This window comes from Lentilactobacillus hilgardii DSM 20176 = ATCC 8290, assembly GCF_000159315.1.
Lineage (GTDB): Bacteria > Bacillota > Bacilli > Lactobacillales > Lactobacillaceae > Lentilactobacillus > Lentilactobacillus hilgardii.
On record NZ_GG669992.1, the window covers coordinates 64,160 to 110,501 of the forward strand.

Annotated in this window: 40 protein-coding genes and 3 pseudogenes; 17 read left to right on the forward strand and 26 right to left on the reverse strand. The window is 40.8% G+C overall.

Annotation, left to right across the window (positions count from 1 at the left end):
- The 10 genes and pseudogenes from HMPREF0519_RS14185 to HMPREF0519_RS00325 all read right to left on the reverse strand — a co-directional run.
- Positions 1–196 (reverse strand): annotated as a pseudogene (locus HMPREF0519_RS14185) (D-alanyl-D-alanine carboxypeptidase); the annotation flags it as partial.
- A 164-nt stretch (positions 197–360) separates the two neighbouring features.
- Positions 361–1,083, reverse strand: a complete 723-nt coding sequence (gene rpiA / locus HMPREF0519_RS00285) for a ribose-5-phosphate isomerase RpiA (protein ID WP_003633657.1) — start codon at positions 1,081–1,083, stop codon at positions 361–363.
- A gap of 372 nt (positions 1,084–1,455) precedes the next feature.
- Positions 1,456–3,258, reverse strand: a complete 1,803-nt coding sequence (locus tag HMPREF0519_RS00290) for an oligopeptide ABC transporter substrate-binding protein (protein ID WP_040472668.1) — start codon at positions 3,256–3,258, stop codon at positions 1,456–1,458.
- Between the two features lie 90 nt (positions 3,259–3,348).
- A pseudogene (locus tag HMPREF0519_RS00295) lies at positions 3,349–4,304 on the reverse strand (ABC transporter permease).
- A gap of 11 nt (positions 4,305–4,315) precedes the next feature.
- Positions 4,316–5,275 (reverse strand): ABC transporter permease, encoded by a 960-nt coding sequence (locus HMPREF0519_RS00300; protein WP_003633663.1) that lies wholly within the window; start codon positions 5,273–5,275, stop codon positions 4,316–4,318.
- Positions 5,275–6,255, reverse strand: a complete 981-nt coding sequence (locus tag HMPREF0519_RS00305; protein ID WP_003633664.1) for an ATP-binding cassette domain-containing protein — start codon at positions 6,253–6,255, stop codon at positions 5,275–5,277. Before HMPREF0519_RS00305 ends, HMPREF0519_RS00300 begins: the two co-directional genes overlap by 1 nt.
- Positions 6,255–7,277 carry an ABC transporter ATP-binding protein gene (locus HMPREF0519_RS00310; RefSeq protein ID WP_003633666.1) on the reverse strand — a complete coding sequence of 341 codons (1,023 nt, stop codon included), beginning with the start codon at positions 7,275–7,277 and terminating at the stop codon, positions 6,255–6,257. Before HMPREF0519_RS00310 ends, HMPREF0519_RS00305 begins: the two co-directional genes overlap by 1 nt.
- Positions 7,278–7,699: 422 nt before the next feature.
- Positions 7,700–8,353, reverse strand: coding sequence for an NAD(P)H-binding protein (locus HMPREF0519_RS00315; RefSeq protein WP_003633668.1), 654 nt, complete (start codon positions 8,351–8,353; stop codon positions 7,700–7,702).
- Between the two features lie 167 nt (positions 8,354–8,520).
- Positions 8,521–10,779 (reverse strand): glycoside hydrolase family 65 protein, encoded by a 2,259-nt coding sequence (locus HMPREF0519_RS00320; protein ID WP_003633670.1) that lies wholly within the window; start codon positions 10,777–10,779, stop codon positions 8,521–8,523.
- Between the two features lie 20 nt (positions 10,780–10,799).
- Positions 10,800–12,158, reverse strand: coding sequence for an SLC45 family MFS transporter (locus tag HMPREF0519_RS00325; RefSeq protein WP_003633672.1), 1,359 nt, complete (start codon positions 12,156–12,158; stop codon positions 10,800–10,802).
- A 450-nt stretch (positions 12,159–12,608) separates the two neighbouring features.
- On the opposite strand from HMPREF0519_RS00325, the gene scrK reads away from it, so the two are divergent.
- The 5 genes from scrK (at position 12,609) to HMPREF0519_RS00350 (ending at position 17,173) form a co-directional block, all read left to right on the forward strand.
- A complete protein-coding gene (scrK, locus tag HMPREF0519_RS00330; RefSeq protein WP_003556348.1) occupies positions 12,609–13,484 on the forward strand; it encodes a fructokinase ScrK in 876 nt (291 codons plus the stop codon).
- Positions 13,485–13,547: 63 nt separating this feature from the next.
- The gene (locus HMPREF0519_RS00335; RefSeq protein ID WP_003550609.1) at positions 13,548–14,549 is read left to right on the forward strand and encodes a zinc-dependent alcohol dehydrogenase family protein; all 1,002 of its coding nucleotides are present in this window, start codon (positions 13,548–13,550) and stop codon (positions 14,547–14,549) included.
- Positions 14,550–14,555: 6 nt separating this feature from the next.
- On the forward strand, positions 14,556–15,323 hold the full coding sequence (locus HMPREF0519_RS00340; protein WP_003556350.1) for a DUF6198 family protein: 768 nt from the start codon (positions 14,556–14,558) through the stop codon (positions 15,321–15,323).
- Between the two features lie 29 nt (positions 15,324–15,352).
- A complete protein-coding gene (locus HMPREF0519_RS00345) occupies positions 15,353–15,742 on the forward strand; it encodes a VOC family protein (protein ID WP_003550611.1) in 390 nt (129 codons plus the stop codon).
- Positions 15,743–15,826: 84 nt separating this feature from the next.
- Complete coding sequence (locus HMPREF0519_RS00350) at positions 15,827–17,173, forward strand: glucose-6-phosphate isomerase (protein ID WP_040472583.1); 1,347 nt, start codon at positions 15,827–15,829, stop codon at positions 17,171–17,173.
- A gap of 75 nt (positions 17,174–17,248) precedes the next feature.
- Here HMPREF0519_RS00350 and HMPREF0519_RS00355 read toward each other — a convergent pair whose 3' ends face one another.
- Complete coding sequence (locus HMPREF0519_RS00355) at positions 17,249–17,845, reverse strand: TMEM175 family protein (protein WP_225429061.1); 597 nt, start codon at positions 17,843–17,845, stop codon at positions 17,249–17,251.
- Positions 17,838–18,317, reverse strand: a complete 480-nt coding sequence (locus tag HMPREF0519_RS00360; protein WP_003633681.1) for an RrF2 family transcriptional regulator — start codon at positions 18,315–18,317, stop codon at positions 17,838–17,840. The genes HMPREF0519_RS00355 and HMPREF0519_RS00360 overlap by 8 nt, the downstream gene beginning before the upstream one ends.
- A gap of 121 nt (positions 18,318–18,438) precedes the next feature.
- On the opposite strand from HMPREF0519_RS00360, the gene HMPREF0519_RS00365 reads away from it, so the two are divergent.
- Complete coding sequence (locus tag HMPREF0519_RS00365) at positions 18,439–19,143, forward strand: acyl-ACP thioesterase domain-containing protein (RefSeq protein WP_003556358.1); 705 nt, start codon at positions 18,439–18,441, stop codon at positions 19,141–19,143.
- Positions 19,144–19,193: 50 nt separating this feature from the next.
- On the opposite strand, the gene HMPREF0519_RS00370 is transcribed toward HMPREF0519_RS00365, so the two are convergent.
- Positions 19,194–20,594, reverse strand: coding sequence for an MFS transporter (locus HMPREF0519_RS00370; RefSeq protein WP_003633683.1), 1,401 nt, complete (start codon positions 20,592–20,594; stop codon positions 19,194–19,196).
- A 131-nt stretch (positions 20,595–20,725) separates the two neighbouring features.
- On the reverse strand, positions 20,726–21,682 hold the full coding sequence (locus tag HMPREF0519_RS00375; protein WP_003633685.1) for a LacI family DNA-binding transcriptional regulator: 957 nt from the start codon (positions 21,680–21,682) through the stop codon (positions 20,726–20,728).
- Positions 21,683–21,830: 148 nt separating this feature from the next.
- Between HMPREF0519_RS00375 and HMPREF0519_RS00380 the strand changes: the two genes are divergently transcribed.
- A complete protein-coding gene (locus tag HMPREF0519_RS00380; protein WP_003633687.1) occupies positions 21,831–22,379 on the forward strand; it encodes a hypothetical protein in 549 nt (182 codons plus the stop codon).
- A gap of 344 nt (positions 22,380–22,723) precedes the next feature.
- Here the strand turns inward: HMPREF0519_RS00380 and HMPREF0519_RS00385 are convergent, their stop codons facing one another.
- From HMPREF0519_RS00385 to HMPREF0519_RS00405, 5 genes are all read right to left on the reverse strand, one after another.
- Entirely contained in the window at positions 22,724–24,052 is a 1,329-nt protein-coding gene (locus HMPREF0519_RS00385) for a C1 family peptidase (RefSeq protein WP_003633689.1), read from the reverse strand.
- Between the two features lie 141 nt (positions 24,053–24,193).
- On the reverse strand, positions 24,194–24,706 hold the full coding sequence (locus HMPREF0519_RS00390) for an ECF transporter S component (protein WP_003556368.1): 513 nt from the start codon (positions 24,704–24,706) through the stop codon (positions 24,194–24,196).
- Positions 24,699–25,295: a TIGR01440 family protein gene (locus tag HMPREF0519_RS00395; protein ID WP_003556370.1), complete on the reverse strand. Its 597-nt coding sequence runs from the start codon at positions 25,293–25,295 to the stop codon at positions 24,699–24,701. The genes HMPREF0519_RS00390 and HMPREF0519_RS00395 overlap by 8 nt, the downstream gene beginning before the upstream one ends.
- A gap of 2 nt (positions 25,296–25,297) precedes the next feature.
- Entirely contained in the window at positions 25,298–26,161 is an 864-nt protein-coding gene (locus tag HMPREF0519_RS00400; RefSeq protein WP_003633691.1) for a bifunctional hydroxymethylpyrimidine kinase/phosphomethylpyrimidine kinase, read from the reverse strand.
- Positions 26,162–26,835: 674 nt separating this feature from the next.
- Positions 26,836–27,804, reverse strand: a complete 969-nt coding sequence (locus tag HMPREF0519_RS00405) for a S66 family peptidase (protein ID WP_003633693.1) — start codon at positions 27,802–27,804, stop codon at positions 26,836–26,838.
- A 280-nt stretch (positions 27,805–28,084) separates the two neighbouring features.
- Here HMPREF0519_RS00405 and HMPREF0519_RS00410 point away from each other — a divergent pair, with 280 nt between their 5' ends.
- The 3 genes from HMPREF0519_RS00410 to HMPREF0519_RS00420 all read left to right on the forward strand — a co-directional run bounded on the left by HMPREF0519_RS00410 (position 28,085) and on the right by HMPREF0519_RS00420 (position 32,290).
- The gene (locus HMPREF0519_RS00410; protein ID WP_003633695.1) at positions 28,085–30,022 is read left to right on the forward strand and encodes a metallophosphoesterase family protein; all 1,938 of its coding nucleotides are present in this window, start codon (positions 28,085–28,087) and stop codon (positions 30,020–30,022) included.
- 181 nt (positions 30,023–30,203) lie between these two features.
- Entirely contained in the window at positions 30,204–30,683 is a 480-nt protein-coding gene (locus HMPREF0519_RS00415; RefSeq protein WP_003633697.1) for a GNAT family N-acetyltransferase, read from the forward strand.
- A gap of 476 nt (positions 30,684–31,159) precedes the next feature.
- Entirely contained in the window at positions 31,160–32,290 is a 1,131-nt protein-coding gene (locus tag HMPREF0519_RS00420) for a vitamin B12 independent methionine synthase (RefSeq protein ID WP_003633699.1), read from the forward strand.
- A 118-nt stretch (positions 32,291–32,408) separates the two neighbouring features.
- On the opposite strand, the gene HMPREF0519_RS00425 is transcribed toward HMPREF0519_RS00420, so the two are convergent.
- Positions 32,409–33,257 (reverse strand): sensor histidine kinase, encoded by an 849-nt coding sequence (locus tag HMPREF0519_RS00425; protein ID WP_003633701.1) that lies wholly within the window; start codon positions 33,255–33,257, stop codon positions 32,409–32,411.
- Positions 33,258–33,365: 108 nt separating this feature from the next.
- On the opposite strand from HMPREF0519_RS00425, the gene HMPREF0519_RS00430 reads away from it, so the two are divergent.
- From HMPREF0519_RS00430 to HMPREF0519_RS00440, 3 genes are all read left to right on the forward strand, one after another.
- Positions 33,366–33,764, forward strand: a complete 399-nt coding sequence (locus HMPREF0519_RS00430; protein WP_003633702.1) for a hypothetical protein — start codon at positions 33,366–33,368, stop codon at positions 33,762–33,764.
- A gap of 107 nt (positions 33,765–33,871) precedes the next feature.
- Positions 33,872–34,135 carry a hypothetical protein gene (locus HMPREF0519_RS00435; RefSeq protein ID WP_003633703.1) on the forward strand — a complete coding sequence of 88 codons (264 nt, stop codon included), beginning with the start codon at positions 33,872–33,874 and terminating at the stop codon, positions 34,133–34,135.
- Positions 34,136–34,519: 384 nt separating this feature from the next.
- Positions 34,520–35,701, forward strand: coding sequence for an MFS transporter (locus tag HMPREF0519_RS00440; protein ID WP_003633708.1), 1,182 nt, complete (start codon positions 34,520–34,522; stop codon positions 35,699–35,701).
- 168 nt (positions 35,702–35,869) lie between these two features.
- Here the strand turns inward: HMPREF0519_RS00440 and HMPREF0519_RS00445 are convergent, their stop codons facing one another.
- A complete protein-coding gene (locus HMPREF0519_RS00445; RefSeq protein WP_003633715.1) occupies positions 35,870–36,460 on the reverse strand; it encodes a hypothetical protein in 591 nt (196 codons plus the stop codon).
- Positions 36,461–36,596: 136 nt separating this feature from the next.
- On the opposite strand from HMPREF0519_RS00445, the gene HMPREF0519_RS00450 reads away from it, so the two are divergent.
- Positions 36,597–38,252 carry an ArnT family glycosyltransferase gene (locus HMPREF0519_RS00450; RefSeq protein WP_003633717.1) on the forward strand — a complete coding sequence of 552 codons (1,656 nt, stop codon included), beginning with the start codon at positions 36,597–36,599 and terminating at the stop codon, positions 38,250–38,252.
- Positions 38,253–38,273: 21 nt separating this feature from the next.
- Positions 38,274–40,013, forward strand: coding sequence for a 6-pyruvoyl-tetrahydropterin synthase-related protein (locus tag HMPREF0519_RS00455; RefSeq protein WP_003633719.1), 1,740 nt, complete (start codon positions 38,274–38,276; stop codon positions 40,011–40,013).
- Between the two features lie 3 nt (positions 40,014–40,016).
- On the opposite strand, the gene HMPREF0519_RS00460 is transcribed toward HMPREF0519_RS00455, so the two are convergent.
- Positions 40,017–40,382, reverse strand: coding sequence for a DUF6483 family protein (locus HMPREF0519_RS00460; protein WP_003633721.1), 366 nt, complete (start codon positions 40,380–40,382; stop codon positions 40,017–40,019).
- A 598-nt stretch (positions 40,383–40,980) separates the two neighbouring features.
- Here HMPREF0519_RS00460 and HMPREF0519_RS00465 point away from each other — a divergent pair.
- Positions 40,981–42,186: a D-alanyl-D-alanine carboxypeptidase gene (locus tag HMPREF0519_RS00465; protein ID WP_225429067.1), complete on the forward strand. Its 1,206-nt coding sequence runs from the start codon at positions 40,981–40,983 to the stop codon at positions 42,184–42,186.
- Between the two features lie 74 nt (positions 42,187–42,260).
- Here the strand turns inward: HMPREF0519_RS00465 and HMPREF0519_RS00470 are convergent, their stop codons facing one another.
- The 4 genes from HMPREF0519_RS00470 to HMPREF0519_RS00485 are packed head-to-tail and all read right to left on the reverse strand — an operon-like array spanning position 42,261 to position 45,818.
- Complete coding sequence (locus HMPREF0519_RS00470) at positions 42,261–43,148, reverse strand: polysaccharide deacetylase family protein (protein WP_003633724.1); 888 nt, start codon at positions 43,146–43,148, stop codon at positions 42,261–42,263.
- The gene (locus HMPREF0519_RS00475; protein ID WP_003556411.1) at positions 43,141–43,446 is read right to left on the reverse strand and encodes a hypothetical protein; all 306 of its coding nucleotides are present in this window, start codon (positions 43,444–43,446) and stop codon (positions 43,141–43,143) included. The genes HMPREF0519_RS00470 and HMPREF0519_RS00475 overlap by 8 nt, the downstream gene beginning before the upstream one ends.
- Complete coding sequence (locus HMPREF0519_RS00480) at positions 43,446–44,660, reverse strand: glycosyltransferase family 2 protein (RefSeq protein WP_003633726.1); 1,215 nt, start codon at positions 44,658–44,660, stop codon at positions 43,446–43,448. Before HMPREF0519_RS00480 ends, HMPREF0519_RS00475 begins: the two co-directional genes overlap by 1 nt.
- A 45-nt stretch (positions 44,661–44,705) precedes the next feature.
- Positions 44,706–45,818, reverse strand: coding sequence for a family 20 glycosylhydrolase (locus HMPREF0519_RS00485; RefSeq protein ID WP_003556416.1), 1,113 nt, complete (start codon positions 45,816–45,818; stop codon positions 44,706–44,708).
- A gap of 278 nt (positions 45,819–46,096) precedes the next feature.
- Between HMPREF0519_RS00485 and HMPREF0519_RS00490 the strand changes: the two are divergent.
- Positions 46,097–46,342: pseudogene (locus HMPREF0519_RS00490) on the forward strand (AEC family transporter); the annotation flags it as partial.

Here is a 46,342-nt window from a genome sequence, read left to right on the forward strand (position 1 = left end):
GTTTGGTTTGGGTATTATTCCAAATATAAGCTTTTTGGCTTTTAGTACTTGAATAATACGGAATTGGTCCCGTAAATTTGGAGCCATCGAAAGAATAGTTGCTTGGAATGGTGTTGGCAGATACCGAGCCAACACTTGCTAGACTAAGAAAAATAGCCCCTAACAGTAACAGAAACGACAAACTCTTTTTTAGCATATTAAATACCTCCACTACATGCATTATAACAAAAATCCTATTAAACTGATCTTTTAATCTTCAAGACTGGTTTAATAGGATTTTTTGATTGAACGGTCAAGAACCTCAGTTATATGGCTCTTCTACCCGACCAATTTTAATATGAATAACCAAAACGTGACATTTTATTTATAGGATGGATCAGCTTTAGGATTAATCAGGATCTGAGGGGCTCCTTCTTTGCCCACAACAACCTCATTAACCGCATTTAAAAACAAACCGTGTTCAACCACGCCAACCGTGTTAATTAAGGTATCGGCCAGTTTATCGGGGTTGTTAATTTCATGCAGGTGAAGATCCAAAATGATGTTATTTGAATCCGTTTTAAAGACCTTGCCGTCCTTATCAGTCCTGACAACCGGATTGAATCCGGCATCGGAAAACTTTTTCAAAACATGATGACTGCCGAAAGGCTCTACGTCAACAGCTAGTGGAAAGGCACCAATTCGGTCAACAACTTTGGATTTGTCTACGATCCAAATAAGCTTTTTAGAATTGGCAGCCACAATTTTTTCCCAAAGCAGGTTTCCACCACCGCCTTTAATACCATTAAAATCGCTGTCAACCTGGTCGGCACCATCAATGGTTAAATCGATTGTGTCAATCGAATCCAAATCAACAATTTTTATTCCCAATGATTCAGCCTGCTTCGCTGTTGAAATTGACGTGGAAACGCCCGTAAATTTCAGGCCTTTTTCCTGAACCCGTCGTCCCAACTCATCGACCAGCATTGTAACCGTTGAGCCACTTCCAAGACCAACAATCATACCGTCTTTAACATAATCTGCAGCTTTAACCGCCGCAGCCTTTTTTAACTTGTTCTGAAGCTCTGAATTGATCGTACTCATGAATCTCCCATCTCCTTATTTTTAAGGCCAACTTGACGTTTTTCTATTTCCAACTCCATCAATGTCAAAACACCTTTATAGCAACACGATATTGATAACTTTTATAAAAAAGGCGAAAAAATTTCTACTTGGATTGCTAAGCAGAAGTTGACCTCATTTTAACTGATTGGTCTCACAACACAAGAAATAAAATTTGTCCGGTTTTACAAGCCTTTTTAAAAATGGCTGTTTTCGGATTTTTGTCTTGCAATTTTCAATACATATAGCAGATCAACTTTATACCATTGATTTTACCCCAAATTTAAGCGGCAAAACAAAAACACCACTGTTATAAGCGATGCTTTCATTAAACCATTCATTTACAGTCTCAACCTATTTTGGATTTGTGGCAGTCAATGATAGATTACTCCAGAACTCGTTGGTTCCCTCTGTTGTGACACTATATCCCTTAACCCGTGTATTAACCGGTGTCCAAGATAAGTTGAATTCTTCTGGTGCATAAGCAGCTTGATCATTCATATACTGTTGCCACTTTTTAAACTGCTGAGCCCGATATTTTGCATTCCAGGCTTTTTCATTATTCAAACTATTGAGCAACTGGGTATTCTTCTTAGTCGCAAAATGTCCATAATTATAAGGTGCATCAGCTCCATAAATCTGAGTTGGTGTTGGTTCCGATGACGTAGACCATGCAGCATTCCAAATATCAATTGCATCTTGCTTTGGCTTTTGAATAGTTGAATAAAAACTGTTCATTTCCATCGGCTTACCAGTTGTATACTTAACATTTAACCCCAATTTATGCCACTGTTGTACATAATATTGATAAGTTGCCTCCGTAGCAGATGAACTTTGCATAGCCCCGAAATGAATGATAAGCTTCTTTCCCTTCGGATCTGTGCGCCATTTACCGTGCTTTTTATAGCCAGCCTTATTCAAAAGTGACTTAGCCTTTTTCATATTATAAGGGAAACCGGCTGCTTTTGAATTATAGACATTTTTAAAGACAGGTGGAATTAATACATTAGCACGCCATGTCAATCCATTACCAAACTTTTTACTTACTTGATTGATATCGATTGCATACATCATTGCTTTTCGAAGGTTCTTATTGGCCATCTTAGCATTCTTATTCATTTCGTTTAAACCTGTCTTGGTATTCATTTGACCAAGGTTAAAGCCAAAGTACGAATAATTCATTGATGGTGTTCCAACTTCGGCATAGTCTTTCAAAGTCTTAAGCTTAGGATATTGACTTGATGGCATAACGATATTTTGCTGACCATTCGCGAAATCATATTTTTTGGATTTAAAAGCCGCAACAATGTTGTTTGACGAAACCACTTGAATTGTAATGTGCTTAATCTGAGCCTTTTTACCATAATAATAAGAGTTGGGTGACCAACTAGTCGATTCTCCCTGGACAATCTTATCTAACTTATATGGGCCGGTAAAAATCGGATTCTTTCGTACTTTTGGTGATGCAGCCAGCTTAGAAATAGGGGTTTTACCATAATATTCATATGGCTCAACAGTCTGCCACAAGAATGAACTTCCAAGATACTGCATTGAAGGCGACATTCTAGTGTAATGAATAGTAGCAGTTCTGCCCTTTTGACCATCTGGATATGTAATTCCTGAAATTGTTTTTGCTTTACCTGCGTGATAAGCGGCCATTCCTTTAATTGCAGCATAGTCAGATGAGTACTGCTGTGAAGCTGTCTTTTTGTTACCAATGATTTCATATGGATATTCAATATCCTTCGCTGTCACTTTCGCACCATTCGACCAACGGGCATTTTTGCGCAACGTGATTGTGGCAGTCTTCGCTTTACGGTTCAATCGCAAATTAGCTAACCCGCCATCAATGATTTTATAATTCTTTGTAACATTAAAAAGACTGTCACCACCACCAGGAGAAAAAACATCACTATCTTCTGCATTAGTCAATAGTGTTGGTGACGAAATTCCAGCAAACGGTGCATCATTAACTTCAGCGACCCTTAAAGTGCTATTATTTCCTGCCGTAGTTGCTTTACCGGATCCACTATACGTTTCCGGCATTGATACATGTTTAGTTGTTCCTGAATTGCTACTTTTGTTATTACCACAAGCAGCCAGCGTCAAAGCTGACAAACCAACCAATCCGGCCATCAGCCATTTTTTCTTGCTCATAAACATCCCTATTGAAACTCGCCATTAAAACTCCCTCAATACTATATAAAAAGCATCATCTCCCTCAATAATTGTAAATACACAGATTCTCTACGACTTATCTTTACCGCGCCGCTGAGCCGCGTTCGTGGTGCGCCTCATTACCTGACCGATGTAACTGATTGCTAAACAAAGAATAATAATTTCGACCGCTGCGGGTAACCAAGTCCACCAATAACCGGTAATATTCTCAGGATCGTTTGCGTTAGCGATTAATGTCCCAAGCGATGGTGTGCCTAGTGGAAGTCCAAATCCTAAAAAGGAAAGCCCAGTTTCAACTCCGATATTTTCAGCAAACGATAAAGTTGTATCAACAATAATCAACGATGAAATATTCGGCATAATTTCTCGAAAAATAATTTTAAAATTGCCGGTTCCTGAGGTTTTTGACGCTGCTACATAATCCTTTTGCGATTCTGAAAGAGTTCGTGAGCGAATCAAACGAGATGTCCCCATCCAATAAAAAATCGATAAAATCAATGTTAAGGTAATGGCATTGTAATGAGGCACAATTGTCACAATGACAATAATCGTCATGAGCATTGGAATAATCATCATAAAATCATATACTCGTTGCATGCCCAAATCGATCATTCCGCCAAAGTATCCTGAAATCAACCCCCAGCAAATTCCGAACGTTGAGGAAATGACGGTTAGTCCAATTGCAATACAGATTGAGTTTCGTGAACCAACAACTAATTCCTTTGCTATTGACGACCACCGGCATCAGCTCCCAACCAATACTCAGAAGAAAAAGGCTTGGCATAATACCCCATAATATTGGTTTCCATCATTTTAGGCACATCAATAAACATGGATGAAATGATGACAAATAAAATGAACGCAACCAAAATAAATAAGGAAATCAATGCCGGCTTATCAGCCACGAATTCACGCCACATAATTTTAGCCGCCGATGGTGTTGCTTCCTGACTTGCTTCTTTGGTTAATCTATCCAAATCCTTTTCAGAAATTGTCGTAACGTCTTCAACATCTTTCTTGACCATTTCGATCCCCCCTATTCAACTCGAACACGTGGGTCGACAATACTTAACGCAATATCAGAAAGTAACGTTCCCATCAGGTTCAGAAACCCATACAACAGAACCAACGCCGTAATAACGGTATAATCCCGGAAATTTATCGCATTTAAAAACAACAGGCCCATCCCAGGATATGAGAAAACCATTTCGGTAAAAATCGATCCACCAAGCAAACCGGTAATTGAATATCCTGCAAAGGCAGCAATTGGTAACAGCGAGTTTCTAAAGATATGGTGCCGGTAAATATCTTTCATTGGAACGCCCTTTGCTCGAGCAGTTCTGACATAATCCGAATGCTTGGCATCAATAACTTCCGAACGGAGGTATTGAACAATATTAACCGTCCCAAAAAGAGCTCCCAGCAGTCCAGGTAAAATAATATGGCCGAGACGTGATATGAGAGAACCGCCAAAACCGCTAGCCTGCGATGAGATAGATCCACTTGTCGGAAACCAATTGAGCGTATAACCGAAAACCCAGATTCCGATAACCAACACTACGAAAAATGGAATTGACATCGTAACATATGTATAAATTCGAACCAGAGTATCCTGCAGCTTTCCTTCATGCCGACCAGCATAAATTCCCAATGGCAAACCGATGACATACGTCAAAGCCATCGTGAAAAGTGCTAACCATAAAGTATTCGTGCCCCGTTGTTTAATTAAATCAATAACCGGTTCCTGATATTCGTAACTGATTCCAAGGTTCCCATGGAATAAATGAACGACCCAGTTCCAATATTGCTGATACCAAGGGTCATAAAGGCCATGAATAACCATTAGATGGTGAATTTGAGCCTGACTGGCTCGCGGATTGATCGTTCCGGTAAATGGATCTCCCGGCATCGCTTTTGCCAATAGGAAAACCAAAATACTTAATATAACCAATTCCGGAATCATAATTAAAAGTCGTCGTAAAATTGTCTTCCACATTAGATAGTCGCTCCCTCATCATTCATTTTCTGACGATATTGCCGCGCTTCATCAGGTGGTAGCGCAACTGAATGCGTCAGCGATACTTTGGTTAGTGGAAAGGCCATATTCTCTTTATCGTAGTATTTTTGGTGTTGCTCTTGATAGACTCTTTCGATTTTTAGGCGATTTTGCCGGTGCTCCTCACGATGAGTAACGTTTGTTTCAGGAATTGCAGCAAGTAATCGTTTAGTGTAAATATGCATTGGGTGGCTATATATGTCTTCACGACTCCCCATTTCAACAATTCGTCCCCGATTCATAATCGCAATATTCTTACACATATGCCGGACAACACCTAAATCATGTGAAATAAATAAATACGAAATGCCAAACTCCCGTTGAATCTTCTTCATAAAGTTAAGCACCTGTGCCTGAACGGAAAGATCCAATGCCGAAACCGGTTCATCTGCAATAATCAATCGTGGATGAGTTGCGACAGCTCTGGCAACCCCTATCCGTTGTCGTTGACCACCGGAAAATTGATGAGGATACTTATACAAAGCATCCGGATCCAAACCAACAATATCAAGCAGTTGCAACACCCTTAATTTTTCAGCATCTTTACTTAAGTGCTCAAAGTTTCTTAAAGGTTCGGCAATAATATCCTCAATCCTTTTTCGAGGATTCAAACTAGATAAGGAATCCTGAAAAATCATTTGAACATCATGATTGTAATTTAATCTCCGCCGATTTTCGGCTTCGATGACGTTTTTTCCTTTATATGTAACGGTTCCCGAAGTGGCCTTTTCCAATCCGATAATGGCTTTGGCTGTTGTTGATTTACCAGATCCTGATTCACCAACCAAGCCATATGTCTCTCCCTCTTCGATATTAAATGTGACACCATCAACCGCCTTTACGTTATCGACAATCCGGTTCCAGAAGCCACCCCGAATTGGATAATGTACTTTTAAATTATTAATTTCAATCAAGCTCATCAATGAAGTCCCTCTTTCTCCACTTGATCCGGAAAATAAAAATGTTTGTAACAAGTACACCTAACCAGATGATCTTCCCCTAAATCATGCATAATAGGATTTTTTTCATGATCAGAAGCAGAAATCCATGGAATACGGGGTGCAAACCGATCGCCACTCTTTGGCATTCTCTGCAGTGATGGAACCATCCCGGAAATGACATAGAGTTCATCGCCTTCGTCATTACGTTGCGGCATCGATCTTAGTAATGATCGTGTATACGGATGCTTTGGGTCATCAAAAATCTGTTCAACACTACCTTGTTCAACAATTTGACCTGCGTACATAACTGCTACCCGATCGGCTGTTTCGGCAACCACTCCCAAATCATGAGTAATCAAGATAATCCCGGCATGATTTTCCCTTTGGATTTCCCTTAGAACATCCAAAATTTGGGCTTGAATCGTGACATCCAAAGCCGTAGTAGGTTCATCAGCAATAATTAAATCCGGCTTACATGCAATAGCAATCGCAATAATAATCCGTTGTCTCATACCACCGGACAGTTGATGCGGGAACTGATGAGCAGTTCGATCGGGATTATCGATTCCCACTTCATTTAGCAATTCAATCACGCGATCATGACGTTGCTTCTCAGTCATTTTGGTATGATAAACCATAACTTCCTGAATTTGATCTTCAATCCGTTTCAAAGGATTAAGTGCGGATAAAGGATCTTGAAAAATCATTCCAATTTTCAAGCCGCGAACTTTGCTATATCCGCTTTCATCAAGAGTTAATAGATCGGTCCCTTCAAAGTTGACTTTACCCGATATCTTAGTTTCTTCGGGATCATGGAGTCCCATAATCGTGGTAGCAAGCGTACTCTTTCCACAGCCTGATTCCCCTACAATTGCTAAAATTTCATCATGCTGTACTTGTAAGCTTACATCAGAAACCGCGTCATAATAGGCATTATTAATCTTAAAGGCCGTGCTAACATTTTCAACGTCCAAAAGTGAATTTTTATTTTCACTGGCCATATTCAATCTCCCTTTTAACAAAAATATGAAACGTTCTCATTTGTTTTTTGTGAAAAACTTATTGTACTTACTCAAAATTAGATAATCTCATTGTATTCTCATTTCGAAATTTGTTAAAGTATTTTCAGAAAAAAATAAAAAAAAAAAGTCAGAATACACTGACTCCTTTTATAACAAGTAACAAAATAATGCTATTAATTTTATATATCAGTTACTTAATTACTAGAAAATTAACGTTTCTCTTTGTGTTTAAGATCTCACGAACTCTTTAACAAAGTTAATTAAATTAACACTGGTTGCACTTATTAAAAACTTCTATAACATCAACAATTACTGATGTTGACTTTACTTACTTCAATATTTACATTTTTGAGAAGTCTCAATTTGCACCAAAGCTTTAAAAAGACAACAAAACGTTTGCCTTATTTATTAACCACCGTAAACCGCTCATTCCGATGTGTAGGATTAACAATTTCATCAACGATGGCTTTTCCAACCGTTCCAGATGTTACCTCGGACTTACCCGCATCATTTCTTAAAAGATCATTGTGTCCAAGCTCATAATCGGCAAGGTCTCCGGGCACAAAGTTTGAGCTCGGTGAAATAGCTACCCAATTAACATCTTTAACGTTGGACAAAAATTCATATTCCTTGGACTGTGCCCGCGGTGTCGCAATAAACTGCTCTTTGTTGGGCAGCCCTTCAAGACGCTCAATCAACCGGTGACCACTGCCAATGTAAAGACTGGCTGCACCAAGAATAAAGAATAGCCGCGGCTTATCCTGCCCTTTGACAAGGTCCACCAAATGCTCCGCTAATTCAATGTGTTGTTGAGCCTTGCTGGGATCATGACCAGGTGAAAAGGCATCAACAACCACATCCAAGTCAGCGATATCAGGCTTTTGAATATCAAATACATCAATGACACTATAAGTTGTTTGATCGCCAAACATGTCTCTGGCCTTGCTCTCATTTCGAACAAATGCTTTAACATTCAGCCCCTGCTTAAGTGCCTCTTTTGTAATTGCACTGCCGGCCATACTGGTGGCGCCAATTACACCAATCGAAAGTGCCATAAAAATCCCTCCAATTTATCAGATCATGTCAAAATTGACTAGAAGAATAACTTTATTAATCACTACTAGTATCTGATATTCAGATAACCAGGTCAATTGATTCGACTAGTTGTTATACATCAAAAAAAGAGAATCAAGATAGTCTCTATCCCAATTCCCCTTAAAAACTATTTAGTTAACTTCAATGCCTTGCCGGCCACATCAATCGTAATCGGGTCTCCCTCAATCAGTTTAAATTGAGCACCTTTTTGATCAACGTTAACCTCAATCAAACGGCCGCGGAAGACCTGTCTGAATGAATAACGATGCCACTTCTTAGGTAGAAATGGTGCATAGTGCAACTGACCGTCACGAACCCGCATCCCGGCAAATCCTTGAACAACGGCGATCCAACCACCGGTCATAGCCGTTACGTGCAGGCCGTCATCGGTATCGTTGTTATAATTGTCCAAATCCAATCGAGACGTCCGTTCATATAATTCAACGGCTTTATCTTCATAATGCAAATCCGCAGCAAGTACGGAATGAATTGCGGCAGATAAGCTGGATTCATGAACGGTTAATGGTTCATAGAAATCATAGTTGGCTTTTTTCTGCTCTGGTGTGTAATCATCAATAAAGTCCCAAATTCCCTGAAGGACATCACCTTGCTTGATATATGGTGAACGGAGGATCTTATCCCATGACCAGTGCTGGTTGATCGGCAATTGATCGGCAGGAATAGCCGAAACCGGTTGAATATCTTTATCAAGAAAGCCATCATGTTGCACAAAGATATTCAATTCTTTGTCATAAGGCAGATACATTCTGTCCACAATATCCTGCCAGTGTTTCTTTTCCTTATCGGTCACCGCTAATTTTTCGGCTTGTTCCGGCGAAACCTTTTTTAAGATTTCCAACGTATATTTCAGTGTCCATTGAGCCAAAATGTTGGTATACCAATTATTATCAACGTTATTTTCATACTCATCCGGTCCGGTGACACCATGAATCATGTATTGCTGTTTTCGTTGGCTGAAGTGAACCCGATCAGCCCAGAATTTAGAAATTTCGGTCAATACCTTGGATCCCTCATTCAACACGTAAGACTCGTCACCGGTATAACGTGTGTAATTGTAAATCGCAAAGGCAATGTCGCCATTTCGATGAATTTCTTCAAAGGTAATTTCCCACTCATTATGACATTCAATACCATCGAAGGTCACCATTGGGAATAAGGCACCTTTAAGTCCCTGTTGTTTGGCATTATGGTAGGCACCATCCAGTTGTTTATAGCGATACATCAACAGATTTCGTGTCACTTTTGGATCCGTAATCCCAAGGTAAACCGGAACTGCAAAAGCTTCCGTATCCCAATATGTGGCACCACCGTACTTCTCGCCGGTAAATCCCTTTGGTCCGATATTTAAACGGGCATCTTCACCATAATAGGTTGAGAACAGTTCAAACATATTAAACCGGATACCCTGCTGTGCGGCAGTATCACCGTCAATTTCGATATCAGATTTATTCCAACGTTCTTCCCAAATTTTGGCATGGGCATCAAATAAATCTTCATATGTTTTTTCGGCAACCCGATCACTCAATTGATGCATGGCAGCAATCAGGTCATCGTTTGTTTGATAATCCCGTGAAGTCGTTACAATAACGCGTTTTTCCAACTTGGCACTTTGGTCCGGTGCCAGTTCACCCGTAAATTCGTTAACAACTTCCTTATCGTTGGGTTGCGCCACGGAAACCGTCTCTAAATCGGAAACATGACGCATTTCCATTGCAGACGTGAATTGTGGTGTCCCAAAAGGATTAGGTGTGGTTTGTGCAATCACATTTCCGAAATCCGGTTTCTGTTCGGTAGAAACCACGTTCCAAAATCGCTCGTCATAGTTTGCGTCTTCGTTCTTAACATCGGCATCAATCGCAGAATCTACCGTAACAGTTACTTTTGTTGTGCCAACATTCTTTAACATCAGCCTTTGAACGGATAATTCCTGTTGCGCCACACTTAGAAAGCGCTCGAACGTAACGGCAACTTTAGCATCACCTTTTGTAACCGTGAACGAACGTGTCAGAATAGAATGCTGCATGTCCAGATCTAATTTAAAATCGCTAAACTTGTCTTTTGCCAAATCAATTTTGTCACCATTGATTTTAACATTCATCTTAATGAAATTAACTGCGTTGACAACTTTTCCAAAATAGTCCGGATAACCGTTCTTCCACCAGCCGACCCGGGTCTTGTCAGGATACCAGACACCACCCAAGTACAAGCCGGCCAAACTATCGCCGCTATAGTCCTCTTCAAAGAATCCCCGCATCCCCATATAACCGTTTCCAAGACTGGTCATTGACTCTTGAAGGCGTTTATTATCGGGATTAAACTCATTCGTTACAATGTGCCAAGGTTGAACGTCAAAAATTCTCTTCATTTGTATGAATCCTTTCTTAATTAAGCTTTATAAGTTTCTTTAATTAAACCGACTGACAATGCCCCAATTGCCATAACTACTCCGGCAAATAAGAACATGTTTTCCTGTGCGTTTCCAAGTAACGGGAATAATCCAAAGCTGGCAAGTGAAGCAACAATCTGTGGTAAACAAATTGAACCGTTAAACAAGCCAAGATAAGTGCCCATGTGTTCACCGGACAACGCGTTGGTGATCATAGTTAATGGATAAGTGTTCATTGCTGCCCAAGCCATTCCAACCAAGACAAACGAAACGATTAATGCGGATTGCGAATGGATAAAGAAGACGGACAAGAAACCGACGGCACCCAGACCAAGACTGAGTGCATAACCCAATTTATGATGATTATTGGGTACTTTGGCCAAAACGTATGACCAAACAACGGCAGCAATTGACTGAACGGCAGCCAGAACACCATACCAGTTACCAGCAGCCTGATAGCCGGTTGATGCAGCGTTGGTTGTGTTCCAAACGTTGTGGGCAATCGCACCGGCCGCATAAGTCCATAAGTACTGGAAAGCAACCCAGCAGAAGAATTGAACCAGTGTCACGGTCCAAAAAACCTTTGGTGCTTTCTTCAAAAGTGCAAACCAGTTACCACCGGTTGTGTTGGCTTCTTCAGAAATACCATGATACTTGGCATAGGTTTTAGGATCATACTCGTGAACCTTAAAAATCGTTAGTAAACTCGTCAATAACAGGATAACCGCACCAACATAGAATGAAATGACAACTGATTGTGGCACAACACCCTTTTTAGCGGTATTGGCAATACCGAATGCGGTAAACAGAAATGGGAAAATTGCGGCGATAACCGCACCACCATTTGATAAGAAACTTTGAATACCATATGCGTAACTCTTCTGATCATCATTTACCATATCACCCACCATCATCTTAAATGGCTGCATGGCAATGTTTGATGAAACATCTAAAAGAGCAACTGTAACGGCCCCGAATAATAGGGCAGTAATTGACGCATATCCGAATCCAAAACTACCGGAATTAGGAAGCAGACACATCACAATAATCGCGATTAACGTGCCTAATGCCAAATATGGCAAGCGACGACCACCCAATCTCGGTGTCCATGTTCTGTCTGAATAATACCCGATAATTGGCTGAACAATTAACCCGGCCAGTGGCGGTAAAATGAAAAACCAACCAAGTTTATTTGGATCCGCACCAATTGTTTGAAAAATTCGGCTCATTTGAGAGCTTTGCAGCGTAAAGGCCATCTGAACACCCAAAAAGCCAAAGTTGATCATCCAAATGGTACTGGCAGGAAGTTTTGGTAACCCAGACTTCTTAGTTGCAGCTTCTGCACTTCGTTCCTCCATGATTTGTTCCTCCAAGTCTTAATCTTAAAAATCAATAATTGCTTTAACGATGATATTATGACACCGTTTTCGGTTTAATGCAACCGGTTGCACACTTGTTTTTAATGATAGCAACGCTTTCATGCTGTTATTAAGCCAATGGTAGCGATTAATAAAGTTTGTGAAAGTTTTTTTCATACCGCTTTCAAAACTTGTGTGAATAGCAAAATAAAAACACTGAAATAATCATATATGGCGTGTATTACCCACTTAGAAAAAAATTTACAAAAAAAGTTTTGCCCGTTTTTTTCACTTATTTTTCCGGTTTGGTCTAGACCTAAAAGGTTTTAATGAAAATAAGTCTCTTTCAAGTTGATCTTATTTTCATTTACATCTTAAAAAATTGTGTTATATTGAATTGTGATTCACAAGGGAATCATTTGAGGATTAAATTAAAGGTGGTGACAATTAATGTTACTTGGAAGTATTGAAGCTGGTGGTACTAAATTCGTTTGTGCCGTTGGTAATGAAGATTATCGAATTATCGACAGTGTGCACATCAAAACAACAACACCAGAGGAGACCTTACAAAAAACTGTCGATTACTTTAAACAATTTAAAGACTTACAAGCAATCGCAGTTTCATCGTTCGGTCCCATTGAGCTTCGTAAAAATTCACCAAAGTATGGTTACATTACCAACACACCTAAACCGGGTTGGGCCAATACCGATTTTGTTGGCCGATTAAAGGAAGATTTCGATCTCCCAATTTCCTGGACTACTGATGTTAATGGCTCTGCATATGGCGAGTACGTCATGGCAACACTCTTTAACGAAAAGATTGAGTCATTGGTTTACTTTACGATTGGAACGGGTGTTGGTGCCGGTGAAATTGTTAACGGACATTTTGTTGGTGACCTTGGTCATCCAGAAGTTGGCCACGTTCGCTTGAAACGTCATCCAGACGACATGGACTTCAAGGGGATTTGTCCATATCACGGGGATTGTCTAGAAGGTTTGGTCAGTGGACCTACTTTCGAAGCACGGACCGGTAAAAAGGGACAGGATATCCCACTTACCGATCACGTCTGGGACATCATGGCTTTCTACGTTGCTCAAGCTGCTATTCAAGAAACACTGTTATTCCGTCCAGCTAAAATTGTATTTGGTGGCGGTGTTGTCAGTGAACCCTTCCTGAAGAAAGTCCGGGCACAATTCAAAGACCTATTGAATGACTACGTTGATGTTGGCGACTTAGACAAATATATCGTCATGCCATTGGTTAAAAACAACGGTTCCGCAACTGTTGGCGACTTCGCTTTAGCAGTTGAAGAATTGAACAAATAATTTTTTTACCGGAAAACACAAACGTTTGTGTTAACGCTTTATATTTAAAGGAGATTATATTTCATGAAAGCACTTGTATTTACTGATGTTAAAAAAATGGAAATCGAAGATATTGATACACCAAAGGTAAAACCTAACGAAGTTCGTATCAATACCGCATACGCAGGTATCTGTGGAACCGACCATGCTTTGTACAACGGCCTTCCAGGATCTGCCGATGCCGTTCCTCCAATTGTTTTCGGACACGAAAACTCGGGAATTGTCGCTGAAGTCGGTGCCGATGTCACCAATGTTAAAGTTGGCGACCGAGTAACTGTTGACCCTAACATTTACTGTGGTCAATGCTTCTACTGCCATACTGATCGTCCCGAACTCTGTGAGAACCTATCAGCCGTTGGTGTTACTCGAAATGGTGGTTTGGAGAAGTCATTCACCGCTCCAGCAACTGTTGTTTACCCAATTCCTGATGATGTTTCGTTAAAAGCTGCTGCTACGGTTGAACCAATTTCATGTGCCGTTCATGGTATCAAATTACTTCACCTCACACCTTATCAACGTGCCTTGGTTATTGGTGACGGCTTCATGGGTCAATTATTTGCTCAAATTCTTCAAGCATATGGTGTTCACCAAGTTGACCTTGCCGGAATCGTTGACGAAAAATTAAAGCGTAACAAAGAACAATTCGGTGTTAAGAACACTTATAACACAACTCGTGATGCCATTCCTGCAAACTACGACGTTGTTATTGAAGCCGTTGGTTTACCACAAACTCAGGAACAAGCCGTTGAAGCAACCCGTAAAGGTGCCCAAGTATTGATGTTCGGTGTTGGTAAGCCTGACGCTCACTTTGAAATGAACACTTACGAAGTTTACCAAAAACAATTAACTATCCAAGGATCATTCATCAACCCTAACTCATTTGAAGACTCAATTGCATTACTTCAAAGCGGTAAATTGGATGTTGAATCATTAATCACCGATGAATTATCTCTTGACCAAGTCGAAGGCGTTCTTCAAGGTAAGACTAAAGTTGCCTCAAAAGCTGTCGTTAAAGTAGGTGACTAGTTACCCATGCAAAACAACGAGGAGGCTGAGATGAACGATTCTCAAGTATTAAATGGCCGAACGATATCGATGACCACATCGATTATTTACTTCGTCATTTCCTTGGTAATTAACTCTGCCGGAAACGTTCTGACACTTGTTACCAGCGCAAAAATCCACCCCTCCTATTTAGGATCGGCCTATTGGACAGCCGCCGAAGCCAACTTAAGTGTTGCCTTTGGTTGGAACCTGTTCTGGGCATTCCTGATTTTAGGAGTTGTCATTACAATTCTAAATGCCATTCTGGTTGGTCATTGGAGCTGGCGACGGGCTCTCGGAAATTTAATCTTCATGGTTCCCTTCTCCGCATTGATTCAAATCTTTGAAGATTTCTTTATTGGTAAATACTCATTCTTCAAAGGGCTTCCGGACGCTAATTCAACCGGAATGATTATCTTCTACATTCTGCTTAACTTCTTTGGCGTTGCGCTCATTGGAACAGCGATCTCAATCTATCAACGGGTCAATTTAGTCTTGCACCCTGCTGATGATTTAATGCAGATTCTACGTTTCAAATATTTTAAGGGAAATGCCAATATTGCAATGTGGGCTTCTTATATTCCGCCTACAATTATGGCAATTATCGCCTTCATCATTACCAAACAATTCACAAACTTTGGTATCGGAACCATTTTTGCATTCCTATTCCAGGGTGGTATCACCGGAATCGCGGATACAAGAGTCTTTCCAAGCTTGAAACATCAGGCACTGGATGTTGGAAAATCAGATGAATAAGTGAACGTTGATTTGAAAGGAAGCTTATCATGGCTATCAAAGATGATATTACAGGAATTCAACACGTTGGAATTCCTTCAAAAGATTTAGATAAAACAATTGCTTTTTATGAATCACTTGGTTTCGACCAGGCCGGTTTGTTCCACAACGGTGAAAATCGTTGTGCATTCATGAGATTTGGCAACCTGACCATCGAAACATGGGAAGGCGATCCGGTGGCAATGAAGGCCGGCGCTATTAACCATATTTCATTGAATACGCCGGATGTTGAAAAAGCCTTTGCCGATGCCAAAGCACAAGGTTTGGACTTGGTTGATCATGAAATTCAATCAATTCCTTCCTTCTGGGAAAAGGGCATTCGTTATTTCAATATTCTTGGACCAAATCAAGAAACCATCGAATTTTGTCAAATTCTGTAAATAAAAGAATATTTTGAGCAATAAGCGTTTAATTTGACGATAATATTAAGTTAAGCGCTTATGTTTTCAGAGGAGGAAATTATAGTGGCACATATTTCATTTGACAGTTCAAAATTATCAAAATTCGTCCATGATAACGAGTTGGGCGAAATGCAGGCTATGGTCACCGCTGCTGATGCCGAGGTTCGTCAAGGCACCGGTGCCGGCAGTGATTTTCGGGATTGGTTGACCCTGCCCAAAGACTATGACAAAGCCGAATTTGCCCGTATCAAACAGGCAGCTAAAAAGATTCAGGGCGACTCCAAGGTTTTAGTTGTCATCGGAATTGGCGGTTCCTATCTGGGAGCCAAGATGGCCGTTGATTTTCTCAACGATACCTTCTTCAACTACCTGCCCGACGACCAGCGTGAATTCCCTCAGGTCTTCTTTGCCGGTAATTCACTCAGCCCGTCGTACGTCTATGACCTGCTTCATCTCATTGGCGACCGGGACTTCTCCGTTAACGTTATTTCCAAGTCCGGTACCACCACGGAACCTTCCATTGCCTTTCGAATCTTCAAGGATAAGCTGATTCAAAAGTATGGTGCCGAAGGGGCCAAGGAACGAATTTATGCGACAACGGATAAAGCTCATGGCGCTTTGCGCCAAGAAGCCGATGCCAACGGTTATGAAACCTTCATCATTCCTGATGGTGTCGGTGGCCGTTACTCCGTACTAACACCAGTCGGCCTCCTGCCAATCGCTGTTTCTGGTGCCAGCATCGATGACCTGATGAAGGGCGCCGCTGACGCTGCCGACGCTTATACCGATCCGGATTTGACCAAAAACGAAGCCTATCAGTACGCTGCCTACCGGAATATTTTATACCGCAAGGGCTTCACAACCGAATTGCTGGAAAACTATGAACCCAACATGCAGTACCTGGCTGAATGGTGGAAGCAATTAATGGGTGAGTCCGAAGGTAAGGATCAAAAGGGTATCTACCCATCATCCGCCAACTTCACGACTGATCTGCATTCCTTAGGTCAATACATCCAGGAAGGTCTGCGAAACTTAATGGAGACCGTTGTTAAGGTTGATCATCCCAACCACGATGAGGATATTCCCAAGGAAGCGGATAACCTGGACGGCTTGAAGTATTTGGAAGGCAGAACCATGGACTTTGCCAATACCAAAGCTTTTGAAGGCGTGGTCCTGGCCCATACCGATGGTAACGTTCCGAATATGAGTGTTCATATTCCGGACCAAACCCCTTACACCCTGGGATACTTGATCTACTTCTTCGAAATTGCCGTTTCAATTTCCGGCTACTTGAATGGCATCAACCCATTCAATCAACCCGGCGTTGAAGCTTACAAGACCAACATGTTTGCCTTGTTGGGCAAGCCCGGTTACGAAAAATTGGGTAAGGAATTAAATGATCGTCTCTAATTAAACATGACTAAAAATGGTAGGTAAGACAAACGTCCTTTTTGTCTCAACTACCATTTTTTTGTACTTTATTTTTTATTGGCGTTCCAGGTAAAATCGAATCCCCCTGGTAATCAGAACCCTGGATAAAATTCCCAGGGCAATTGCAGCCAACAGGAACTTCGGCATCAATAAACTAACACCTATGTAAACAATGCTGATGGCAACCATCACTTTAACCGAGCGAAACTCTTCTACATCGTGTTCGATTATCCTTTGGCCATCATAACGATTCTGCTCAATGACCAGATGAAAAAGCCATAACTGTGAAACATTCACAATAAACATCAGAATGGCAAAACCAATTGCACTTTCACTGGAGATAAAGCTGCTGCTCAGCCAGGTTGTCGCAAATGGGACCAGACAAATCGGACACAGGTAATAGATATTGGCAACCATGATTTTGAAAGTTGTTGTTTTTAACGTTGTAAACAATTCTTGATGCAGTACCCAATACTGGGCAACCACACCGAAACTAATCAGGTAGGATAATAGTTGCATCATCAGACGCTGAATTTCATAGTCGGAAATATTTGCCATGGGCGCTTTAATATCCAGCACCATAATGGTTAAAACAACCGCAAACACCCCGTCAGAGATTGCTTCCATCCTGGATTTGGAATTCCTAAACATGTCGATCATCACCTATCCGATTCCAATCAATTGGCTGCCTGTGGGTGCCATCCGGATTAATCAGTAAGGTCCCTAAATTTTCCCTTTTTAATCCAGACTTAAATTGTATTTCCGCTCTGCCGATCTGGTCAAAAATCTTTTTTTCCTGTGCTTCCACAAACTGATCATCAAAGAAAATTCGACTGGCGATGCCGGTTGATTTAATAATCGGAGACGGTCCTTCAATAGCATCGTAAACATCGAGAAGCGTCATCCGATTAATATCATAGGAGAGAGAAAAGCCACCGCCTTTTCCAGCCTCAGAGCTAATCAGACCGCCTACCACCATTTGGTGCAACACCTTCTTTAGATATGAATCCGAAACACCCAACCGATTACTGATGACAACACTTTTTAACGGCATATGGTCCTTGCTTAACGCCAACATTAATAAAATACAGACTGCCTGTTCAAAACTACTTTTTAATTTCAAAATGACTATTGTCCCTTCATAACGATTTACTACCTATAGACATTTTATATCTATAGATGTATATTATCGATGTATCAACTTAAAATCAAGTTTAAAGAATCATTCATAATACTAAGAGAAGGTGAACCCGTTGTTTAAAATTAAAAGTCATATTCACTTATCAGACGTCGGTCAGGACGCCAAAATCAGATTGGGTAATCTAGTCGATAAATTTCAAAATGCTGGCTGGATGCATTTTCAAGAGCTTCAAAAACGATTACCCAGCATGGATCCCTGCCTACTTTACTTTGTCGTTTCGCAGAAAGTTGATATCCATACAGTCCCTTCGCTTAACGAACCGGTTGTACTCCAATCATTCATCACAGATGCAAACCGATTTAAAATAACCCGTTTGGTTGAAATCCGTGATGCTGCAAAGAAATTGATTGCCAGCCAAATTGAAGATGCTTTTGTTGTTAATAAACTAACCGGGAAAATTGCCAGACTGCCGGAAAACTACCCCATTCACTTAATGGTAGACGATCTCAGGAAACTAACTTTTCACCGTGATAAGATCGATGTGCCGGCAGGCGGACACCAAATTAAGTCAAACTTCCGGGTGCTGCCACGAGATGTCGATAATTATGGGCATATGAATAATGCCCGATATTTGGATCTCATTGCCGAGCATTCTGATCGTATCAGGGAAGTCTCCATCAATTATCTTCATCCGGCAAAATTAGGCATGGAGCTTGAGTACCTTCGAATACAAGTGGATCAGTCCGTCTTTTATACCATTCGTAATGGCAAACAGATAATGTCCAAAATTAAATTAGCCCTTAAATAACCAAAAACACGCTGTCGGTTGCCTAAAGCAATCACAGCGTGTTTCTTTGACTAAGTCCGTTGCTTTCTTCTTAATACAATACCCAGTAAAATAATCGCGGTCAAAATTAATCCCAGTGAAAAGGCATAGGCATAATGCATGCCGAATACAAACCAGTTGGGATGCATATCTGGATAAGTGGTCATCCGTTGGCCGGCTTTCAAGCTTATGCCATGATAAAGTAACGATGTTGCTAGTGCCAGTCCCATTGACATGCCAAGATTTCGACCCAATGCCGCAATCGATCCGGCAATGCCTTGAAATTCCGGTGCCGCATTTCCCATAATCATTGGATTATTCTGAAAAGCACCGTTTGCACGCCCAAAGAGTGCCAGTCCAACCACCAACCAGAGAATTGACCATTGTGGCGTCACTAAAATAAAGATGATCTCCGGTACAATGAAAATAAACAAGGCAAAAAAGGAGACTTTTTCCGCACCAATATAGTCGGAAATTGCACCTCCGGTTGGTGCACTAACAATGTTAACAATTGGCACAGCCATTAAAATCAATCCTGCAATGCCGGAGGACAGCAACAAGCGATCCTGCAAATAAAACGGCATAATAACGTTATTAAAATAACCGCACATGTATACCAACATCGCTGATAAAATACCAAAACTAAACCCCAGGTTGTGAAAAATGCTAAGATTAATAAGCGGTTCTTTCTGATGTCGTTCGATCAGAATAAAGATTACCAGAAAAATCACTGTTAAACCCATCAGGCCGATAATTTTCCAGTGACCGAACCCAATCATTTGTCCAAAAAAGGCCACGACAAAAAAGCTGAGAATCATGCCGGCATATGTTAAAAATCCCGGCACATCTATCTTGGGATGTCCGTGAACCGGCTTTGGCCGTGGAAAGAAATGATGTCCCAAGAAAAACGCGATAATACCAATCGGAACGTTGACAAAAAAGATATAGTGCCAATTGGCAAAACTAAGAATCAAACCGCCAATACCGGGGCCGGCAATATTACCAACCTGTACAAACGAACTGTTAACGCCCAACGCCAGTCCATGACGGCTTAAAGGAAAAATATCAGTAATGATACCAAAATTGGTCGACATCGTCATTGACGCACCAAGTGCTTGTAACACCCGTGATGCAAGAATAGTTGGCAGGTTAACGCTCAATCCACAGGCCAACGACCCCAACACAAAGATAATCGTTCCGATTTGAAAAATCCGAATTCGTCCTACCTGGTCTGATAACTTACCAAAGAAGATCAGTAAGACACATATCAAAACCAAATAAACCGATACGACCCACTCGGCCTGATTGTTGGGAATCTGCAAATCTCGGGACATTTTTGGAACCGCAATATTAACAATACTGGCGTCAATCGTTGACATGAAGGATACAATTGAGGTCGACATTAATAGAACCCATTGATTCTGTCGCTGCACAAAATCCCCTCCGATCCGATTTATTCAATAAATGATAAGAGTGATTGAGACAAAATCATCTTCGCCCAGCTTCTCTTTGGTGTATTTAATTTAGAAATAGGACCAGTTACCCGATCAGTCCCTATGATTCTCTAAATACTGTGTTCCACAATTGTGTGTTTTAAACGAGTTTCAGTGCAATTCTCAAATAGTAATTGAACGGCAGCCTGACCCATTTCCTTTGGATGCAGGTCAACAGAATGAAAATGTTGATCCGTTAACTCATTGGGTAACGATTTATTATAACCGACAACCTCAATTTCTTTATCCGGATGAAGCACTTTAAATCGATGATAAATCTTCAATCCCGTATAATCATCGGTTGCAACCACACCGTCCATTTGCGGGTTTTCCTTAATCAGCTGATCCAATTGATGTTCATCTTCATCGGGAACCGCAAAAATAACTGGTTTGCGATTTTTTTGCGCCATTTCGCGAAGATACCCCTCCCGTCGATCTAGTTCATAGGGCCATCCATTAGGTGATTCCGCAAAAATAGGGTTGGAAACATGGAACCGTTTCATAAGAAAATGGGTACCGTCCGCACCTGCCCTGACGTTATTGTTATCAACGTACAGCCATTTCTGGCCAGCCGCAGGTTTTCCAATTGTCACGAAAGTTACCGGTTGTTTACGTAACAGTTCAATAACCGGATCATTAATATGCGAATAAAGTAGAATAAACCGTTTAATTTGGGCTCTGGTAATCATTGATTTAACGTTTTCAAGAACCTGTTCCGTTGAATTCCCGATCGCAACAGAAAGTACATAATTTTTAGATATCAGTTCCTCATTGATTCCCCGTAGCAAACCGACATAGAAAATGTTATCAACCACCCGATTATTCACCGGAAAGACAACTCCTACCGCATTAGCCTCCTGATTTGTTAAATTTCTGGCATTATAGTTTGGCTGATAGCCAAGTTCCTGTGCCATTTTTTTAACGCGTTTTCGAGTGTCAATACTAATTCTTTGATTATCATTAAGTGCCCGAGAGACGGTGGAAACTGATAATCCCATCTTCTTGGCAATATCACGAATGGTTGCCATAACTACCTTCCTATCTACATTAATTTGTATACTATATTTCTAAATTGCGAACGTGTTAAGATTTCGTTTCTTTTATTAATATTCGAACATACGACTAGATTTTGCAAGTATTGTGTGATAATTTCATCTATATGAGGTGATTACGAATATGAAAACAAGCAAATCATTAGCTGTGATTCTGATAACAACCGCAGGATTAGGACTTGTCTTAGCAGGTTGCGGCAAATCTTCTAATAAGGGCTCAAATCCAACAAGTAAAACCAGTATGCAAAACCCGACTAAGGATAAAACCGCTAAGGAAGCATTAACTTCCAACGATAATCTTTGGTATATGAACGGCTCAATTAATTATAAAAGTAAAACCGGTATTGATGCTTATAAATTTGATGATGATCACAATACCGTCACAATTTATAGTGTCGGTAAGATGTACAAAACCTATGATGATGCTAAAAAAGCAAATGACTTGGATAAACAAGGAACACTGAAATATTCCTTTAAGAATGATTCCGCAGAAAATCCGATTATTTATATGAAAGGAAAGCTTTCGGATATCCCAATGGATCAAACCATTTCTGTTAAGGGAAAGGTTTCCGGAAAGTATCACGCATCTGATTTGAAGGTTTCCGGTTTTAAAGTTGTCCGTAATCTGGATAATGATGACGCTAAACAAGTCTTGGTAACACCAGGTAATTAAACAGCATCATTTATATTTAAATAAGGCGGCTGGGACAATAATCAAAAATCAATACTAAAACGTTCCTACCTCAAAGTGAAACTCCTGTGAAATCAGTATTTTTGTAAACTGATTTCACGGGAGTTTTTTTAAAGCAATGTTCTTTGGACTTATGTCCCAGTCACTTTGCTTTTATCCTTAGAAATCCCCTGCCTAAAAGCTGCTCTTAGCCAAAAGCCAACCAACCGATGGCTTATTCTTAAAAGTTATTACTAAAAAAGGCACTACCAACAAGATATGACCTTAATTTTCAATGTCAATATCCCCAAGTAGTGACTTCTATTAGTGTCATGTTCTATTTGAAACTAGGCCAAAGAATCCCAAGCCGGCAGTTCAACCGGCGCTGTCTCAAGTGTTGCTTGTTGTGCCTTTGTTAAGTACTTCTTGTGGACAACAACTTCATATACATAATCATTCATCCAGCTATCGGCCATTGTAAAATATCCTTTTTCACCATTCTTATCGCCCCAGGAATTTTCAACCTTCCATTTAGTCGGTTGATCCTGTTCATCTAAATCAACGCCCGTCAGCGTCATCGCATGTGATACAGCTGCCTGGTGATAAGCCATTCTCTTGGCTTTATCCATTTCCAGGTTCACATCAAATAATTCGGAATAACGGTATAGGTGACTATCCAGATAACCTTTCTTACGATCCATCTGTTCCAAAACGTCGTTGCCGAACCAAACGGCTTCACCATCTTTTAGTTGGGCAATGGCTGTTTGCTTTAAAGCGGCCATTGGCAGATTCAAAAATTGAATCTGCTTTCCACCTGCGACATTGTCCTGGCTTGGCAGTGAATATAATCGATCAAAATCCTTATCCGGCGAATTGGAAATGACTACGTAATCGTCCAGATCAACCCCAAAATATTGATCATAAAATTGTTGTGGCGTTAATCCTGAAATTCTATGATAGGCTCTATCATCATCCCTATAAGAAAAGTTGACCGTGGTTGGCGGTTCACCAAATGAGTACGATGCTATTCGATAAACTTCGCTTAACATTTTCTGACGGGCAGCAGCAATTTCATCATCGGATTTACCGGCATTCACCAAATCGCGAAGTACCATTCCGTCAATCCGTAACTTACGATCCATAACGGCATCGAATGCACCGGTATTCTCAACGTTACTGGTTTCGGGATAGGCGCTTACCGGCACAACCCCGTATTTTTGAACCAATGCAGCTGCCATTGCCCACTGACCGCCGTCTTCACCGGGCATCCCCAAATAAAAAGCAACCTCACGGTCATTTGTCGGCCGGTCAGCAGTCGCAATCATACGACTGTAATAAATATTGGCCCGTTCGATTTTATCCCAAAAGAATAAGTATTTTTGAGACAGGTTAAAGTCCTTAATTTTGTACTTTTTAGCAAAACCGTGTCTCAGTGTATTCACTAATGAAAACAACCAACAACGTCCGCTCTGCTTTTGATTGGTAACCGATCCAGTCTGCAAATCAACTGAAAATACCGGATCCAGCCGTACCTGAGCGTCTGGATCCTGAGCGGCCTGATTAATGCCGTTCTGTGTGATCACCCGAGAGAGTACGTCACTTTTAGGTGTCTTTATAAAGTCTTCATGCAGCTGGGCAAAGTCTGCTTTCCCCAGTGAATCGTCAATTTTAGCCATTAATAAAGCCTCCCGTAAAAAATTTGAATTGTTAATATTGTAGTGCTTTTACGCCAATTCGGCAATTAAGCGCATCAATGGTTATTTGAGACACCCTATCGAAAAAATCGGCAACCTCTTACGGTTACCGATTTATGAAAATCAACTATGAATTCTCTTTCGTAAAAACGGTGTAACAGCCAGGGCGATGACCGCACCAACCAATCCTTGAATGGTGTTGGTAAATATCCCTAAAAAGCCGGCTGAAAAAGTATATAAGATACTATCAGCGAAGAAATAACCGACCACCATAACGACAGCCGCAACCAAAACGGCAATCACATCAACGACCTTTTTTGTACTGCGGTTCTTAATCCAACCGGCAATCAGTCCCTCAAGACCGTGAACAATAAATGAAAAAATAGCATAATTACTATATCCAGAAAGAATATCCAATAAAAAGCCGCTCAATGCGCCAACTGTTCCGCCCACTTTAGGGCCTAAGAGTAAGGCGCTGATTAAAATACCGCCATCACATAAATTAATGTTTCCATGGGTTCCGGGAATCGGAATCGGTGGAATCCCCATACTGACTGCCAGAGTAACTGCGACAAACATCGCCGTTAAAATGATCGTTCTAAACTGTGTTCGTTGGCCAACACTTTTATTATCCATTATTTCGACTCCCTTCTAAAAGATAATCTTTGGTGTTCTCCTCGGTAAAATCATACCGAGCACGTTCTCCGCCAATCAATTTTGGCCTTGACGACAAACATACCACATTGGCTGCTCCGACCTTTCTGTGAGCCATCCGTACAGGAATTTGAACAAACTTCACGTGCATGCCGATTTCGGTTCCGCCAATATCAATGCCGCCAAAAGCGGTAATATGTTCTACCTCAACCGGATCGGTCATTCGTTGATAAGCAGCTACTTGTGTCCCACCGCCCGCGTGAATGGCCGGCATAACGGAAACAACCTCCAAGCGATGCTGTTCGGCCACGTCACGTTCAACTAATAGTGCCCGGTTAATGTGTTCACAGCCTTGGATGGCCATGTGAATACCACGGGGTAAAAGGAATTCCTCCAATGTTTCCACGACTGCTTTGCCAACATCCAAGCGTGAATTGGTGCCTTTCCAATCACCACTGATTTCACTGGTACTGCAGCCGACAACAAAAATGCCATTTTTAGGAAACGTTACTTTGTCAAAGTATTCAGTTAGTACTTCACTCAAATTATGTTTGATCGTTGTCAATTCCATTTTTAGAGTTCCCCTCTCTTCTGCCCCAATGTGAACTTGGTCACATCATTCAAAGTCTTTGTTAAATCCAGTCCATATTTGCGCCTGTCGACATTCAACTTGGCTGTTTGGGCCACGGCTTCATATGTGCCAAAGACCGAACGTTGGACAGCACTTTCAAATCCAACACCAAAGTTAAGGTAACCGCTCAGTAAGGCAGAAAATAGATCACCGGTCCCATAAAAGTGGCCTGACATAAAAGGTGAACCATTCCATACCAACCTACCATTATGGCTGAAACACGATCCCATCCCAGCATCCCTGCGAATACCGGTCACCACAACCCGGATAGGATGAACAACGGTCTTTTTAAAAACAGCAAATGCCGATAAAATGTCCCGATCACTGGAATCCGGTGTTAACCGTGTCCCGGTCAAAAGCCCCAGTTCCGTTGCATTAGGCGTAATGACAGTCGCCGTTTCGATCAGTCCCCTTATGGCATCAAGATAATGATCATCAAAACCGTCATACATCGTTCCTCGGTCTCCAAGGACTGGATCGATTACAACGTGGTTCATTTTCGATGTCCGCAAAAGGGTTGTCAGTAAGTCAACCGTTGCCGAGTTACCAACGTATCCCACCAGAGCAGCATTCAGATTTAAATCTGGAATTGTCTGCCAGTGTTTTACCGTCTGCTCAATCCAGTCATCGGATTTCGAAACAACGGGTTTACCAAAACCTTCAGTCTGAGTGGAAAGCACCTCCGTGGGGATGGCTGCTGTTTGAATTCCAAATCCTGAAAGCACTGAGATTGCTGCCGTCATTGACATCCTCCCAACCGCAGAGAAATCTTCAGCTACTAAAATACTTGATTCAGAAATCATCATCAGCCCCCATTTATTATTTCTGACGCTTATTGTACCGCAAAAAACTTAGAAATTAATATTTCACACAGAAAATGTCATATTTTCTCACGAAAAGTAGATTCATTATACCAAGTTTTCGGAGAAAGTGAGAGAATTAATTCATCATTTAATTTTTAAGGATAAAAATACATCGTCAGGGGGGGCATTTATTTCATAACTTTTTCAACCAAAATAGTCTGACTACTTTACGGATCGATGTTCACCTCAATCAATGAATTAAACATGCTTTTTACCCTGGGATTATTTTCGGGGTACGAACTGACAGTTTTTAATAAGATCGGTGGAACCAGCGTTAATAATGCTATTATGACCGGCAACCTAAAAAAACTTTTCAAACAACGTTTACGAAGCACTATTTAGTCGTGATCATGCGGCGTTGATTAAAACGGGGCAATTTCTAAGCGGTATCTGTATGTTTATATTGGGCATTCTATTCAGTACGTATGCTTTAAAAGCCACCGGTACAAACGTATTCCTGTGTGCTCTGGTTATTAATATCATATTATTAATTATCGTCACTATTATAAAAGAAAAGAAGCCTCAACAAGATTAGGATTCTTTTAGGACAAACATCATTCCTACCGATAGGCACATGCCAAACGCCTAAATAACCGTATGCTGGATATATTCCATATCTAAAAATCTGAAAAAGTAGCTGTTCCTTCTTCTGCATCAATCACAGCCTGGGCTCCCAAAGGCGTTGTCATCATCGGAGTTGTATGACAAGAATCATAGTCATAAATGATAGGAAGCCGCTGATTATTTAATACTTCCAGCAAAATATCAATTGGTCGACGCTGAGTACCAAGATCATCAAACAAAGCATGTTTTCCAAGGATAACGCCACGAACCCTATCAAAAGCGCCAGCGTCGCGAATCATCGCAAAGTTCTTTTCAACAGTTGCCGCATCCTTTTCGGCATCTTCAATAAATAACAAATCTCCAGAAGCCAATTTTGGAAAATACTTCGACGCTAAAATCCCATAAATAGTGTTCAAATTACCACCTATGAGTCGACCGGATAGCCGCGTCTCGCCAATTGCGCGCCATTGATTGGGATGCTGCTTTTTAGGTCGGTCAAAATCATTCCAGTTAATTGCTTCGTCGTCCCAATACCCGGGTGCTTTAACGGTCACAGCCTCCCCGGGACGTGTCTGGATTATTTTTTCAAAATCTGTCCAAGTCTCATCCACAAAAGGCGGCCATTCACCAAATGATGCTACCAACGCCGGTCCATACAACGTCCGATAATTGGGAGCCTGCGTTCGAACCGCAAGCAACAATGCGGTTGCGTCTGAATATCCGACAATCGTTTTGGGATGTTGATTAAGATACTCATAATCAAGATAAGGCAAAACAGCATTGGTGTTTGTTCCGCCAATTGTTGCCATGATAATGTCTACCTCATCATTGTGGATCAACTGATTGACCTCAATCGCCCGATCAAGAATGCTGCCGGAACGATAATAATCCCTTTTACCGGATAACGATCCGGCTACCAAACGAATGCCCTTGGTTTTTAAAAATGCCTTTGCCCGCTCAAAGCGTTTTGGCGATATTGCAGTAATAGGTGTTGATGTTGAGCAGAATCCAATAGTTGTCATAAAATCGCCTCTATAATCAATATGTCAGTTGATTTGATTGTAGCATTTATTTGGGACCGCAAAAAAGGTCACTCAAATCATCTCTTCTCTTCGAGTAAATCTCATAATCATGCAGCAGTCTTAAAAACATGGTTCAATTAAGGCAGTGAATTCGTCTCTAATACCCTCTTGCATCCCGAAAAAATGATGTTAATTAACGAATTAATGATTGGCATCATACTGATAAGAACTGGTTTCCTTTTAAATCAGAGCCGTCAAATTTTAGAAAGGACATTTATTTATGGACATAACAGCAGCTCAAAATACACCTGAAGGCTATTCAATAGCCCAATCAGGCAGCTTTCGGTTTAATACGACCTGCAAGGTGCGGGAAAAACCTTTGATGAGCGATACCGGACGAACAAGTTACAGCGATGGTCAATCCGTCACCTATTCCGGAAAGGAAAAACGAGACGGCCATTTTTGGCTGTCATTTATGGGAAAAGGCGGTGTAACTTTCTTTGTCCCTTACGCCAACCTATCAACCGGGATTTACTTCGGTACCGATTCCAACGCTGTTGATCCCATTAAGATAGAAGACGATCAGCCAACGCCAATGATTGGCGTTGATACCGGCGTTCCAAAGCTCAGTGGTGTTATCCCTGAATCAACACTTGCCGACTATGACTTTCCAATGTCCGGTTGGGTGACAATGTCGGAGGATGGCGCTCAAGTCCGCAGTAAACCAACATTCTTTGATAATTTAACTGACGAACGTTTTCCTAAAGATCATACTCACAAAATCAGATATGTTGGAAAGACTGCCGGATCCGACCGCATGTGGGTTAAGCTTGGTCCCAGCCGCTACCTGCCAATTGGCAAATTATCAACTCTTGGTAATGTGATCAAAATGTCCAAGGGCGGCCGCTTTGAAAAAGCAGGCTATGTCACTGACCAAAACAGTGCCCAGCCCTGGGAACAAATCTGGCCATACACTAAAACCATTGGCGGCAACAAAACGGATAAAGAATGGCACGTTATTGGTGATGTTGGTAGTCCAAACACTGCTTCTTGGGAAACCATCGATCAGCCAATTAAAAAAGAAATCCCAAGCACAGATTTTCAACCTTCAAGCGCTGAATTAAAGGCCTTAAAAACCTTTAACAAACAGGTCACGAAGAATGCTCCTTTCGATGCTGTTTATATTGCGTATATTGCCGATACCCATATTGACAGTTATCAAACACCGGCCTCTGCCGAAGTATTGCACAGCATGATGCTCATGAGTGACTATGCCAAAAAGTATGGCGTTGACCTCATGATTCATGGTGGAGACTTGAACGACGGCGCCAAGCCGCATGATCTGAGTAAAATCGATATCCAACTAGGGGTAGATGCAATGAAGCTGGGGCAACGTCCCTACATCATTTTGCAGGGAAACCACGATGATAATTCCGGATATGTTCGTGACCAGGCAGGTTATCAACTTGATCAATTAATGACAAATGAGGAAGCATGGTGCCTAAGAGCTGGTGCTCTGAATCGACCGGATAATGGCAACAATGCCGTTTATGGCACGTACAATATACCAAACAGTCAGGTAACCATCATTGTTCTAGACGGTTTTGATCAGCCGGATATTGAAACCCGACGAACCACTCTTGGTGATGGAAACGTCCATTTTGATAGTTTCCGCCACGGTTATAGCCGTTACAGCGATCAACAATTAAATTGGTTAAAGAACGAGGCACTACCACATGTGCCGGAGGGTAATAAAGTCCTTTTTCTCAATCACATTGCGTTGGGTGGCATTAAGACCTGGCAAAATACCTGGTCTAAAGAAAATCAATTGAGTATCGATGAATACGCTAGAAATCTATTCGAGAATAACGTTGTAACCAATCGGCCCGGTTTTATAGAAAATCAACAGGTTCTAAAGGATATTATTAACTATCAGAATGCCACTCATAACGTCATCGGTTATATTTCCGGTCATACCCATCAAGATAATCAGGCACTTTATCACGGCATCCAATTTGTGACAACCACCTGTGCGATTGCGGATCGTGGTGACGGTTCAGAGAAGAACTTTAATCCAGAAAATTCGGCTCGAAACCTGACCGATTTAACCGGCAATGCCTGGTCAATTTTTCGAATTAGCGCTCATTCTGGTGAAGTGGTCCAATTTAGATTCGGATGGAAAAATGATCGGTATTTTTTGCCCGGTTGGCACTTTTAAAGATCGCCATGACTGTGAAAAGGTCAATCTTCGCGTAAACCCATTTTAAGATATATAAAGACAGCACCCAAAAAACAACTAGTGTTTGGACTTCATTATATGTAGAAGATATTTTAAAATTCGGATGTATGAGCTGCCTTAGCAACTCAATAAATAATAATTATCAGGAGCTGACGTATATATGGCATGGCAAGTCGCACAACTAACACAAGAAAACGCATTGATAGTCGCTAATGATTGGCATTACGACGGAAAATATGCTTTTTATGACATGACAGCCGATCCGGAAGATTATCAGGAAATCATTAGTCCGGTATTAAGGAAAGACCATTACTATCAGGTCTTAAACGAAAATAAAACACTTGTGGGTGTTTTTGCAATTGAACCTATTGACACTGAAAAGGACACTTATGAACTGGGATTGGGTTTGGCACCCCGACTAACAGGACAGGGACTTGGTCAAAACTTCTTAGACTTTATCCTTGATGATATTCAAAAGAACTTTTCTGTCAGTACGATTATCTTGGATGTTGCTGAATTTAATGTCAGAGCACAAAAAGTCTACCAAAAGCTTGGATTCAAAGCGGTGCGGCGGCATAGCCAAAAAACGAATTGTTCGACTTATCCTTTTATTGAAATGCGCCGAGATTTCAGAAATTAACCATCATTCATCATTCAACCTCAAAGTCTAACTCACTGCTTACATTAAAAAAGATCCAGACATAAAATTACCGAGACAATGATTAATAGAATAAATAACACTCTGCATCCGCCTAATTGACTTTTCCCCTCATATAGTTTATTCTAGATTAAAATTTGATTAGTCTACGAATTAAAAAGACGAAGAGAAGAGTAAACGTTCATTGCATCTAAGAGAATCCCGCCGGTGAGAAGGGATATGCAGGCCACGTTGAAGATGAGCTCTGATAAGTCACTGTGTTGTTCACGCAAGGCAGTCGGTAGGAACCGTTAACTTCCCGGGTATCAATCGGTACCGTTGAGGCATTATTTGTAAGAATAGTGTAAATAAGGGTGGTAACGCGAGCATTCGCCCCTTGTTTGTCGAAATGACATTCGGGGGCGGATGCTTTTTTCGTAGACTTAAGTCAATTCATAATTTTTAGGAGGATTTTCAAAATGACAGATACAGCAACCAAAATCAAATTTCCATATCGCTACGATGTAGTAGGAAGCCTACTTAGAACCCAAGCTTTAAAAGATGCTCATGAGAAATTCAAGAAAGGTGACATCACCGCTGACCAATTGCAGCAGGTTCAACACGATGAAACCCGAAAGATCGTAAAAAAACAAGTTGAATTGGGCTTAAAAGATGTAACCGATGGTGAGTTCAACCGCTCCTGGTGGCATTTAGACTTTTTATGGGGCCTTACCGGTGTTGGTCATTACGATTATCATCAAAGCTACAAATTTCATGGTAGTAAAACCCGAACCGACAATGCAGACTTGGTCGGCCGAATTGCCTACAACCCGGACCATCCTTTCTTTGACAGCTTCAAATTTTTAAAGTCAATCACCCCGGATGGCGTCACACCCAAACAAACCATTCCATCCCCTTCCATGCTCTTTCGGGATAATCGAAGCGACAACTGGTCAAAGTTCTACACATCATGGGAAGCATACTTGGACGATCTCGCTACCGCCTACCACCAAACCATTCAGCACTTTTATGATCTCGGCTGTCGTTACATCCAACTGGACGACACAACTTGGGCGTTCTTAATTACAAAATTAAACGAAACCGCCGACGATAAAGATGAACACCAACGCTACGTTCAAATGGCAGAAGACGCCGTTCAAGTTATTAATCAGTTACTAAAAGGACTTCCGGACGATTTAACCGTGACAACCCATATTTGCCGTGGGAATTTCAAGTCAACCTACCTCTTTTCCGGCAGCTACGACGATGTTGCGGATTACCTTGGCCAACTCAATTACGACGGCCTCTTCCTTGAGTACGATAATCAGCGTTCTGGAAGCTTTGCGCCACTTGATCGAATTTGGAACGGCAACAAGAACAAGCGCATTGTCCTTGGCCTGATCACCTCCAAATCACCCGAATTAGAGGATGAAGATCAAATTATCAATCGGATTAAGGAAGCTGAGGAAAAAGTGCCATTGGATAATTTGGCTCTTTCAACACAATGCGGTTTTGCATCAACCGAAGAAGGCAACAAACTTACCGAAGATCAGCAGTGGGACAAACTGAGCTTGGTTAAGCGAATTGCCGAGAAAGTTTGGGGTGCATAAACTGTCCATCGACTATTAATTATTCAATAAACAAACAGGGTGCCTGCAAAGTAACTGATGATTTACTTTGCAGGCACCCTGTTTTTGACTTATTCCTGATTTTTCAATGATTTTAATGTCACCATGACGTTAAACCAACTAGCATTCGTCCACCCAACGTTGTGATTAAAGACTGCACAATGCTAAGCCCCAGACCGACACTCTGGTTGGTTCTTGCCTGATCTGCTGTATAGAACCGGTTCATTAACCTAGTCGGATCCTTGGGTAGATTTCTGCCCCGATTGGAAAACGTCAATTTAACATGTGCGTCATCAACGCGCACTAATTCAACCCGAACTTCCTTTTCTCCATATTTTAGAATATTGCCAATCAAATTTTGACAGACCCTTGTCAGCAAAGTTGCATCGGTCTGCAAAATAAGATTTGGACTAATTGTTGGCGTGACCTTTAATCCGCGTTGATTAAACTCATCGTAATAGTTAAACAATTCATTTTCCAACAACGCTGAAACGTTTATTTTCTTTACTTTCAACGCAATACTTTTTTCCTGCATCAAATTAAAATCCATTAGGTAGCGTAAATAATAATTAACAGCGTCAAGGTTTCGTCCAATTCGCTTTAGCTTAGGCTGTTGCGCTGTATCCATTGACCGCATCAGCAATTGAACATACCCCATTGATACTGTCAGCGGCGTCTTGATATCATGGGTTAAATTCGTCAGCATTCTTCGAACCTGATCGTCCTGTCGAACTTGGGATTGCTGCAGTTCCCGACTGACCCTCAGGCTGGCATTACTCGCATTGATCAGCTTTTGAATAAGCGGTAAACCGGTATTAGCCGTTACAAAACCATTTGTCGTGTGCGCCTTTATATAAACCAATTCGGCCGTTACTCGCTTAATATCAATGATTATTAATAATAATAAAACTGCTAAAACAAGACAAACGATACTCAACATAATTACCATGGTTTCTCCCCTTAATCGAATCGCACACCAATTCCCCAAATTGAGTTAACGTATTGGACATTTGTACTTAGCACACTTATTTATTGTCACACCAAGGAGGCGGAAAACATGATTAATCAACTATGCGCTGATTTTTATCGGCAAACCCATACGTTGGGGCACTACCTACTATTGATATTAGTTATTCTCTTCAGTATCGTCGTTGTCTATTCCAAGCAAGTCGGGGGTGTAATGGTCAGTGCACCGGTTGATGTTCTTGAACGGTTATCGACTGTTCCTTGGACACTGCTATCTGGCATCCATGGGCTGACGATATCATCGAGCGTTTTAATGTACGCATTCATCAGCATCTTCGTTATGGTGATCGGTTACGAATTCAGCCAACAAACCTATAAAAATACATTGGTTTCCGGGATTTCGCGCTCTGGCTTTATTATTGCAAAGCTTGTCACGATGTTATTGGATATTTTCATGCAGATCGTCATTTTTTCCTTGCCGGAATTTTAACGGGAATGGCCCTAGGGCGAAATGTCGGTACCAGTTAGGCAAACCTGTTCGGCACAACTTTACTGACCGCGCTGATCGTGGCTTTCTTCATTGGCGTTGTATTCAGCATGGCCATTGTTATTTTGATGCTGACAGGATCACTAATCGGCAGCGCCGTTTTCATCATTATTTTTCCGCTGCTTGTTTCAATTATCAGTATGATTTCTAAATGGGATTGGTTAAAGTATGTTGATTTCTTCGGCGTTTCCGTCAAAATCAGCTTAAAGCAGTTCTCGGTTAGTCAGTTTCAACCTTACATCTGGTTTAGTGTCGCCATTTTAATTATCTGTTTTGGTTTATCGTTGATATTAATCAGAAGAAAGGAATTATAGAGCAGAAAACGCGCACTCTCATTATAAAAGAGGTGCGCGTTTTTTATTTTACAAATTGGCAATATCCCCCATAACATTCACTAAGAAATCATCGTTATCCTTTTCTCGGTTTCAACTGACCAGCATTTTATAATTTGATCATACTCAGGACTCCGATTAATTGCAATCACATTTTAATATGCATCTCTGCCTTGCACTTTTCCTGTCAATTCACTACACTAATTCATAATTATATTGATTATTTCTCGAGGTGAAACTAATGCTGGCTTGGATTACATTAAAACACTGCATCATACAGGTAACAACACTCTAGTGACCGCATAAAAATAAAACCAGACAACTCTCTATATACCCGGGTTGTCAACTCACTGGAGTGTTTATCTAATGAAAACTAATTATCCAACTAATATCAACACAGGTTATGCCTATACATTTTTCTCCTTTTTCGGGATTACCGGTTTATGGGTTATCTACCTGCAGATGCAAGGGTTAAGCCTTGTCGAAATCGGCCTGTGCGAAAGTATTTTTCACGTTGCCAGCTTTTTGTTTGAAGTGCCAACCGGCGTTTTGGCCGATCGCTTTTCCTACAAATCCATTTTAATCGGCGGCCGGATCGCATCAATTCTGTCCGCAGTTATCATGCTGACAAGTCATACATTTCTAATGTTTGCTTTCAGCTTTGTGTTAAGTGCCTTATCCTATAACCTACAGTCTGGCACAATCGATGCCCTGATGTACGATTCACTTATTGAGACAAGGCAAACAAAGGCCTATCCCAAAATCATCAGTACAGTCAACGTGCTGTATGAATTTGGCGACACTGCCGGGGTTGTCATCGCAGGTTTTTTCGTTCATTGGCACTTTGAATTAACCTATGTTATCTCTATCCTAATCGGATTCTTCGCGCTCATTTCAATCTTAATGATGAAAGAACCCCACGTCACACCATCAAAGGTATCAGCCCAAGCCCCCGAAACCATTGGGTCGATTCTAAGAACTTCCTATCGGGTTCTTAAAACCAATCGCGTATTGAGAAACCTGATGTTTTTTCAGGCTGTTTTTGCCGGAATTTGCACCTCATACTATTTTTATTTTCAATCGTTGATGGAGAAAGCCCATTTTTCGGGATGGATGATCTCACTTTTAATGGTGACTTCAGCGGCTGTCAATATTGTCGGCATCCACTTTACCCCTATTATCCAAAAACGTTTTCCAAAAGCTGTTTTGGTCAATAGCCTCAGTTGGTGCCTGATTGCCCTTTTACTGGTCAGCTGGCTTGATTGGATTCCTATGCTAATGATGCTTTTTCTCACCTCACAGCTCCTCTCATCCCTTGTGGAGCCGATTTTCAGCAGCTACTACAACGAAATGATTGATTCGAAGCAGCGGGCCACTCTCCTGAGTATCGCAAGCGTGCTGTTCTCCTTTGTGATGATCGGCCTATTTCCACTTGTCGGTTGGCTAATTGAGCACTATAATTTCTCATTTGCATTTGGAACAATCGGCGGCATTATACTAATCCTATATATAACAACCCGTATTAAAAGCCGAACCGTCTTAAAGTAACCTTAGTACCAAACTAACCAATCAAAAATCCTCTTCCGATCCATGGTATTCAACCCAAGGTATCGAAAGAGGATTTTATTGTAGGTGTAGCTCATTTTAACCGTTTCGTGCATGAATCAATGACTGACGCAACAATGCATCATTGTCAGCCGTCAGATTTTCAATTCATTATTTAGCGTACTTTGCGTAAGCCTTGTTCAAGTTAGCTTGGGCAGCCTTGTATGCCTTAAGGTATTTAGCCTTGTTGGCAGCAGTCTTGGCTTTCTTGTAGTTGGCTTTAGCTTTGGCTACTTTAGCCTTAGCGTTCTTTACAGCAGTTGGGTGTTGTAAAGTAGCCAGCTTAGCTTGGGCACTCTTGTAGCTGGCAAAAGCCTTCTTGTAAGCTTTAAGGTATTTAGCCTTAGTAGCTGACTTCTTAGCTTTTTTGTAAGCTGCTTGGTACTTCTTAGCAGTTGCTTTAGCTTTAGCAACCTTAGCCTTAGCTGATTTAACGGCTTTAGCATGCTTTGAAACAGTTGGTGTCTTAGTTGAAGATGATGATTCAGTTGGTGTCAAAGTTGATGACGAAGAAACTGATGTTGAGCTGCTTGAAACTGCTGAACCACTGGTTGCGGTTGCAGTTACGTTGTCAGTGTTGTTGGTATGTAAGCTTGCTGAAGCTACACTGCCAACGGAAAAGAGTGTGACCGCTGCTGTTAGATATAGTAAAGTTTTTTCATGTATAATACCCTCCGAGTTATGTTTTACCAATTTAGTCATTATCTATGACCGAAACAATAGTTGAGCGGTTAAAATGTTCAAGCCCTACACCCTTAGTTACATATAATAATATGTATTTAATCTTTTGTTAAGATCTACTATACTATTTTTATAAAAAACTTTTTAGAATTGAGTGATGATTGTGTTTTCGAAGATCAAAATTTGGCTGTCAAATAAATCCTACCTGATACTTTTTCTATTAATCAGTGTCTGGTTTATGGGATTTGCCAGCTATACGTCTCCGCTGTTTTATTTTGACTATTCACCGGATAACAACTGCTTTTTTACGGTTGGAAAGGCATTGATGCATGGTATTCTGCCTTATAAGGACGTTTTTGAACAAAAGGGCCCCTATGTTTACTTAATGCACGGAATCGCCTATTTATTGAGCAGCCGTTCATTACTCGGCATGTTTCCGTTTGAAGTTCTCAGTTTATTTCTTTCAATGTACATAGTCTACAAGATTGCGCGTATGTATACTTTTCAACTCGCAGCCTGTGCAATTGCGATTTTAATTCCTTTTTTTCAGCTGTTTCACCCATACTATAACTATGGTGATACGGTTGAATCACTTCTATTTCCGGCAATACTTGGACTGATCTATACCCTGCTGAAGGGCGACCGAAACCACTTTGTCATCTCCCGTTGGCTTTGGAGCCTTCAGGGATTTTTGGTCGGGCTGACATTTTTCATGAAATACACCCTGCTTGGCGGCTGGATCATCTTCTACCTGGCAATGTTTGCTTATTATCTTAAGCACAAGTCATGGAAAGAAGTCTCCAAAATGATTCGTTGGAGTTTGCTCGGTTTCTTAGTAGCGATTGTGCCATGGCTGATTTTCTTTTTGGCTACCCATTCATTATCCGCCTTTTTCCACGTTTATTTTTATGAGAATATGCATATCTACATGTTATCCGACAACTCGGTCTTCGCTAAGTTCATTGAATCCTTAACGATTTACAGTAGTTTTCTTCGTCAGGATCCCCTGATTTTTGTGTGTGGCTTTATCGGATACATCTATTTGCTATTCAGCAAGTCCGCTTTCAAAACCACATGGGGAAAAATGTTATTTGTCATGATGATGGTGGTTAACGCTGCTTTTATCGTCTATGGCTACCATCCCAATCAGGTCTACCAATATTACGAATTGGCCTTCTTTCCATACCTGGTTATTCCGAGTATTTTTGCGTTCGTTAATGCCATCAAAAAATTTGATGTGAAAATTAACGATCAAAACGAATCAATCGTCCTTTTAAGTTGCGCACTGCTAAGCTTTTTCTTAGTTTTAGGGGTTAACGATAATATTTTAAGTTCAAAGATTTTTCCCAATAACGGCTCCGTAACACTCAATCAAACCAACAAGCCACAACAACCCGCACAAGTCGAATTCGGCAACATTATGCGTGCACAGAGTAACGGTCGCCCAACCATGCTCAATTATGGGTCAATCGATATGGGCTTCTACACAACTTCTGGAGCATTGCCGAACACCTACTACTTCCAAAACTATAATATCGAGTATGATAAGGCGCCCCAAATTTTAAATGGCCAGTTGAATGTCATTAAAAATCATAAGGTCCAATGGATTGTCTTGAACACGCCGGCAGGTAAGCAGATTAATAAGTGGAGTGGCTACTCTGGCGCTAAAGGAAAAATAACAAGCGGCAACCTCAATCCAGGAACCAAAAAAATGTCCAAAACATTGTTCAAGCATTACAGGATCGTCACTAACCATACGCAAAACTTCGAAAGTGCTAACGTTACTTACTGGTTACTCAAGCGAAAAGATTAATCAGTTGAAAGGAAAAACAGTTTGAAAAATAGTATCCAACAAACACCTTTAGCCCCTACACCATCACCTATCAAAACTTTTTTTAAAACTAATCGGCTTGTTCTCGTCTCTTTTTTGGCCCTTAGTATCTTTAACGTCATTTTATTTCTAAGATACGGATGGTTGTTTGGTGCCCAAGACTTTCAATTCCATCTACAACGAATTGAAGAGCTATATCAAAATAGTCAACACTTTAATTTCTTCCCGTCAATAGCGACCTTTGCTTTTAACCAAAATGGTTCGGCTGTCATGAGTATGTATCCCAAGTTGCCGCTATATTTATTTGCGGCTTGTCGACTAGTAATTCGCCAACCGATCATCAGCTATTATATCGGCATTATCTTAATGACATTTATCGGAATGGTTACCGCCTACTTCAGTTACCTATCAATAGAACAAGGCAAGACAATCGGTGCGTACACTTTTGCAGTTGCCTACATGATGTCAGGACTGTTAATTAACACAAATTTCACCGCGGCGGATTTGGGAATCAGTTTTAGCCTTCTTTTCTTACCCCTGGTATTCGCAGGACTTTATCACTGGCTGACCAGTAATCACTATAAAATGTTAACCGTAGGTATTTCGTTGATATGTCTTTCTCATGTGCTAAATTTTATTTTCGTTATAGTAACCTTGGTGCTTCTAACCATCATTAACTTCAAGAAAGTAACTAAAAACAAACTCATTAATCTAGTCAAGGCTATTGTTTTAACAGTCTTAGTCACTAGTTCTTTTTGGTTACCTGCTTATAGTTTTGGTACGAGTGTCAAAATGGCATCACCGCAGAAATTTCCTTTGGCCGGTATTAATTTACCTAAATATTTATTTTTAACACTCACTAACAGCACATGGTCCAGCATTTCAATTGTTGCATTATTGGGCTTGATATTGGGATTTGTTTTTTATCGAACACTGCCAAAATACCTCAAACAGATACTATGGATTTCTATCTTTTACATCGTCGTAATCAGTAACATTTTCCCTTGGTATCTACTGCAGGACACAAAGATTTCAATCATCCAATTCACATGGCGCTTTTTAATCTTCCCTCAATGCTTTTTGATCCTTATTTTTAGCTACTGTTTAAATGATATTATCCAACGATTTTCAAAGAAAAATGTTCGAAGACTGGTTTTTAGCGTTTTCATTCTTGTCTTTCTTGTTCTGTCACTTCACTCACAATTCCGAATTACGCACTTTGAAATCAACGCCCCGGAAGTTGCTTCTCCTTTAACAAAAGATCAAAACCTTCAATATAAAGATGGCATTGTCTGGTTCAAAGCTACAAATTCTTACGAATACCAAAATATCTTAGGATTCATAGGTACAAAAGATTACTATCCCAAGAACACTCTTCCTGTATTCGACAAGATTGGATATCCCGAACATCATGCATTCATAAATAACACGGCTATTACCGTACCAACTAAAAATAAAGCCGGCAGCAATCAATCTGACATTTCCTTTCATTCAAGTCACACTGCATCTATTGAGCTTCCTTTCGTCATCTACAATCACCATTACCAAATAAAATTAGACAGCAAAAAAATCCCGCTCAACATCAGTAAGCATCAACTTCTGCTGATAAAAAACGTTAAAGCCGGAACTCATACTGTTCATGTTCAATACAAGAATAACGCAATAACCATTGCCGTTGCTTTAATGACAGTGGCAGGATTCATTGCTATTATCTATGTTCCAAAAAAACATCACTCAGTTTAGTTGCTATTTTTCCCGCAATGCTTTTAACTGATTTAAACCAGTAATAATTGATTGCTTGGAGAAGTTCCCTTCAACTAATTGATCATCACTGTATTCATTCAGCTCCGAATAAGACCAGATACCAAGCTTCATAAATTGGGCTTCGGTCATGGCATATTGTAAACTCAGTAATCGTTTTGCCGCATCAGCGTACCGTTTTTTATCGATCAGTCCCTGCAGCTCATTTTGATAGGGCAGTTTCTGTTCCTGCTTTTCGGGGAAAACAATTTCAGCTTCCGATTGGCCGCCCTTTCCGTGTGACAGAATATATCCAAGCCCTTCAGCGAATGCCCGAATTTGACGAAGAATAAAATCATTTTCATCTCGCACTTCGATCCCTCATTTCAGCCTAAGTCCTTATATAGATAATCTCTTTAATCTCCTACGAATAATTATTCGGTTTCAACTATAAGGATACCATATATAATGCATATTAATTGCCTTCTACTTCTATCTGAATTATGATAAAGTTAGCGATTGTAAATTAGGTAATTTAGCAACTAATAGAGTGGATGATGTGATGACTTTTAATCATAATTTTTATAAAACGTTTCCGTTCTGGTGCGGTCTCGTTATTCTAAGTAACCTCTTATTGATGAGCGATTGTCCGGTATTCGGTGCATTTTGGTGGTATCACGTTATTTGCACATTGATTGGTTTTATCATGATTTTGTATTCATTTGTTGCTTCCAGTTCTGAATGACAGTTAAGCTTTTCTCTTTGATATAGACATTCAATTGTATATTATTCATCGACGAATAAAGGGATCGAATCAAAAGTACCGACTGATTTGATCCCTTTGATTTCGGCCAACTTTCTAATCTTCCATTAAGCTTACCCTTTGAATTAGCAAAGTAGTTCATTTATTCATGGATTATGTTATATAATGACGGTGTTTGCTACATCCAATTCAGAAAGGATTTTGTTGATGAGAAAACGCATTTTTACGGTCGTCGGATTGGGGCTCTTAGCCACCATAACCGGTTTTATAACAGAACAGCCTGTTCAGGCTAAAAGTCAAAACAGCTATCAAGTCGTTAAATCAAAGGATTACTCCCACGTTTATAGCGATAAAAAACACGCCGTTCGCTTACCATTTCATACCAAAACAACTCATACGGCCTATATGTGGAATGCCCATCATACAAAGAAACTGCATAACCTTAAAAATTACCAGGCAACGACCTGGTTTCTTGCTAAAAGCGTTGTATTAAAACACGGCAATCATAAACGTGTTTATTATCAAGTCAAGAATACTACTCAATCCATGAGCGGATATGTTTGGAAGGGCTATTTAGCCAAAGGATACAGTCCCAAGGGTTATCAAATCGTCCAACAAAAATGGGCCAACCAATCCGGTTCCTATTACCCAAGATATTACGGTCAGGATGTCAAAATGTGGAATTATAATCACAGCAAGGTTCGGGTTCATTTAAAGAACTTTCCGGGAATGAATTGGTATCGAACCGAAACGGTTGTGATGCGCCACGGCAATAAGCGGGCTATCTATTATTACCTGAGTGGTACCCTCAGAGGGAACGGTCGAACAGTCGGCGGGTATGTTTGGCGCGGTTATTTAAAACGCGGTATCAATCCAAACCACACCGGTCAAAATTACGTTCCCATTGATGATTTCTTGGGCGATACAGACTATAACCAGTACGTTCAAACTGCTAAATACCAAAAACTGGCCAAACAGATTGCGGCTTTATTTCCATACAGCAAAATCGACTATGGCCTGTCAAGAATCGCCGCTTACAATTACGATGCTGCCAATCAATCCATTATGAGTGACGAAGATGTTAAACCGATCGGAACGGGTGGTTATAGTAACATTAAGGCATTCCCGGACATTGACCGATACCTGCTAAAACACTCGGCATGGTCGGATGCTAAAAAACTCAATGCCGTTAAAACCATGCTGGACGAAGCTGGTTATGATTCAGATAAACGAGCCTCAATGGCCGGTTATCAAATCGGCATTCAAATCATTGATAACATCCCCGACATTTTAGGTCAAATTGTTGCCAGTGACGGCAATGGCTATGCCAACGGATATGCGATCGTCATCGGTCAGCAGGATCCGACCGGTAATTCGGAAAATAACGACAAATCATTTTTCTACTACGATTAAGACCCATAAAACAGCTTTCGACAATGCTTAAAGGCGTTGTCGGAAGCTGTTTTTGTATGATAACATCATTTTAATCAGCTAATCCACTTAGAAACACTTGGCCAACTGCTTGAATTAATAATTACTCTTGGCGTTTGTTTTAAGTCACTGTGATCAGTCACAATACCATTGTTTAACGTCAAAATAGCTTTTAAACCGGGACGGTCGGCGAGAAACTTTTGAATTTGCGGTGTCCCACTACCATATGGATATGTGAAGATCGGCGATTGATAACCAACTTTTTGTTTGAGGACAGTTTGACTAACGGCGTAGTCCCGCTTAAATCGAACAAAGTTACTTGGGATATTGAATACAGGTGTGCCATGGTCAACCAGATAATGCATTCGATTTGTATGAACGGCGAACGTCACCAATTTTCCAGCGCGTTTCCTCATTCTTAAAATGGCCGGCCAGGTTGCCAGCTTGGTACCAGATTTATACCAACCGGTATTTCCCGTAATAATGGAATCCGTAAAGGGATAGTGGTGCTTCTGCAAAACCGGAAACGCATTGTCAATCATCGTACGGTCAATATCATCAAACGTCAAAACAACGTATTTCCCGTGAATTGGCTGATGCGTATCCATTATTTTAATTAATTTTGGTAATGAAATGACTTTAATATGGTTCACCTGCAGCGCATTCATTTGGCGTTTAAATGCCGGCAGATTAACATTAAAATCATGGAACTGGCTGTTAGGCGAGACGTTCTCATCAAATTTAACCATATCATTATTGTTTAATACCCGGTGGTAGCAAAAAACCATCACACCGTTTTTAATGTGCTGATCCCGAGCAGAAATGGCATAACTCGGTCGATTTCCCAATTCGTATTTGATATTGTGATGAACGCTGATCGCCAAGGCAATTAGGAAAAGGACAATAACGCTGCTTAAAATAATTTTACGGGTTGTTTTATTCACGATTTTTCGCCTGCCGTTTCAGTTTTCTAATTCGCAGCCATCCAAAAATAATCATCAGACTGGCAATCACCACAACCAGCAACGCAAATATGGCATATGAACGAAACGATAAATTTAAAACCAGATAATCCGAAACCAGCGCGTCTGAATAGATATTTAAAAGAAAACAAATATTGATATACACAATATATCCAGTACCCATCCAAAGGCCAATTAAAATAATGGCTCTTCGAAGCATCGTTAACAGCGATGACCTTTTTCGAATAATCAACTTAGAAGGTTGTCTTTTCTTCATCATCAAAGCCCCCGATCCGGACTACGCCAGCTGCCAACATGCTTGGGGTCCAAAAAGAACGACCCAAGTGCCGTCAAACAACTAATTAAATTAATGAACCAGTAGAAAACAACGTATAGCGGCAATAACAGCAAATCCTGCCAACTGATGAAATCCGATTTTTTGGAATCAGTGTATCCAATAATAAATTGCACCAAACTGATTAATAATAACAGAAATAGAATAACACCATCCATAATCAGATCACCGGTAAACGCGACCATCATCAGGTAAAAGAGGGTTACAAAGGCACAGCTGATTGCCCACAAATCGCTTAAAATCATATCCAGCAATAACCACTGCTCGCTTAAACGGCCTGTGACCAGCATTCCCCGATTTCTAAACAACACTTCAAAACCACCGCGTGCCCAGCGCCGTCTCTGATGAATCAAATCTTTAATATGTTCCGGCACTAAAATCCACGCAACCGACTGTGGGCAATAAACGACCTGCCATTGATGATGGTATAGACGCCACGTCACGTCAATGTCTTCGGTAATCGCATCGGTATTCCACCACCCAACATCGGCTAACGCTTCTTTTCGATAGGCAACCACTACTCCAGAAACAGTGGTGATATGCCCGGTCACGAACGCCTGACCACGCTTAATAATATCAATAACACCCACGTATTCCAATAATTCGAGCCGACCCAGGATACTGGTCCGATTTCTGACAATCGGTTTTCCACCAACGGCACCGACACGTGGATTGTTATAGAATTGTGCAAGCATTGGCTCCAATACATGACGATCAACGTAGCAATCTGCATCCAGGCAAAGTAGAAATTTACCATGTGCAATTTGAGCGCCCTGATTAAGTGCGTTTGCTTTCCCTTTATTTGGTTGTACATCAACGATTTTAACTGGAAACTGCTGCTTGTATTTTTGAACTAAGCGACGCATAACCGAAAGCGTTGCATCCTGACTGCCGTCATTGATCAAAATCAACTCGATCTTTAAATACGCCATGTCAGCTACCGACGTCACAACGTTTTCCAACGTATCAGCTTCATTATGAGCCGGAATCAGTACAGAAACTAAATCGGCAGGCTTGCCCTCATGCAGATTAATAAGTGGTACCTGCCGGCGCTGAATTGAAAAGAACACCGACCCAATGATCCAAACCATTGATACGATGACCGGATACAAAATCACAAATGAACTAAGCGTACGCATAGTCTTCCCTTCCCCTCTAAGCACGATATTTCCCTCAAATATCGTTTATAATGACTTTCGTGTAAGCACCAGAAAGTTCTTAATGAAGCCTTTCCCTGCTTGATAAATTTGCTGATCAGACACGTTTCCGGCGGAATCAGCCCAGAAAGAAACACTGCTGCCAACAATTCCCTTAAGCGATTTTAAGTGAGTGGCATCATCATTGTGCCACAGTGTTGGTTTCCAATATCGCTTCATGTCGCTACTCATGTACGAAACATTGCTCTTTGAAAGATTCTTCTTGGAAATATTAAAATATAAGTAGTAATCGTTGTAGTTAAAGACTTTAAAGTGATGACGAATCAAATTCGGCATCGAGGACCAGGCTTTTCTTCTGGCAGCACCCAATTTTCCGTATTGATCAGCGGTCCAATTCCAGTAAGTAACTTGAATATGATGATTCAACGCAGTCAAACTGCTGTTTAGGAAACCGTCATTCCAAGCTTCCGGAATAAACCCAAGTTTTTGAATAGTTGCACTGGTCGCGTTTAGGTAGTTAATGTATGCTGAATTCTTGGTTAATTTATCAGTAAATTCATCCCCGCCTAAGTGAAACCGGGCATCTTTTTGTCCCGCAAAATCCGCGGCAACTTCAGTATCAACTTTTTCAACGAACTTAATGCTGGCTTTACTTAAATGTAATTCGTCACCATAACTGTTGGAATGCCAACTCAATGCTTTAACCAGCTTTGATTGACCGGCTGCCTTTAGTGTATTCACAAGACCGGTTACGTGAGCAGGTGTATCAATTTCCGGAATCAATGTGACGTTATATTTTTTGGCGTTATTAACCAAAAAGTGAATTTGCTGTCGACTGTAAAACGCCTGATGCGTTTTTTTATTTCGCCAAATACCGCCTTGTTCAACAGCCCGATCCCTCGTCTGACCGACAACCTGATTTTCAATGGCAAAATCCTTATCATCACTAAGATGAAGCTGAATAAATTGACCGTGGTTCGTACTAACCAACTTGATAAATTTAACTAACGTGGCCACCCGATAATGATGCCGGGATACATCCAGTGTGACACCATTAAACCGGCCGTATTGGCTTTGAGTTGATTTTTGAACCGATTTTGTCGTTAAACTACACCCCATTAACAAAATAACCAACGGCATCAATAACAACCAGCGTTTATGCATATGATCTCCCCCCCTAAAAACCTTTTTAACGTATGTAATAATCGACTTTTAAAGTCAAATCTATACTAGCAAAGATACCTCAAAATGGTATTAACGTGACTTGTGAATGATGAATCGTTAACTATCTTTAAGAACTTGATTTCAAACCACCATTTTTAGCCGTAATGATGACCACCTCTGCCAAAAAATCGAGTTATAATGAAATAGCATTTATTTTCAGAAAAAAGCTATTTTGAAAACAAGGAAGTGATCCTGTGGCACTCGGTCAACTGACTAATCAAATTGTTCTGATGTTTGTTTTAATGCTGGTCGGCGTTTTGATTAACAAACTCGGCTTTATGCAGGCTCAAACATCAAATGATCTGACTAATATTCTGCTTTACATCGTTTCACCCTGTTTAATCATCGGAGCTTTCGAACAACACTATTCCGCTAGTCGCATGCAGCAGTTAATGCTGGTTTGTGTTGGCATTTTTATCTTCTACATAATTGAAATTTTT

Bases quoted from the DNA above. Each gene is read 5' to 3' on its own strand.
- rpiA (WP_003633657.1), bottom strand. From the start codon at position 1,083: ATGAGTACGATCAATTCAGAGCTTCAGAACAAGTTAAAAAAGGCTGCG.
- HMPREF0519_RS00290 (WP_040472668.1), bottom strand. From the start codon at position 3,258: ATGAGCAAGAAAAAATGGCTGATGGCCGGATTGGTTGGTTTGTCAGCT.
- HMPREF0519_RS00300 (WP_003633663.1), bottom strand. From the start codon at position 5,275: ATGTGGAAGACAATTTTACGACGACTTTTAATTATGATTCCGGAATTG.
- HMPREF0519_RS00305 (WP_003633664.1), bottom strand. From the start codon at position 6,255: ATGAGCTTGATTGAAATTAATAATTTAAAAGTACATTATCCAATTCGG.
- HMPREF0519_RS00310 (WP_003633666.1), bottom strand. From the start codon at position 7,277: ATGGCCAGTGAAAATAAAAATTCACTTTTGGACGTTGAAAATGTTAGC.
- HMPREF0519_RS00315 (WP_003633668.1), bottom strand. From the start codon at position 8,353: ATGGCACTTTCGATTGGTGTAATTGGCGCCACCAGTATGGCCGGCAGT.
- HMPREF0519_RS00320 (WP_003633670.1), bottom strand. From the start codon at position 10,779: ATGAAGAGAATTTTTGACGTTCAACCTTGGCACATTGTAACGAATGAG.
- HMPREF0519_RS00325 (WP_003633672.1), bottom strand. From the start codon at position 12,158: ATGGAGGAACGAAGTGCAGAAGCTGCAACTAAGAAGTCTGGGTTACCA.
- scrK (WP_003556348.1), top strand. From the start codon at position 12,609: ATGTTACTTGGAAGTATTGAAGCTGGTGGTACTAAATTCGTTTGTGCC.
- HMPREF0519_RS00335 (WP_003550609.1), top strand. From the start codon at position 13,548: ATGAAAGCACTTGTATTTACTGATGTTAAAAAAATGGAAATCGAAGAT.
- HMPREF0519_RS00340 (WP_003556350.1), top strand. From the start codon at position 14,556: ATGCAAAACAACGAGGAGGCTGAGATGAACGATTCTCAAGTATTAAAT.
- HMPREF0519_RS00345 (WP_003550611.1), top strand. From the start codon at position 15,353: ATGGCTATCAAAGATGATATTACAGGAATTCAACACGTTGGAATTCCT.
- HMPREF0519_RS00355 (WP_225429061.1), bottom strand. From the start codon at position 17,845: ATGTTTAGGAATTCCAAATCCAGGATGGAAGCAATCTCTGACGGGGTG.
- HMPREF0519_RS00375 (WP_003633685.1), bottom strand. From the start codon at position 21,682: ATGGCAACCATTCGTGATATTGCCAAGAAGATGGGATTATCAGTTTCC.
- HMPREF0519_RS00380 (WP_003633687.1), top strand. From the start codon at position 21,831: ATGAAAACAAGCAAATCATTAGCTGTGATTCTGATAACAACCGCAGGA.
- HMPREF0519_RS00385 (WP_003633689.1), bottom strand. From the start codon at position 24,052: ATGGCTAAAATTGACGATTCACTGGGGAAAGCAGACTTTGCCCAGCTG.
- HMPREF0519_RS00390 (WP_003556368.1), bottom strand. From the start codon at position 24,706: ATGGATAATAAAAGTGTTGGCCAACGAACACAGTTTAGAACGATCATT.
- HMPREF0519_RS00395 (WP_003556370.1), bottom strand. From the start codon at position 25,295: ATGGAATTGACAACGATCAAACATAATTTGAGTGAAGTACTAACTGAA.
- HMPREF0519_RS00400 (WP_003633691.1), bottom strand. From the start codon at position 26,161: ATGATGATTTCTGAATCAAGTATTTTAGTAGCTGAAGATTTCTCTGCG.
- HMPREF0519_RS00405 (WP_003633693.1), bottom strand. From the start codon at position 27,804: ATGACAACTATTGGATTCTGCTCAACATCAACACCTATTACTGCAATA.
- HMPREF0519_RS00410 (WP_003633695.1), top strand. From the start codon at position 28,085: ATGGACATAACAGCAGCTCAAAATACACCTGAAGGCTATTCAATAGCC.
- HMPREF0519_RS00415 (WP_003633697.1), top strand. From the start codon at position 30,204: ATGGCATGGCAAGTCGCACAACTAACACAAGAAAACGCATTGATAGTC.
- HMPREF0519_RS00420 (WP_003633699.1), top strand. From the start codon at position 31,160: ATGACAGATACAGCAACCAAAATCAAATTTCCATATCGCTACGATGTA.
- HMPREF0519_RS00425 (WP_003633701.1), bottom strand. From the start codon at position 33,257: ATGGTAATTATGTTGAGTATCGTTTGTCTTGTTTTAGCAGTTTTATTA.
- HMPREF0519_RS00430 (WP_003633702.1), top strand. From the start codon at position 33,366: ATGATTAATCAACTATGCGCTGATTTTTATCGGCAAACCCATACGTTG.
- HMPREF0519_RS00435 (WP_003633703.1), top strand. From the start codon at position 33,872: ATGGCCATTGTTATTTTGATGCTGACAGGATCACTAATCGGCAGCGCC.
- HMPREF0519_RS00440 (WP_003633708.1), top strand. From the start codon at position 34,520: ATGAAAACTAATTATCCAACTAATATCAACACAGGTTATGCCTATACA.
- HMPREF0519_RS00445 (WP_003633715.1), bottom strand. From the start codon at position 36,460: ATGACTAAATTGGTAAAACATAACTCGGAGGGTATTATACATGAAAAA.
- HMPREF0519_RS00450 (WP_003633717.1), top strand. From the start codon at position 36,597: ATGATTGTGTTTTCGAAGATCAAAATTTGGCTGTCAAATAAATCCTAC.
- HMPREF0519_RS00465 (WP_225429067.1), top strand. From the start codon at position 40,981: ATGAGAAAACGCATTTTTACGGTCGTCGGATTGGGGCTCTTAGCCACC.
- HMPREF0519_RS00475 (WP_003556411.1), bottom strand. From the start codon at position 43,446: ATGATGAAGAAAAGACAACCTTCTAAGTTGATTATTCGAAAAAGGTCA.
- HMPREF0519_RS00480 (WP_003633726.1), bottom strand. From the start codon at position 44,660: ATGCGTACGCTTAGTTCATTTGTGATTTTGTATCCGGTCATCGTATCA.
- HMPREF0519_RS00485 (WP_003556416.1), bottom strand. From the start codon at position 45,818: ATGCCGTTGGTTATTTTGTTAATGGGGTGTAGTTTAACGACAAAATCG.